Origin of the sequence: Olleya sp. ITB9, assembly GCF_001315805.1 — a bacterium.
In the GTDB taxonomy this organism is placed as follows: Bacteria; Bacteroidota; Bacteroidia; order Flavobacteriales; family Flavobacteriaceae; genus Olleya; species Olleya sediminilitoris.
Genome location: NZ_BCBW01000048.1, coordinates 1 through 57,671 on the forward strand (window position 1 = coordinate 1; position 57,671 = coordinate 57,671).

Consider the following 57,671-nt stretch of genomic DNA (forward strand, 5'->3'; position numbering starts at 1 on the left):
GGTGATTTTAAGGTTAACTCTAAAGTCAACTACTTCGTCATCTTTTACACTAGCACTTTGATCTTGTACATAAACAGATCTAATATTTTTAACGCTTTTAGATGCGTGCTTTACTGCTTTTTTAGTTGCGTCTTCCCAGCTTTTTTCTGAGTTTGATAATACTTCAATTACTTTTAATACTGCCATAATATTTTGTTTTAAATTATTGATTGTCCTTTAAAATTACGAATATTAAATTAGAAACGTGTAAGTTTCAAATTCAATTAGAACAATAAAACAGATAAAAGGTAGTATTTATTGGTTTAAATTAACCATTTATAGCAACAACTGAATTTACTTTACCTGCTAACATTTCTTTTAGCATATTTTCAATTCCGTTTTTTAATGTAAAGGTTGATGAAGGGCATCCACTACATGCGCCTTGTAAAATAACTTTTACGGTTTTAGTAGTTTCGTCGTAAGACTCAAATTGAATGTTTCCACCATCACTAGCAACTGCTGGTTTAACATACTCTTCTAGGATGTTTACAATTTGTTTAGAGGTGTCATCAAGAGTTTCAAAGTGAGCTTCAACTTTTTCGATAGTTTTTTCTTCTACTTCTGGTGCATTTGGAGAAACAATCTCTTTAGCGTCTTCAATGTATGTTCTAATAAATTCTCTTAGCTCAAAAGAAATATCATTCCACTCTGCAATATCATATTTTGTTATTGAGACAAAATTTTCGTCAAAAAAGACACTTTTAACAAACGGAAAATGAAATAATTCCGTAGCCATAGGTGATGGTTTTGCAGTTTCGATTGAAGTAAACTCGTAAGATGCAGTTACTAATTTTTTGTTAGCTACGAATTTTAAAACTGAAGGGTTTGGCGTGCTTTCCGTGTAAACGGTAACTGCAACTTTTTTAGTTTCAGCATTTTCATTGACAACAACACCATTGTTATTTAAGTAGCTTTCTATTTGTTGTGCCACTTCTTGTTTTACATCATCCCATTGTACAATGTTATAGCGTTCTATAGCAATAAAATTACTAGAGATATATACTTTTTTAACGAAGGGTAGATAAAATAATTGTTGCGCTAAAGGAGAGTCTTTAGCGTCGTCTATGTTATTAAATTCGAAACTTTGATGTTTAGTAATAAACTGGTTTAATTCGAATTTTAATATGGCTGGATTTGAGGTTTCTTGTGTTGAAACTTTAAAATTACTCATCTTTGTTTTTTTTTTACAAAAATACTAAACATAATAATAGATATCTATTATATTTATGTTTTACTGAATCAGGAGTTTATTACAAAATGTAAGGTTTGTATTATAAAACTATTTATATTTAAATCTTTAACTTTTAGGATTGAATTTATTTGCTCTAAATTTATATATTTGAGTTTTATTTATACTTTTTAAGTTAAAATCAAGTTATTAATTTAATAGTTTAGCTTTTATATAACTAACCAACCTACCTCGAAAAAAGAATTATGAATTTAAAAAACATATTTTTATTAGCTGTTGTTACAATTTTTGGATCACAGTTTGTTAATGCCCAAGAGGGTTTACCTATATATTCTGATTATTTAACGGACAACTATTACTTAATTCACCCTTCTATGGCTGGTGCAGCAAATTGTGCTAAGGTTAGAATAACTGGTAGGCAACAATGGTTTGGTGATGATGATGCGCCTAAATTGGTGACTGCTAGTGTTAATGGTCGTATTGGTGATGGTCCTTCTGGTATTGGAGCCATTGTTTATAGTGATAAAAATGGTTACCACTCTCAAACAGGAGCGTATTTTACTTATGCACACCATTTAATGTTTTCAAGAAGTACTACAGATTTAAATCAGTTATCATTTGGTTTAAGTGCTGGAGCAATACAATATAAATTAGATGAAACTTCTTTTCTAGCTGATGGATTTGATCCAATTATTGCTGGTATAGAGCAGTCGGCAACTAACTTTAATGTAGATTTAGGTATGTCTTATTTTTTATATAACTTTTATGCTCATGCTACAGTTAAAAACCTTTTAAACAATGAAGGTGTTAATTTTAATGAGCAAGGTTTAAGTTATGATAATTTAAGAACGTATTTAGTCTCTGTTGGAAATACCTTTGGAAGTTACGGAAGTGATTGGTCTTTTGAACCGTCTGCGATGTTTATGTACAGAGATGCTACTGAAGAGGCTTCTTTTGATATTAACCTTAAAGCATATAAGTCTGTTGACTTTGGTAAAGTTTGGGGAGGATTATCTTACAGACGTAGTTTAGATGGAGCAGAATTTGTTGATGGCACAGGTGTAAGTAGTCAAAAATTACAATATATAACGCCAATTTTAGGTGTAGAGGTTAATAACTTTGTGTTTGCGTATACTTACAGTTACCAGTCAAACTCTGTGGTGTTTAATAATGGTGGTTTTCATCAATTAACATTAGGGCTTAACTTTAATTGTGGTAAAGAAAGATATACCTGTAATTGTCCTGCAATTAACTAGTCTATTTTAAAATCTTATAAAAAAGCCTCGATTAATCGAGGCTTTTTTATGCCTAAAACTATTGTGTTTTTAGTTCTTTTACATCAATGGTTCCGTTAGGAGAAATAACGTAATAGGTTGGTTTTATTTCTGTTTTAACTATTGGTTCTACTATTTGCGCTTTAGGCTTTGGTGTAAATTGTAATTTTATTTCCATAACAATCTGTACTACAGGTTGTAAAATAGAAGGGTTTATTACTACATCATAATTTTCATAGGTTAAAGGCTGATAGTAATATGAGGTTTGCTTTTTAGCTTCGGTTACTCCTTTATCTTGTTTTAATGCTTGAAATGAAATACTATTAAATGCTTGATAGCTTTGATAAAAATCTTTAGGGAAGTAACAATATTTTTGATCTGCCATCATAACATGGTATTCAGAAAGGTTAAAACCTAAAAGGGTATAATACTTTTTTTTATCATCAATTAAAGCTAATAATTCTGTTTGAAGATTTTTATAGACTTGAGCTATATTATCTATAAAATAATCCACTTTTACTAAGTTATAAATTTCATTTTTTGTACATGCAGTTAATATGTTTTCAAATTGTCGTGTATTATTAAATTTAATATGGATGTTTTGTTGTAGCTCAAAACCCTTAGGAACTTCCGTATATGTTTTGCTAAATAGTTTTTTGGTGACTTCTACTTCATAAACAGGCACAAAAGAGATAACATCAATAGCAATATCCTTGTCAAGTATACCAAATTGGAGTAATTCAGTTTTAATCAGATTGATACGCTTAGTCATTAATTGATTAGTTATTTCTGCAGTTTGACCAATTTGAGATACATTAAAAACAGCAGTATACGAGGTTGCTTTTACGTTTTGTAATGCTCTAACATCAATAACAATAGTACTGCTTGGATTTAATTTTGGAGTAATATGTTTGGGAGTGTTACCATATACTATGGCGTTGCCAGTAGCAATATTTTGTCTAGATAAAGTTTGATTGTAGTTACCTTTATGCTGTGAAAAAGCATTTAAAGTAATAATTAGAAATAATAAAAATAGCTTGGTTTGTTTCATGATAAATTTAGTTTTAATTTAAGTAAACCTAACCGCAACTTTATTGATTTAAAAACTACAATGAGTGTAATAGCTGTATGGCTTAGTATGTCTGTATTGTAAATTAGTAAAGTCAGTAGTTTTGACTAGTTTAATTATAAATAGCTAAAACCTGCATTTTAATTAATGGGTTAAAGTACGTAAGTTTATGTTTTATAAAACTTATTAATGAAAAATTTCAAATTAATATTAATCTGCATTTTATGTTTTGTGTATTGTAATACAATTAATGCTCAGCAAAATTTAGAAAGTAAAAAAGAAGCTACTTTTACAGTAAAGGGAGAGGTTATAGATAAGGATAGCTTTGACCCAATATCAAACGTTAATGTACAAGTTAATGGTGGCTCTTACACAAGTACTAGTTTAAGTGGTGATTTTAGAATTAATGTTAAGATTGGTGACGAAATTATGATTAGTCATAAAGATTTTGAAACCATTTATTATACCGTTAAGTCGGATGACGATATCAAAGTAGAGGTGCAATCTTTAATAAAAGGTGTGTCTTATAAAACAAAACAAAGTAAAGTCCATTCGTTTGAAAGTATTATAGATTCAGCGCTCTTTTATAAAAAAATATCAGCCGAAAAAAGCATTCAATTTATAACAGAGAGTATTCCTAAAAGCAATTCGGTTAAACAAAACGCAGAAGCCTTTGAGGTTTTAGCAGATGTGTATATGCACTGGAAACAGTATGATCTTGCTGTAACAAACTACAGGATAAGTATTAAAAATGTCAACTCAAAAGACGTCCAATTAAAATTAGCAAAAGCCTTTTACCATAACAAAAACTATCAAGAAAGTTTAGCGTTATATAATAGTTTAAAGTCTCCAGATTTATCCAATTGGCAAAATGTAATACGTAATGAAGGTTTGGGAGATGTCTACGTAGCTATTAAACAAAACACTAAAGCTGAAACCGCTTATAAAAAAGGATTAGAGATTGCAGAAGTAAACAATATTAAGCGTAAAGTTACAGACCTTAACTCTAAACTAGGTCAAGTATATACTTCTGAAGGAAAAAAACGTAAAGCAGAGGTTTTACTTGAAAATTCAGTTGCACTTGCAGCTCAAGAAAATAAAACAAGAGAGGTTGAACAAAAAATAAAATTTGCAGATTTTCAAAACGAAAAACGTTCATATAGTGAAGAGATTAAAATGAGAAAAGATATTATCAATGATATTGATATAATCGAAAAAGACTCAATCATTTCAAACGAAAGTAGTTTAACCAAACAGAAGCAAAATTATAAAATTGGTAATGCTTATTTTCTTCAAAAAGAATACAATGAAGCCATTCCGTATTTAGAAAAAAGTATTGAAGAAGCAGATGTAAAAGAAGATTTAATTGTAAAAAAAGATGCCACCAAAAAGTTGACAGATGCTTACGTGGAGTCTGGTAATTTTACCGAAGCTAAAAAAATCTTTGAAGAATATGTCAAAACCGTTGATCAGCTTTATATTAAAAAAGAGCAAGAAATATCACAAGCAGCACGATTTAATAAAAGCATAGCAGAAAAACAAAATAGGATAACAACCCTTGAAACAGACCGTAAATTAACTTTAAGTCAAGTTGCACTTTCAGAAGAAAAAAATAAAAGGCAGCAGTTAATAATTTATTCATTAATTGGAGGATTATTCCTGTTAGCTTTAACAGCTTATTTAATGTACAAGTATATTAAACAGCAAAAATTAGCTAACAATTTGCTAGCATTAAAGTCATTACGTAGTCAAATGAATCCGCATTTTATTTTCAATGCATTAAACTCGGTTAACAGTTTTATTGCTACAAATGATGAGCGTACAGCAAACAAATATCTTTCAGATTTTTCTAAACTCATGCGTGCAGTTTTAGAAAACTCTGAAGAAGATTTTATTCCGCTACAAAAAGAAATTGAGTTAATTCAATTATATACAAAACTAGAACATTTCAGGTTTAAAGATAAGTTTGAATTTCAAATAAACGTAGATAAAAATATTGATATCGAAGCCTATAAAATTCCACCAATGTTGTTACAACCTTATATTGAAAATGCAGTTTGGCATGGCTTACGTTATAAAAAAGAGATGGGATTATTAGATATATCAATAACCAAAAAGCAAATAGGTGTCATAACAATAACTATTGCAGATAATGGTATTGGACGCAAAAAATCTAAACAATTAAAGACCGAAAATCAGCAAAAACATAACTCTAAAGGATTAGGTAATATCAAAAAACGAGTGTCTATTTTAAACCAAATGTATAAAGACAAAGTAGATGTTTTTATTGATGACAATAGCACAGAAGGTGATGTTGGGACCAAAGTCGTAGTAACTATAAAGAAAGATTAATCATGACATTAAAAGCAATATTAGTTGAGGACGAAGCACAAAGCAGAGCCATATTAAAAAACTACCTAACCAAATACTGTCCAAAAGTAGAGCTTTTAGGCGAAGCCGAAAACATTAATCAAGCCTTAGAGTTAATACGTACTTTAGAGTTAGATTTGGTTTTTTTAGATGTAGAGATGCCTTACGGAAATGCATTTGACCTATTAGATAAAGTCGGTAATCGCGATTTTGAAACCATATTTGTAACAGCTTATAATAATTACGCTGTGGATGCTTTAAATGCTCACGCATCCTATTATCTAATGAAGCCTATTGACATAGACGAGTTAATTAAAGCTGTAGACTATGTTTCCGAAATTAAGTCAAAAGAAGACGTCTTACAAGACCAGGTATTAATACCAAAAACAAATACAGTAGCAGGTAAAATAACTATTCCGCAACAAGATGGATTTGAAGTCTTAAATACCACAGATATTTTGTATTGCAAGGCAGACGATAATTACACTGAAATTTATTTAAAAAACGACAAAAAAAAGCTAGTTAGTAAAACATTAAAATATTTTGAAGATGCTCTAACACCATCAGGATTTGCACGTGTACACAAAAGTTATTTAGTAAACGTATCCGAAGTTATAAAGTACGTAAAAGGTAAAGGCGGAAGTGTTATATTAAGCAACCAAAAACAAATCATGGTATCAGCATCCAAAAAGTCTGATTTATTATCTTATTTTAACTAAACAAAACTAAAAGTATGCCAATAATAAAGCCAGTAAACGGTAAATCACCTCAAATATCAGAAGACTGCTATATTGCAGAAAACGCTACCATTGTAGGAGACGTGCAAATCGGACAACAATGTAGTATCTGGTTTAATGCTGTATTACGTGGAGACGTCAATTATATAAAATTAGGCGATAAAGTTAACGTTCAAGATGGAGCAGTAATCCATTGTACCTATCAAAAACACCCAACCATAATAGGTGATAATGTGTCCATTGGACACAATGCAATAGTCCATGGTTGTACCATTAATGATAATGTTTTAATAGGTATGGGTAGTATTGTAATGGATAATTGCGTTGTAGAAAGTAATAGTATAATTGCAGCAGGAGCTGTTGTAACCCAAAATACGGTTGTAGAGTCTGGTAGTATTTATGCAGGCGTACCAGCAAAGAAAGTAAAAGATATTAGTAAAGAACTAATAAATGGAGAGATCAATCGTATTGCAGATAATTACGTTAAATATTCAGGTTGGTTTAAATAATATTTGGGCGTTACCACAAGGGTCGCGTTATCCATTATATCTTTTTTTGCCATATATGGCAGCAAAAAAAGGATGCCATTTCTACCGCTAACGCAACATGTAGCAAGAGTTAGATTCAATAGTAAGGATAAGTTCCTCAACAGAAGTTAACGCTTCAATTTTTGTAGACGATAAAAAAGTTGACAACGTCGTCTTGTTTTGACTTAGTATAATAGGATAGTTATAAGATTTGTTGTTAAATCTTTTCTCAAACTCATCACTATGTAAAAACTCAATATTTAAAGCAGTTCGTTTTCTAAAATCTTTCCAAATAGTATTCTCTCTAAAAGTATCAAAAGTCAAAGCGCATAAACTACAAGCATATGTTTTAGGGCTAAATAATTTATGCGCAATATCTATTGCTAAGTTTTTTAAACCAGATTTGGCATTGTAAACAAATATTAATGTAGTCACGTAGACTAAGTCGTAATTAATACACCTTAATTACAAGATATTTATACTAACAACAATACCTTCGTTACTTCTTATATTACAAACAGTATCATCTTCAAAAATTAAATATTGACCTTTAATACCTTTTAAAACTCCAGTATAATTTGCGGTTTTTTTAAAGTTTAAAGATTTAGGTTTTTTAGGATATTGTAACACCGGAAACTCAATAGTTGTTTCTTCGTTATCCTCAATAAAAAACTGCATAGCTTCCTCAGGTATAAATGGCTTTAATTTATCTCTCCATTCAATTAAGTTTTCGTCTTTAATTTCATTTTTAAGCATGGTTCTCCAATTGGTTTTGTCACCAACGTGGTCTTTTAAAGCAACTTCAGTAATACCAGCTAGATAACGGTTTGGTACTTCAACAATCTCAATAGCTTCATGTGCACCTTGGTCTATCCAACGTGTTGGGACTTGACCTTTTCTAGTTACACCCACTTTTACATTGCTAGAATTAGCTAAATAGACTATATGAGGTTGTAATTGTGCTTGTTTTTCATAGGCTAAATCACGATCTTCAATATCCAAATGCGCTTTGCTTAATTCTGGTTTCATGATCCAATCTGCTGCTTGTGGTACATCAAAAAAGCAACTTTTACAAAACCCTTGTCTGTAAATAGGCTTATCTAAATGGCAATTTAAACACTCGTAACCCACAAAATTAATAGTTAAGGTTTTGTTTAGTAATTGGTTAAAATTTATAAAGTCGTTTTTAAACACCAAATAGTAGTTAATGGGTTTAGAAAACTCGGTTTGCATTTTTGTTAACACACCTTGGTAGGTCATAAAAAAAAGTATTATTTTTAAAACTTAAAGATACAAATAACTATGCCAATACCTCTTGTAAATTCTATTGCATCTTGGTTTTTGAAAAAACGTTTTCATCAAATAGAATTGTTTTTAAAGTACCCAAACGAGGTGCAACAAGAACTTTTATTTAGCTTATTAGATATTGCAAAGGATACCGAAATTGGTAAACAGCACCAGTTTTCTTCTATTAAAAATTATGCAACTTTTGCAGATCGTGTTCCAATTTGCACCTATGAAGATGTACATGATAATATTGAGCGCGCACGACGTGGCGAACACAATATATTTTGGCCAAAACCAATAAAATGGTTTGCTAAATCTAGTGGTACAACAAGTGCAAAAAGTAAATTTATACCAGTTAGTAGTGACAGTTTAGAAGATTGTCATTATGCAGCTAGTAAAGATTTATTGTGTATGTATTTAAATAATAACGAGGACTCACAGTTGTTTACAGGTAAAAGTCTTAGGCTTGGTGGAAGTAAAGAACTTTACAAACAAAACGGAACTGTTTTTGGAGATTTAAGTGCGATACTAATAGACAATATGCCTTTTTGGGCAGAATATAGTAGTACACCTAGTAGTAAGGTTAGTTTAATGAGTGAGTGGGAAACTAAAATGGCTGCTATTGTTAACGAAACAATTAATGAAAACGTAACCAGTCTTGCTGGAGTACCAAGTTGGATGTTAGTGTTGCTTAATAACGTGTTGGAACAAACCGATAAATCAAGTTTGTTTGATATTTGGCCAAATCTAGAAGTTTATTTTCATGGAGGAGTAAGCTTTAATCCTTACATAGAGCAATACCGAAATGTTTTACCTAAAAAGGATTTTAAGTATTATGAAATTTATAATGCTTCAGAAGGTTTTTTTGCTATCCAAGATCAAAATTACACAGGTGATTTATTATTAATGTTGGATTATGGTATTTTTTATGAGTTTATACCAATGGATACTTACGGAACTAAAAATCAAAAAGTAATTCCGTTAAGCGAAGTACAGTTAAATAAAAATTATGCTGTTATTATAACCACTAACGCAGGTCTTTGGCGTTATATGATTGGTGATACCATCAGGTTTGTATCTATTAGTCCTTATCGTATAAAAGTTTCAGGACGTACAAAACATCATATTAATGTTTTTGGTGAAGAATTGATTATTGAAAATGCTGAGGATGCCTTAAAAAAAGTATGTATTAAAACAAGTTCAGAAATTGTAGACTACACTGCTGCACCAATATTTATGGAAGGTAAAGAAAAAGGTGCTCATGAGTGGTTAATCGAGTTTAAAACACCTCCTGAAGACATTAATTATTTTAATGAATTGTTTGATAACGCACTTAAAAGTTTAAATTCTGATTACGAAGCTAAACGTTATAATAATATGACGTTAAATAAGCCAACCATACACATTGCTAGAGAGCAGTTGTTTTATGATTGGTTGAAACAAAACAATAAGCTTGGAGGTCAGCATAAAGTCCCTAGGTTGTCTAATACACGTCAGTATTTAGACGAGCTATTGATTTTAAATAGATAGTCTAAAAGAATTAATCTCTTATAGTTTAACAGGGTGAAATAGTTGTAATTATTTGTAAATCAGTTATATATTACGTATATTGGTAGTGCTATTAGTTTGACTTTGGGGAGAGTCATATTATAATTAATCAAAAAAACCACTTTAAACTAAAGTTTAAAGTGGTTTTTTATGTAATCTGATTTTATGATTAAGACACAGCTTTTAACTTTTTTATAGTGGTCTTACTTAGTTTTTGTTCTGCATAAGATTTAGTTACGCTAAGTTTCTTTGTCTCGCTTCCTGGTAACTCAAACATTGCGTCAGTCAATATTTCTTCGCAAAGACTTCGTAAACCACGTGCTCCCAATTTGTATTCTATAGCCTTTTGAACAATAAATTCTAAAGCACCATCTGTGATACTTAATTCTATTTCATCCATTTCAAACAACTTTTTGTATTGTTTGATAATAGCGTTTTTAGGTTCGGTTAAGATTGCTCTAAGTGTTTTGCCATCTAAAGGATCCATGTAAGTTAATACAGGTAAACGTCCAATAATTTCTGGTATTAGTCCAAAGTCTTTTAAATCTTTAGGTATAATATATTGTAATAAGTTGTCATGGTCTACAACGTCTTCTTTTATAGAAGCGCTATAACCAACAGCTTGCATGTTTAATCGTTTAGAAATTACGCGCTCAATACCATCAAAAGCTCCACCAGCAATAAATAAGATGTTTTCAGTATTTACTTCAATAAATTTTTGATCTGGATGTTTACGACCACCTTTAGGCGGAACGTTAACTACGGTACCTTCTAATAATTTTAGTAAGGCTTGTTGTACACCTTCACCAGAAACATCTCTTGTGATTGATGGGTTGTCACTTTTACGTGCGATTTTATCGATTTCGTCAATAAAAACAATTCCTTTTTGAGCTTTGTCTAAATTGTAATCTGCAGCTTGTAATAAGCGTGTTAAAATACTTTCTACATCCTCACCAACATAACCAGCTTCTGTTAATACTGTAGCATCAACAATTGCTAAAGGTACATTTAACATCTTAGCAATGGTTTTAGCCATTAATGTTTTACCTGTACCAGTTTGACCAACCATAACAATATTTGATTTTTGAATCTCTATATCATCATTACTTGGTGGTTGAAGTAAACGTTTGTAGTGGTTGTATACAGCTACAGACATTACTTTTTTAGTGTATTCTTGGCCAATAATATATTCGTCTAAGAATGCTTTTATTTTTTGTGGTTTTTTTAGTGTTAACTCGGCAGACAGATCATTAGATTCTTCTTCTTTAGATTCTTCTATAACAATACCATGCGCTTGTTGTATACATCTGTCACATATGTGCGCATCTAAACCTGCAATTAATAAATTGGTTTCTGGCTTTTTTCTACCACAAAATGAACATTCTAATTCTTCTTTTGCCATTTTTTTGTATTAATAAAGTGAAGTTAACAGGATTAATATAATAGATAGTAATCCTGTTAATGGCATCACTAGTAAATTTTATAATTATTACTTTCGAGCTAAAATCTCGTCAATCATTCCGTATTCTTTAGCTTTATCAGCTTTCATCCAGTAATCTCTGTCACTATCATTGTATACTTTATCGTAATCTTGACCAGAGTGCTTACTTATAATTTTGTAAAGTTCTTCTTTAAGTATCAAGATTTCTCTTGCAGTAATTTCAATATCACTAGCTTGACCTTGAGCACCTCCTAATGGTTGGTGTATCATTACTCTAGAGTGTGTTAAACCACTACGTTTTCCTTTTTCTCCTGCACATAATAATACAGCTCCCATTGATGCTGCCATACCAGTACAAATTGTAGCAACGTCAGGTTTAATAAACTGCATTGTATCATAAATACCTAATCCTGCGTATACACTTCCTCCTGGAGAGTTTATGTATATCTGGATGTCTTTATTTGCGTCTGTACTTTCTAAAAACAATAATTGTGCTTGTATGATATTAGCAACTTGGTCGTTAATTCCTGTTCCTAAAAATATAATACGATCCATCATTAAACGAGAAAACACATCAAAGATTGCAATGTTCATTTGACGCTCTTCAATAATGTTAGGTGTTAAGTTAGTAGGATACATACTACTAATTATTTTGTTGTAATATGTACTACTTATACCTTGGTCTTTTATAGCAAATTTTTCGAATTCTTTTCCGTAATCCATAGTTTGAATAAATGTTATTTTTATTGAAAAAATTAGGCGTTGTTTAGTCTTGCTAAACAACGCCTAAAGATAATGATTATTTTGTTAAACCACTGCCAATAGAATCTTATCAAATTGATAAAAATCCATCACGTAATTTATGCTTTATCACCATACACCTCTTTTACAAAAGCATCATATGACATTTCTTTTGCTTTGATGTTTGCTTTTTCTTTATAAAGATCTAGTAATTTTTGACTTACTACTTGTTCAGAAATACGTCTAACTTCGTCTTGGTTTCCTAAAACACGTGCAGCGATATCATCTAATTCTTTTTCAGAAGGATTTAATTGACCAAATTGTGCCATTTGCATTTTGATCATGTTTTTAGCGTTAGTTTTAACGTCTTCAAAGTCTACTTTAAGATCATTGTCTTGCATTAATTTACCTTCAATTAATTGGTAACGTAAGCTTTTTTCTGATTTTTCGTATTCTTCTTTAGCAGTTGCTTCATCCATTTCTTTTTCACCTGCAACTTGCATCCATTTAGTTAGGAATTCTGCTGGTAAATCAAATTTAGTGTTGTCTACTAAATGTTCTGTAACATCATTTAAAAGCTTTTGATCAGATTGCTGTACAAATTGCTTTTCTGCATCTTCTTTAATTTTAGCTTTTAATTCTGAAGCAGATTTTACGACGTCTTTACCAAATAATTTATCAAATAACTCTTGATCTAAGTCAGCAGCTTCACGACTGTTAACTTCGTTGATTGTAAAAGTTACTTCAATATCTAAACCATGTGCATCATCGTGTTGTATTTTTAATGCATTCATTAATTCATGATCATCTTCGTAAAGTCCTTTAGTTTTTAAAGTAATGACGTCTCCTGGTTTAGCACCAATAAATTTCTTTTCAGTAGCTTTACCTTTAAACTTGTCTAAAGTAATTGTAACAGTATTGTCAATTTCTTTGTCCTCGTTTTTAAAAGTACCAGTAATTTCGCTATCCTTTTTAACTTCAGTTTCTGAAGTGATTTTACCGTATTGGTTTTGGATACGCTCAATTTGCTCGTCAATCATTTTGTCATCAGCAACGATGTTGTAATGAGTGATTGCTTTTTTACTATTTAAATCTACGCTAAATTCTGGAGCAAGACCTAATTCAAATTCAAAAGAAAAAGAATCGGAATCCCAGTTTATTTCGTCTTGTTGTTTAGGTAATGGTTGCCCTAAAACGTCTATTTTTTCTTCAGTTAAATACTTGTTTAATGCATCTTGAAGTAATTTATTTACCTCATCAACTAATACAGCTTTACCATATTGTTTTTTTACCATTCCCATTGGTACATGACCTTTTCTAAATCCTGGGATGTTTGCTGTTTTTTTGTAATCTACTAAGATTTTTTCAACTTTATCGTTATAATCTTCTTTAACGATGTCTACTTTTACTACAGCATTTAATGCATCAATGTTTTCTCTTGTAATATTCATTATATATGATATAAAGCCCAATTGGGCAATTAACACTAGTTTTAATATCCTCAAGTATTTATGAGGAAATTATCTAACAGAATTTTATAAAGCAAGCTTTTATTTTGATTTTTTCTGTTAAAAAGGTGTGCAAAAGTACTACTTTTTTACAGTATTACAAAGTTTTTAACGTCTTGTGTAACAGACTATTTTTAAGTGTTACTTAGTTTTGGTATCTGTCTTTATAAAGGATTGCAATAACCATTGTAAAATAGATAATAAAATACTAAATAAAATTGCAGTCCAGATACTTGAAACTGCAAATCCATCAATAAATTTATCGGCTAATAATATCATTAATCCATTGACAACAAATAGAAATAGCCCTAAGGTTAGTATTGTAATTGGTAATGTTAATACTACTAAAATAGGTTTTACAATTAGGTTTAAAATAGATAGTACTATTGCAACAATAATAGCTGTAACGTAATTATCTAAATACACACCATTTAATACGTGTGCTAAAGCAAATACAGCTATAGCGTTAATAAGTAATCTTATAATTAAATTCATAATAGTTTTTTATTTATTAGACTTTAATTTACAAAATTTGTTACAGCATCGTAAAATTCTTTAGGGTTTTCTGCATGTAACCAATGTCCAGCATTAGATATGGTTATAATATTAGCTTTAGGGAAATGGTTTATTATTAAAGCTTCATCTTGATTACCAATATATTCGCTTTTATCTCCTCTTAAAAATAATGTGTCTTCTTCAAATTTAGCATGTAATGGTAAAGCTTCGCCAACTTCAGAAACATTATCTGTTAATGCTTGTAGGTTTAGTCTAATACCTAATTGACCTTTTTCTACCCAATATAAGTTTTTTAATAAAAATTGTCTTGTGCCTAAATCAGATACATAATTGGCTAATTGTTTATCGGCTTGACCACGACTTTTTAAAGTTGAAAAATCTAAGCTATTTAAACCTTCTAAAATAGCATCATGGTGTATTGGGTAGAATCTTGGAGAAATGTCAGCAACAATAAGTTTGCTAACTAATTCTGGATACAATGTTGAAAACAGCATAGCAGTTTTTCCTCCCATTGAATGACCTAAAAGTATAGCGTCTTTTATGTTATGATAATCAAAATAGTGTTTTAAATCTTCTGCTAAAGCTTCGTAATAAAACGCATTGTCATGAAAACTTCTACCATGATTACGTTGGTCTACTAAATGAACTTGAAAATCTTCAGCAAATTGATTACCTAAGGTTTTCCAATTATCACTCATGCCCAAAAAGCCATGTAAAATTATAAAGGGCTTACCTTCGCCTAAAATATTAGAATGTAAAAGCATAATAATTATTTTAGTTTGTTTTTATACATATTTACTACGTTTTCAATACCTAAATATAAACTTTCAGATATTAAAGCATGTCCAATAGAAACTTCTAAAAGGTCTGGTATGTTTTGTTTAAAAAATTGGATGTTATCTAGAGATAAATCGTGTCCAGCATTTACACCAAGCCCTAAATTATTAGCTAGTTTGGCACATTCTGCGTAAGGTAATATTGCTTTTTGATTACCTAAATTATATTGGTGAGCAAAAGCTTCAGTATACAATTCAATTCTATCTGTTCCTGTTGCTTTAGCACCTTCAATTTGGTTTAAATCTGGATCTACAAATATTGATGTACGTATGCCTTTCTTTTTAAACTCAGAAATAACGTCTACTAAAAAACCTTTATTTTTAATCGTGTCCCAACCTGCATTACTAGTTAAAGTATCAATACTGTCTGGTACTAAGGTGACTTGGGTAGGTTGGATTTTTAATACCATTTCCATAAATTTAGGAATTGGATTCCCTTCAATATTATACTCAGTATACACTTCTGGTTTTAAATCGTAAGCATCTTGGTATTTAATATGACGTTCGTCTGGTCTTGGGTGTATTGTCACACCTTGTGCTCCAAAACGTTGTACGTCTTTTGCAAACTGAACGACGTTAGGTGTGTCACCACCACGAGAGTTTCTTAAAGTTGCTATTTTGTTAATATTTACGCTTAATTTTGTCATAACATGCAATAATTTAAAACACAAAAATACAAAGTATAAGAGGCTTTTTGTGCTAAAATTTAATTAATTTGCACAAACAAAAGTTTTTATAAAATGAACCTTTCTGATTACATAATAAACGATATTAAACCACTACTTAACACAAGTGTTGTAAGTGATTTGCAATTACTGTTTAATCAACTAACATATTCTCATATTCCTATTAAAAACGAAGCTGATGTCTACTTAGGATGCGTGTCAGAGAATGATGCACATTGTTTTCAAAAAGTACAAGTGATTTCTGATTGTAGTTATGCTATTGAAGGTTTTTTTGTAAGAGAAGAGGCAAACTGGTTAGATGTTTTGGAGGCTTTTGCACAAAACGCTACCAATATAATGCCTGTTTTAAATGAAAGAAACAAATATCTTGGCTATTATGAGCTAAATGATATTATAGGATTGTTTAATGAAACACCTTTTTTCTCTGAAAATGGAGCAATTTTAATTGTTGAAAAAGGATTGCAAGATTATAGCTTTAGTGAAGTTAGTCAGATTGTTGAAAGCAACGATGGTAAATTATACGGAGCTTTTATTTCTAAAATAGAAAATGATGTAGCTCAAATTACCTTAAAAATCGGAAATGTAGGACTAAGCGAGGTCATGCAAACCTTTAGACGTTATAGCTATAATATTGTATCTGGTCATGAAGAAGATAGCTATTTAGATGGTTTAAAAGAACGCTCTGATTATTTAAATAAATATCTAGACATGTAATTATGAAAGTTGCAATATATAGTCAATTTCAGAAAAAAAAACCATTAGCCTCTTTGGAGGTTTTGTTAGAGGTACTTCAAAAAAGAAATATTGAAATAGTAATTGAAGCTAATTTTTATAAAGGCATTTTGCCTAAAATAAAAACGGAGTATAATACTTTTTCTTTATTAGATACTAGTTTTGATTTTTTAGTAAGTATTGGAGGTGATGGTACAATATTAAGAGCCATTACATTGGTTAAAGACTTAAATATTCCAATTGTAGGTATTAATACAGGAAGACTAGGTTTTTTGGCAACCATACAGCATGACGAGATTGAGGATGCTATTGATAATATAATTAACAAGCAGTATTCTATTTCAGAACGCAGTTTATTAACTATTGAAAGCTCTGAAGATAATGCTGAAATAAATAGATGTAATTTTGCTTTAAATGAAATTGCTGTAAGTCGAAAAAATACAACGTCCATGATTACGGTTGAAACCGAACTTAATGGAGAATATCTTACCAGTTATTGGAGTGATGGTTTGATAATATCTACACCTACAGGGTCTACAGGGTACTCATTAAGTTGTGGTGGTCCAGTTATAACACCCAATGCAGCAAGTTTAGTGTTAACACCAATAGCACCTCATAATTTAAGTGCAAGACCTTTAGTTATAGAAGATACAACTGTTATAACTTTAAAAGTTGATGGTAGAGAAAAACAACACTTAGTTTCTATGGACTCTAGAATTGCAACTTTAACAAATAAAACAACTATCACTATAAAAAAAACACCATTTACTATAAAAATGATGGTCTTTAAAAACGAAACTTTTCTTGATACTTTGCGCAAAAAGCTACTTTGGGGAGAAGACAAGCGTAATTAAAACAATAAAACCCTGTTAAATCTGTTTAAAAGTGTAACTATTTCAATCAAATTGTTATAGGCTAATCTTATTTATTATATTTGCAAACTTTGAATATTTATGAAGCAGTTAACACTTTTAGTACTAACATTTTTTTGCATGCAATTTAGTAGTGCACAAATCAACGAATTTGGGTTGTATTTGGGTGGTTCTAATTTTATTGGAGATGTAGGTGCTACAGATTATATTGCACCTAGCCAATTAGCTATTGGTGCCATTTATAAATGGAACCGAAGCACAAGACATTCTTATAGAATATCATTAACTTTTTCAGAACTAGAAGGGATAGATAAAAACTCTGACGATCCAAGTAGACAAATAAGAGGTTTAGAATTTAGCAATCAAATCATTGAGTTAGCTGCAGGAATCGAGTTCACTTTTTTTGATTTTAATTTACATCAAGGCGGTTTTGTATCTACACCATATATATTCACTGGCGTAACAGCAACACAACATGATAATTTTTATTATAATAATTTAGGCGAAATACAATCTGAAGATTCTAATAGTATAGCTATAGGTATTCCAATAGTTTTGGGTTACAAAGCCACGATTTCTCCTAGTTTTGTACTAGCATTAGAAGTCGGAGCACGTTATATTTTTTCTGATGAGTTAGATGGAAGTGTTCCTGATAATTCTGAATTAGAAAGTTTAAGTTTCGGTAATTTAAATAATAATGATTGGTATACCTTTACTGGTATTACTTTAACATATACCTTTGGGAAAAACCCATGTTATTGCGGATATTAAATTGGATTTATTAAACCACATACAAAAACAAAACTTGCCAGAGCATATCGCCATAATAATGGACGGTAATGGTCGTTGGGCAAAACAAAAAGGAATGTTACGTGCTTTTGGACACGAAAATGGTACAAAATCTGTACGTCATACAGTAGAGGCTTGCGCAGAATTAGGCGTTAAAAATTTAACGTTGTATGCATTTTCTACTGAAAACTGGAAACGTCCTAAATTAGAAGTAGATACATTAATGAGACTTTTAGTCGCTTCATTAAAAAAAGAAATCAAAACACTTCGTGACAATAACATTAAATTAAATGCTATTGGAAACCTAAAATCTTTACCCAAAAAAGTATACAAAGAGTTACAAGAGGTTATTGATTTAACTAAGGAAAATACGCACATGAATCTTACTTTAGCCTTAAGCTATGGGTCAAGAGAGGAGCTATTAAATGCTGTTAAAGAAATCAGTACTAAAGTTAAAAATAATATAATTTCTACAGAAAAAATTGACGAAACCGTATTTAATGCACATCTTTACACGCAAAGTTTACCAGATGTAGATTTACTTATAAGAACAAGTGGAGAGCAACGCATTAGTAACTTTTTGTTATGGCAAATAGCTTATGCAGAATTGTACTTTACAAAAGTACTTTGGCCAGACTTTACAAAGCAACACCTATATGAGGCTATTATTGAATATCAAAAAAGAGAACGACGATTTGGGAAAACCAGTGAACAAATTAGCTAAACAATTACCATTGAAAACATTATTAAACTACACATTGTTTGTCATTGCTTTTTTAAGCACAATAACAATAAGCGCTCAAGATTTAAATTACGAAGACGGTAAAAAATACACAATTGCTGAAATCACAGTTAAAGGAAACACAAACTTTAGTGAGCAAACCATCATTACTTATTCTGGATTAAGAAAAGGTACCGAAATAATGGTTCCAGGAGAAGAAGTTAGTAATGCAATTAAAAAACTTTGGAAATCAAATCTTTTTAGTGATATAGAAATGTATCTATTAAAAGTAGAAGGAGATAGCGCTTTTCTAGAAATTAGATTATCAGATTTACCAGAATTAAAAGAAGTTAAAATAACAGGAGTTAAGAAAGGTAAACACGAAACTATTCTAAAAGAGAATAAGCTTCAAAAAGGCGCAAAAGTAACAGAGAATTTAATTACTACTACTCAAAATTACTTAGAGAATAAGTATAAGAAAAACGGTTTTCTTAATGCTGATGTAAAAGTAAATACTTTTGATGTAGCTAATGATACTATTGATAAGCCTTTTGTTAATATGATTGTTGCAATTGATAAAGGAGAGAAAGTAAAAGTTAAGAATATTGATTTTGAAGGTAACACTGTTTTAAGCGATAAAAAGCTTAGAAAAGCAATGAAAAACACTAAAAAAATTAACCCTATCAGAATATTAAAACGTTCTAAATTTATTGAAGCTGATTTTAAAGAGGATCTTTCAAGTGTGGTTGATAAATACAAAGAAATAGGGTATAGAGATGCTAGAATTGTTGCAGATACTCTAATTAACAATAATGACAAAACAGTATCTCTAAATATAGCTGTTGAAGAAGGAGAAAAATATACTTATGGAGATATCACTTTTATTGGTAACACAGTTTACTCTGATGAAGTTTTAAAAAGATTATTACGTATAAATAAAGGAGATACATATAATGGTATCGAACTTCAAAAACGTATTGCAGATGAAACTAGACCTGATGGAGAAGATATCACTAATTTATACCAAAATAATGGTTATTTGTTTTCTACAATTAATCCGGTAGAGGTAAATGCAGATGGTAATGTTATTGATATGGAGATTAGAATATCTGAAGGTAAACCAGTTTATTTTAACAAAGTAACAGTTACAGGTAATCAAAAGACTAATGACCACGTTATTTACCGTGAGATCAGAACAAGACCAGGAGATTTATATAGTAAAGAAAACGTTGTTAGAACAATTAGAGAATTAAGTCAGTTAGGTTTCTTTGATGCTGAGCAATTAACACCAAATTTTAAAAATCCAAATCCAGAAGAAGGTTCTATTGATATGGAATATGCTTTAGTAGAGTCTGGATCTAGCCAAATCGAACTACAAGGTGGTTATGGTGGAGGTGGTTTTATTGGTACTTTAGGATTGTCATTTAATAACTTTTCAATAAAAGATTTATTTAAAAAAGATGCTTACACTCCTGTTCCTATGGGTGATGGTCAAAAGCTAGCATTACGTTTACAAGCTAGTAGATTTTTTCAAACCTACAGCTTTTCTTTTTCAGAACCTTGGCTAGGAGGTAAAAAGCCAGTACAATTTTCAACGTCTATTTCTCAAACCAAACAGTTTTTATTTGATGCAACTACTGGTAATGCAGATAAAGACAAACGTTTTAATATCACAGGTATTACAGTTGGTCTTGCTAAACGTTTATCTATTCCAGATGATTATTTTACATTATCTCAAGCGGTTAGTTTTCAGCATTATAACTTAAAAAATTATCAAACTGGATTATTCACGTTTGGTGATGGTTACTCTAATAACTTGTCATATACTTTAGGTTTAAGTAGAAATAATACATTTAATGATCCAATTTTTCCAATGGGTGGATCTAGTTTTACAGCAACAGCTAAGTTGTCTTTACCTTATTCATTATTTAGTAGTACAGATTATGATGCTTTAAAAGAGGAAAGAGACACCAATGCAGATATTGCAAACGATTCTGATGCTAACTCACTTTTAAGATCACAAGCAGCAAATAGAGTTAGTGAAATTGATCAAGAACGTTACAAATGGCTAGAGTTTTATAAAATTAAATTTAGAGGTGATTGGTATACAAAATTAGTAGATAAATTAGTCCTTAGGCCAAGTGTTGAATTTGGGTTTTTAGGAGCTTATAATCAAAATAGAGGAGTAATCCCTTTTGAGCGTTTCTTTGTTGGAGGTGATGGTTTAGGAAGTTACAGTCTAGACGGTAGAGAAGCTGTAGCACTTCGTGGTTATCAAAACCAAGCTTTATCTTCTTCGGATGGAGGGACAATTTATAATAAGTTCTCTTTAGAATTAAGATACCCAATTACATTAAAGCAATCTGCTAAAATTTATGCTTTAGGATTTTTAGAAGCAGGTAATTCTTATGATAGTTTTAATGAGTATGATCCATTCGCTCTTAAAAGATCTGCAGGATTAGGTTTAAGAATTTTTATGCCAGCCTTTGGTTTATTAGGTATTGACTTTGGTCATGGATTTGATCCACAGAATGGAGAGGTATCAAAGCATGGATGGGAGACGCACTTCATAATCGGTCAACAATTTTAATTTAATGTAGTTTAACCCAATAAAACCATTAAAATAATAACTAGAGTTTTTTTATTTTTTTATTTTTGGCACGATATTTTCTAATACCATAACAGGGATTTGATTAAAGAATTAAAATTTTTAACATTAAAATTCGTTATTTTAAAATATTAAACTAAAAAAAGTACTAACCATGCAATGTTAAACTTTATTTTGAGTTTATTAACAAGAAATAATTAAACCATATCCAAAATGAAATTAAAAGTTCTTATTGTAATTTTGATGCTTACAGCAGTTTTTTCTGCTAATGCACAACGTGGTGTTAGAATTGGTTATATTGATACAGAGTATATTTTAGAGAACATTCCTGAATATACTGAAGCTACAGGTCAGTTGGAAAGTAAAGTACAGAAATGGAAAACTGAAATTGAAACTAGTTTAAAAGGAATTAAGCAAAAAAGAGAAACGCTTAATAACGAAAAAGCACTTTTAACAAAAGAGTTGATTGAGGAGCGTGAAGAAGATATTTTTTTTGAAGAAAAAGAAATTTTGGATTATCAACAAAAACGTTTTGGTCCTAATGGAGATTTGATGATTCAAAAAAGACAGTTAATGCAGCCTGTTCAAGATCAAATTTTTCAAGCGGTTCAAGATATTGCTAAAGCCAAAAAATACGATTTTGTTTTTGACAAATCTGCAGATGTGGTTATGCTTTATTCAGCAGAACGTTTTGATATGAGTGATTTAATTATCAGAACAATTTCAAGAGCTTCAAAACGTACTCAAGCCAAAAATAAAGCAGAGCGTAGAAATGCTAAAGATGAAGACGCTGTAATAGAAGTTAATGATGCACAAGAGGCAAGACAAAAAATATTAGACGACAAAAAAGCAGAAAGAGAAGCAGCTACAGCAAAACGCAAACAAGAAATACTTGATGCTAGAGAAGCTAAGAAAAAAGCAGCAGCAGAGAAGAGAGCTAAAATTCTAGAAGATAGAGCTAAAGCAAGAGAAGAAAAGCTTAAAGAACGAAGCGGTACCAATGATTCTGAAGAAACAGATGAAAAAACACAAGATGATATTGACTAAAAAAACAGTGCTGATGTTTTTACTAAATTAAGAGCATAAATTTAAGAATAAAGAAAATAAAAAATTAGTATATAAAGCTTTTGAAAAAAAGTTATAGAAGCTAAATAACAGAAAATCTTAGAAGACCATCAAAATGCTAAAGAAGAAAAAGAGAGCACAGAAGATTAGAGCAACTAAGACAAATACAAATAATTTATAACACACAAATACTATTTTAAAAATGAAACAATTTAAAACACTTTTATTTGCTGCAGCATTATTTATTGGAGCGACAAGTTTTTCTAATGCACAAACAAAAGTTGCACATGTTAATACAACAGAGCTTGTAGCGTCTATGCCATCTATGAAAGCTGCTCAAGCTGAAATGGAAAAAATGGGTAAGACGTTTGAGGCTGATATCCAAGAAATGGTTAAAGAATACCAAACTAAAGCAAAGCAATACGAGGCTGAAGCTGCAACAAAAACTAACGAACAAAACCAACAACGTGGTGAAGAGTTAGCACAAATGCAACAAAGTATTCGTCAATTTCAAGGTGATGCACAAACACAATTACAAAAAAAAGAAATGGACTTATTAAAACCAATCACAGATAAAGCTAAAGCAGCTATATTAAAAGTTGGTAAAGCACAAGGTTTTAACTATGTATTAGATTCTTCTCAAGGTGGTGGTGTTATCATGGCTGAAGGAAAAGATCTTATAAAAGACGTTCAAAAAGAATTAGGATTTTAATATAAAATCCTTTTAAATTAAAATTAAGCTGTCTAACTTTAGACAGCTTTTTTTATGCACGATTTCTATGAATAAAAATCCCATTGGTATATTTGATTCTGGCGTAGGTGGTACGTCCATTTGGAGAGCTATAAATAGCTTATTACCCAATGAAAATACAATATACTTAGCCGATAGTATTAATGCGCCTTATGGACCAAAAGGAAAAGAGGCTATCATAGCGCTTTCTCAGAAAAATACAGAGTATTTGTTAGAACAAAACAGTAAATTAATTGTTGTGGCTTGTAATACTGCTACAACTAATGCTATAGGCTATTTAAGAGAAAAATATAATGTACCATTCATAGGTATTGAGCCTGCTATAAAACCCGCTGCTTTACAGACACAAACTAAGGCTATTGGTATATTAGCTACAAAAGGAACTTTAAGTAGCGAGCTATTTAATAATACTTCACAATTATATAATAATGGTGTTACTATAGTAGAGCAAGAAGGTGAAGGCATCGTACAATTAATCGAGGCTGGTCTTATTTACTCTGACCAAATGACAGAATTACTTGTTAATTATTTAAAACCAATGATTAAATCTAATATAGACTATTTGGTTTTAGGCTGTACACATTATCCTTATTTGATACCTCAATTATCAAAAATTTTACCTAAACATATTAAGATAATAGATTCAGGTGATGCTGTTGCAAATCAAACAAAGCTAGTTTTAGAAAAGTATAATTTAGTAAATAATGCTAAAATTAAATCTGATAACTTTTTTTATACTAACGGAAAGCCAAAGGTTATGAAAACACTTTTGAATAACGTATATGACGTTAAATATTTGAAATTTTAATCAACAAAAAAACCACGACATTTAAAAATGCGTGGTTTATTAATATAAATTAAAGCTTTAATTATATGTTTTCAGCGTCTCTAAGACCTTGAATATAACTAGCTTTTTGTATCTGACGTCTGTTTTTTACAGATGGCTTAGTAAAGTATTGCTTTTCTCTTAAGTTTTGCATTACCTTAACGTTTCTGTGCTTACGTTTGTAACGTTTTAGTGCACGTTCTATATTTTCGCCTTCTTTTATTTCAATTCTTAACATATCTTAATTTTAAATAGGATGCAAATATCTATTAAATAATAATATTATTCAAATTAAAATTGCACTTTTTTTAATATTTTGTATTAAATATATTGTATCAGGATTATCCTAAATACGTTTTTAAGATCTTACTCTTAGATGTTTGACGTAAACGTCTAATACCTTTTTCTCTGATTTGTCTTACACGCTCACGTGTTAAATCAAAAGTACGACCTATTTCATCTAGTGTCATAGCTGGTTGATCGCTTAATCCAAAGTTAAGTCTAATCACGTCACTTTCTCTAGGCGTTAGTGTTTCTAAAGCTCTTTCAATTTCAGTGTTTAAAGATTCGCGCATTAAGTTTGTGTCAGGATTTGGTGACTCGTTAGAGCTTACTAAATCATATAAACTGTAATCTTCTCCTTCTTTTAAAGGTGCATCCATTGACACGTGTCTGCTAGAAATTTTCATAGATTGCTTAACATCACTGATAGTTAAGTCTAATTCTTTTGCAATTTCTGACGCACTAGGTGGTCTTTGGTTAATTTGCTCTAGGTGAGAAGTTACTTTTCTTATTTTGTTTATCGACCCAATTTTATTTAATGGTAGTCTTACAATTCTTGATTGTTCTGCTAAAGCAGATAAAATTGCTTGTCTAATCCACCAAACTGCGTAAGATATAAATTTGAATCCTCTAGTTTCGTCAAAACGTTTTGCTGCTTTAACTAAACCAGCATTACCTTCATTTATTAAATCTGGTAATGTTAATCCTTGATTTTGATATTGTTTTGCAACAGAAACCACAAATCGTAAGTTAGCAGTCGTTAATAAATCTAATGATTTTTGACAACCTTCCCTTATTTTTTGGGCTAATTCAACTTCCTCTTCTGCTGTAATCATGGGAAGTTTACTTATGTCTTGTAGGTATTTGTCTAGTGATTTAGATTCACGATTGGTAACTTGCTTGGTAATTTTTAATTGCCTCATTCAGTCCAGATTATTTAATGTTATTTTAACAATCTAACAATATAAATGACAAATCCTAATATTTAACACTTTCTTTTGAAAAAAAGTCTCAAATCATTAAATTTCATCAAATTTTGAGTTTTAAACGAGGAATTAATGTTAAAATTTCTCAAAAATTAATCTTTGGTTTTCTTTTTACCAAATAATCCTTTGATAGCATCCTTTACTTGGTCTTTAGGTGCTTCGGTATTTGTGTTTGATGTTGTGTCTTTTGGTGTTGCTGTGTTTCCGTTGTTTAATAAACCTCCAATAACATCTTTTACACCTCCATTTGATTGTGTTGTTGTACTATCGCTATTTTGTGATTGGTTACCTCCTAAAATATTTCCAACAACATCTGTTAGTTTACCTTTTCCTTTATTAATTAGTTTTTGTTTTTCAATTTCTATTAATTGTGAGGTTAATGTTTTTACACCACTTGTCAAGTCGGTTTGCACTTGTGGTTGTGTTGTGTTACCTGTTATGTTAGCTGTAACCGGAATGGTTATATTGTTTACAGAATTATCATCTATTTTACTAATTAAACTATTAACGTCACTACCAAGATATTTTGCAGGTACATCAAAAATTATTTTATAGTCCATAGTGTTGTTAAATGTATGTGACCCATCAATGGTCATTTTTATATCCTTGTAATTAATGTCAAATGGTTTTACTGTAACTTGCCCATTGTCAAACGAAAGTTTTGTTTTTAAATCTTGAAGATTCAATTTACTAAAATCTAAAAAGCTTAGTTTGTTTTCTAGTAGTGAAAATAATTGTTCGTTTTTAGGTTGAATTTGTGTGGTTAATAATTCCGCGAAAGCGTCACCAGAAATACTATTTAAAAGTGGTGTAAAATCTTGTCCTAATTTACCTGATAGATTAATTGTACTATTAAGTTTACCTTGTAACGCCTTTGTAATTGGAGCTATGGCTTGTAGTAAGTTTAGATCGTTAAAAGATTGTGTGATGTCAAAGTTTTTGGCGCCTACATTCATGTTAAATGTTGGTTGCTCTGTTTTTGTATCTACTAAACCTTCTAAGGTCAGGTTACCATTAAAAAGACTTGAAGACACGTTGTTAAGTTGTGCTTTTTCGTCTGCTATTTTAAGGTTTCCTTTAACGTCTTTTAATATTAGGTTGTCATAATATACTGTTTTTGCATCTGCTGTAATTGAACAATCTAAAAAAGCAGGTATTTTTAAAGCTGTTGCTGGTTCTGCACTTTGGTTAACAGGTGCGTCGCTTCCTCCTTCTACCATAAAATCACTAATTTTAAAGGTGTTAGATTGTAGGTTGAAATCTCCTTTTAGCTTTTGATCGCTTAGTAAAAAGCCTAATAAATTGTTTACAGTACCTGTAGCGTTTAAATCTGTTGTACCTGTGGATGCTATAAACTTGTCTAAGGTTATTGTGCCAGGATTAAAATTAACAGAAGCTTGATTTATGTTTATAGGATTTACTATGTCTGCTGATGAAAACACAAAATCTGATAACTCGATACTTCCATTATTTTTTATTCTTTCATAGGCATTAGTTTCGATAGCATTCATATCAAAACTTGTATTTAGTTTAGCTTTAAGTATTCCTTTTAATTCGTTTTCTAGCTCTATTGGATACGCTTGGTTTAGGTTGCCAAGATTTAAAACGCCATCTAAATGAGCGTCTACTAACATATTTTTAGTTAAGTTTTTTATGGTAGCCGAACTTTTAAATTGATCTTGATCTATTTTAAAGTCTAAGGTGTTTAGATTTACATATGTGTCATCTACGTTTCCTGATTCGTTTTTTATTTGAGCATTAATACTAATGTTTTCTACACGCTTTGGTAAATCTGCAAATTTAAACGACGCATTATTTGATAAAATATTAATGTCTAAGGTTGGTATAGTTGTTTCGGTAGCTTGTCCTTTGACTATACCATTAATTTTAAAATTACCTGAAGTATCAACATTGTCTAAGTTTTTTGCGTAAGTTTTTGGTATAACAGCTAAAAAATCTTTAAAGGTCGAACCTGGGTTTTCAAAGCTTATGTCAATATTTTGTCCTCCTTCTATTAGTTGTACAAATCCTTTAAATTCTAATGGTAAATCATTAATTAAAGCTTTGTTATCTTTAAATGTGTATTTGCTGTTGGTTAAATCTAAATCTAATAAAGCATCAAGTTTGATACTGTTATTACTTAAATATTCTGTTCCATCAAAACTAAATGTTACGTTAGCTTCTGTTTTTGTGTCTAACTCAGACACGTCACCAGAAAATGTTCCGTTACCAGAATGATTTAAATTGCTAATTTTAAATATGGTATTTGTACTTTCATCTAGATAATTAAAAGCACTATTGTTTAAACTGTAGTTTTCAATATCAAAAGCAAAGCCTTTGCTTGACGTTTCGGTTGTAGTTGTAGTATTAGAAGATGCTTTTGCAATGTCCCAATTAACTTGACCTTCGGCATTGGTTTTTAAATTTACTAAAGCATCATCAATATTAATAGAGTTTACTATTATAGGATCTTCTTCGGCATTCTTAAATAGTTCTTTAATAGACATGTCTAAAGACAATACTTTTACTTTGGCTAAGGTGTCATTAGCAAAAGGTTTGAAGTTTGTAATAACTAAGTTGTCTAAAGTAACGTTGGCTTGTGGAAAGCTGCTTATAAAACTTAAGTTTACGTCATCAAAGGCAACTTTAGCATTGACGTTTTCATTTATATAATTACGCACCATATCCTTAATTTGACTTTGAAAAATAAAAGGACTTGCAATTAATAATGTTATTAATATTAATAGTGATATACCAGCGATTTTTAGTTTTTTCTTCATTAAATTAAGAGTTAAGGGTGCAGTTTTATTTACGTTTAAACTAAATAAATAGTTGTCTTAACAAAAGTATTTAATAAAAGTTTAGCATTTGTTAAAGTAGGTTTAATTCTTGGTTGTTTTTAAGTTTAAATCTTTTTTTAAATAAGTAGACTCCTAAATATAAAAAAGGAGTGTCTATTAAAGCGATAAGAACTTTAAATATAAATCCACTAATTAGTAAACCGTAAAATTTGTCCCAGCCAATTTCTCCAAAACTACACAGTAAGAATAAGACTGAAAACGTGTCTACAAATTGAGATAAAAAGGTAGAAAAATTATTACGTAGCCATAAATGTTTACCATTAGTCATGCGTTTCCAAAAATGATAAATTTGTATATCTACTAATTGTGCAAGTAAGTAAGCCATCATGCTGGCAAACACAGCGATAATTGTATTTCCAAAAACTGTTGTAAATAAACCATCAGACACAGGTGACCAATTTGTAGCAGGTACTGTATTAGCTGTAAACACAATTAATAATGAGAAAACGGAAGCAAAAATACCAGCAATAACAATTTGATTAGCACGTTTTTTACCATAAATTTCACTAATTAAATCGGTTATTAAAAAGGTGATTGGGTAAGGGAGTATTCCAACAGAAATTTCAAATAATTTAGCACCAAAAATGGTAATGTCAAATGGGTACCAATAAAAAAATTTTTGAAAAATAAGATTAGAAACCACTAATGAGGTTATAAAAAGTGCTCCAAGAAGCAAATAGATTTTTTGAGCTAGTAATTTATCTTTTATTGACATAAAAACTTATTAACAGATTTGATAAAGATAAGAACTAAGTGAATTTCTTTTAGTTATTTTGCTGAAGAAATTATGCAAGAGATTAAAACAGTTTACATAGCGTTAGGAAGTAATAAAGGCGAAAAGTTTAAAAACTTACAAAACGCTGTAGATGCTATATTTACAGAAGTTGGTAATGTAGTTGCTATTGCAAAAGTTTTTGAAAGTAAGGCGTTGGGTTTTGAAGGAGATGACTTTTTAAACACTTGTATTGCAGTACAAACTAATTTTAAAGCAAAAAAAGTACTGCGTGTTTTACAGCAAATAGAAAAACAATTAGGTCGTTTGCCTAAAAAATCGGCAGGCTATCAATCAAGAATTATAGATTTAGATATTATCTTTTTTGAAGATGAAGTTATTAATGACAAATATTTAATAGTACCACATCCCGAAGCGCATAAACGTCGTTTTGTATTAGAGCCTTTGCAGCAAATTGCATCTACGTTTAATCACCCAGAATTTAATGTCACTGTCGACCAGTTATTAGATCAATGTAAGGATCACACAGCTTTAGAATCTTTAAATATCTGGTTAAAAAATCCTAATAAGCAATTTGATTTTTCTAATCATAATTATATTGCTATTGAAGGTAATATTGGTGCAGGAAAAACAAGTTTGTCTACTCAAATAGCAAAAGACTTTAATGCTAAATTAGTTTTAGAGCGTTTTGCAGATAATCCGTTTTTACCAAAATTTTATAAAGAGCCTCAACGGTATGCTTTTACCTTGGAAATGTCTTTTTTGGCAGATCGTTATCAGCAAATTACAGATGATTTAAATCAGTTAGACTTGTTTAAAGATTTTATAGTTAGTGATTATGATGTATTTAAATCTTTGATTTTTTCTAAAATAACGTTACAGCCAGACGAGTTTAAGTTATACCGAAAGCTATTTTATTTAATGTATAAGGACATAGCTAAGCCAGATTTATATGTGTATTTATATCAAAATACAGAGCGTCTTCAGGCGAATATAAAAAAGCGTGGTCGTAAATACGAAAGCGAAATTGAAGATGATTATTTAGAAAAAATTAATGCAGGTTATTTAGAGTTTTTGAAAAGTCAAACCGAATTTAATGTCAAAATAATTGATATTTCTGATAAGGATTTTGTAAAAAACAGAGCAGATTATTTATGGTTGTTAAAACAAATTTGTAAAAATGAAGCCTAATATTATTACCACAAAACCTATTGTTATAGTCGGCTTAAAAGCAAACTTATCTTTTATAACCAATGGTCCAGGAACAGCTAAGTTGGCTAAGCAATTTATGCCAAATCGCAACCAGATTTTAAACCGTATTGGGACAGAGAAGTTTTCAATTCAGGTTTATGATCAATTTAATTACAGTAAAATGTCACCTAATGCATTATTTGAAAAATGGGTAGGCGTAGAGGTGTCAAATATTGTGAGTTTGCCAGTTGATATGGAAGTCTTAACGATACAATCTGGACAGTATGCTGTTTTTAATTACAAAGGAAAACCAGAAAATTTTCTAGAGGCTTGGCAATATATACATACAACTTGGTTGCCTAATTCAGAGTTTGAAATAGACGACAGACCTCATTTTGAAAAACTACCTGAAGATTATCATCCGTCAAATCCAATAACTGAAGAGGAGATTTGGGTGCCTGTAAAATAATTATTACGCTTTTAATTTACTAAACAAATCCCAAGTCACAACACCACAACTAACACTAATATTAAGAGAGTGTTTTGTTCCAAACTGAGGGATTTCAATAACCACATCACTAGCGCTAACTACATCTTGTGCTACACCTTTAACTTCGTTACCAAAAACTAAAGCGTATTTAGTTTTGGCTTCAACTTTAAAATCGTCTAACATAGTCGCATTTTCAGCTTGTTCAATTGCGCAAACTTTTATATTGTCAGCTTGTAGTTTTTCAACTAAATCCATAGTGTTTTCAACATGTTCCCAAGTAACAGTATCTGTACTTCCTAAAGCTGTTTTATGTATGTCTTTATGTGGTGGTGTAGCAGTAATTCCGCATAAATAAATCTTTTCAACTAAAAAGGCATCACTAGTTCTAAATACACTTCCAATATTATTTAAGCTTCTAATGTTGTCTAAAACAATAATAATAGGTGTTTTTTTAGCAGTCTTAAAGTCGTTAATACTTAATCTATCTAGTTCGCTATTTTTTAATTTTCTCATGTTTGTTTTCTGTAATTTGTACAAGTCGTTAAAGTGACAATCTGTAACGCTACATTGTGGATAATTATCTATAACTTAAATCAATTTGACTTCAATAAAAATCAATATTTAGTTACATTGCAAACTTAATAAAAACGTATATCCTTTGGCAACAAAAAGCAAAAAAGTCACTCCGTTAATGAAGCAATATAATACCATCAAGGCTAAATATCCTGATGCGTTATTGTTATTTAGAGTTGGTGACTTTTACGAAACATTTGGGGAAGATGCAGTTAAATCTGCTGGAATTTTAGGAATTACCTTAACCAAAAGAGGAGCAGGTAGTGATAGTGAAACAGAGTTAGCTGGTTTTCCGCATCATTCAATAAATACGTATTTGCCTAAGTTGGTAAAAGCAGGAGAGCGTGTTGCAATTTGTGACCAATTAGAAGACCCTAAACAAACCAAAAGTATTGTTAAACGTGGTGTGACAGAGTTAGTGACTCCTGGTGTTGCGTTAAACGACGAGGTGCTTCAATCTAAAACCAATAACTTTTTATGTTCGGTTTATTTTGGAAAAGTTAATATCGGAATTTCATTTTTGGATATCTCAACAGGTGAGTTTTTAACCTCTCAAGGTAATCAAGAATATATAGATAAATTACTTCAAAACTTTAGTCCAAGTGAGGTCTTAGTAGCTAAGCCAAAACGAAATAAATTTACAGATAGTTTTGGTGAAGATTTTCATACTTTTAATTTAGAAGATTGGGTGTACCAACCAGATTATGCTAACGAAACGTTATTAAAACATTTTGATACTAAATCTTTAAAAGGATTTGGTGTTGATGGTTTAGCTGAAGGTATTATTGCTTCAGGATCCATTTTACATTATTTAGCCGAAACACAGCATAACAAACTACAGCATATTTCTTCAATTTCGCGTATCGCAGAAGATGATTACGTTTGGATGGACCGTTTTACTATCCGAAACTTAGAGCTGTATAATTCTACCAATAATAATGCAGTAACTTTATTAAATATTATTGACAAGACCATTTCGCCAATGGGAGGACGATTGCTTAAACGTTGGTTAGCATTGCCTTTAAAGCAAATAGATCAAATCAAGCAACGTCATGAGGTTGTATCTTATTTAAAGACGGATACTGTGGTTCTGGATAAGATTCAACATCACATAAAATTAATAGGAGATTTAGAGCGTTTAATTTCTAAAATAGCCACCCAAAAAGTTAGTCCACGTGAGGTTATTCAGCTTAAAAATTCACTTGAAGCTATTATTCCTATTAAGGGATTAGCAACTAATTGTGATAACGAGTCTTTAAAAGTGATTGGAGATAATTTACAAAGTTGCAATGTACTTCGCGAAAAAATTAAAGAAACCTTAAACGAGGAAGCTCCAGTTAACATCCTTAAAGGTAGTGCGATTGCAGCAGGATTTTCAACCGAGTTGGATGAACTTAGAGCATTGTCCACCTCAGGTAAAGACTATTTGGATAAAATGTTGGAGCGCGAGAGCGAGCGTACAGGTATTACTTCGCTTAAAATTGCATCAAACAATGTTTTTGGGTATTATATTGAGGTAAGAAATACACATAAAGATAAAGTTCCGGAAGAGTGGATAAGAAAGCAAACATTAGTTAATGCAGAACGTTATATTACTGAAGAATTAAAAGAATACGAAGCTAAAATCCTAGGAGCAGAAGAACGTATTATGGCTATCGAGCAAAAATTGTTTGCAGATTTAGTCCTATGGATGAATCAATATATAAAGCCTGTACAGCAAAATGCATATCTAATTGGTAAAATAGACTGCTTATGTGGCTTTGCACAATTAGCAACCGATAATAATTATGTCTACCCTATTTTAGATGACTCTCATGATTTAGATATCGTAGATGGTCGTCATCCAGTTATTGAAAAACAATTACCAATTGGCGAACCTTATATTGCTAATAATGTGTTTTTAGACAGAGAAAAACAACAAGTTATAATGATTACTGGACCTAACATGTCTGGTAAGTCTGCTATTTTACGTCAAACAGCTTTAATTGTATTGTTAGCTCAAATAGGAAGCTTTGTGCCAGCAAAAGAAGCTAAAATTGGTGTTGTAGATAAAATATTTACTCGTGTTGGTGCAAGTGATAATATATCTATGGGAGAATCCACGTTTATGGTAGAAATGAATGAAACAGCATCCATATTAAATAATATTTCAGATAGAAGTCTGGTCTTGTTAGATGAAATTGGGAGAGGGACCAGTACTTATGACGGAATTTCTATTGCTTGGGCTATTAGTGAGTACCTTCATGAACATCCAGCAAAACCCAAAACATTATTTGCAACGCATTACCACGAGCTAAATGAAATGACGGAAACTTTTGAGCGTATAAAAAACTTTAATGTTTCAGTAAAAGAACTTAAAGACAATGTATTGTTTTTACGTAAACTAGTAGAAGGAGGAAGTGAACATAGTTTTGGTATACACGTGGCTAAAATGGCAGGAATGCCACAACAGGTTTTAAAAAGAGCTAACCAAATATTAAAAAAACTAGAAAAAAGTCATTCTAGCGAAGAATTGACAGATAAAGTTAAATCTATGCAAGATGAGATGCAATTAAGTTTCTTTAATCTAGACGATCCATTACTTGAAAATATCAAAGATGAGATTTTACTTACAGATATTGATACTTTAACACCAGTTGAGGCTTTAATGAAGCTAAATGAGATCAAACGTATGTTATTGAAAAAGAAGTAAATAAAAAATAATTTAAAATTTTTTCAAAAAAAGCTTTGTAGTTCCTATAAAAGTCCTAAATTTGCACCCGCAATCACATCATTGCACGTTCATTTAAAGACTGCGAAAGTAGCTCAGGGGTAGAGCATCACCTTGCCAAGGTGGGGGTCGCGGGTTCAAATCCCGTCTTTCGCTCTGAGACTTTCTTATAATATACCAATGCTGAAGTGGTGGAATTGGTAGACACGTTGGACTTAAAATCCAATGTCCATTAGGACGTACGGGTTCAAGTCCCGTCTTCAGTACTAAAGCCTTATCAATATTTTGATAAGGCTTTTTTTATGCACAAAAACTTCCTTGTGTTGTTGTCTTAATAGTTTTTTTATTTTGGAATCCTTTTTGATTATATTACGCTAGTTAATTTATTCTATAGTATTATGATTCTAAAAAATGTTGTTTCAATAATTTTTTCTTTTTTATTAGTTTCTGTCGCTTTTGCGCAAGATTTTACGGTATCAAACATTCAAGAGTTTGATCAAGCTATTGGTCAAGTAAAGCCTGGAAGTACGATTATTTTAAAAAATGGAATTTGGAAAGACGTAAACTTAAAAGCTTATGGTCAAGCGACTAAAGATGCACCTATAATTATTAAAGCTGAAACACCAGGTAAAGTGGTTTTAACAGGTGATTCTAGTTTAAGTATTTATGGAGAATATGTTATTGTTAGTGGATTATGGTTTAAGGATGGTGTAACAACATCAAAATATGTGATTCAGTTTAAAAAGGATAGTAAGACTTTTGCAAACAACTGTAGATTCACAAACTCGACTATTTCAAATTATAAAGTAAAAGATGAGGATAATAAAAATCATTGGGTAGATTTATGGGGGAAAAATAACCGAGTCGATCATAATAATTTTACAGGTAAAACATCTTCTGGGACTACTTTGGTAGTTTGGTTAAAAGGAGATGCGCATATAGAGAATAATCATATTATTGATTATAATTTTTTTGGACACAGACCTGACTTGGGTGAAAATGGAGGAGAGACTATTAGGATTGGTACAAGTGCAAATTCTATGAAATCTTCTAAAACTATAGTTGAAAATAATACGTTTAAAAATTGTGATGGTGAAATCGAAATTATTTCTAATAAATCTGGAGATAATATCTATAGAAATAATTTGTTTTTAGAAAGTAAGGGTACTTTAACCTTACGCCATGGTAATAATGCATTGGTAGAAAATAACGTATTTTTAGGAAATACAGTAGCTAATACAGGAGGAATTAGAATTATTAATGAAGGTCATGTAGTTAGAAATAACTTGCTAGTCGGATTAACAGGAGATGGTTATAGAGGTCCTATTGTAATGATGAATGGCGTGAAAAATTCACCATTAAATAGATATCACCAAGTAAAAAATGTTGAGGTTGTAAATAACACAATTATAAATTGTGGTCCAATAGCTTTTGGTGCAGGTAAGGATAAAGAAAAAACGTTAGCTCCAATAAATACAACATTTGCTAATAATATTATATCTAATACAACAGGTGCTTCAGTTTTTGAAGCGAAAGATGATATTAGTGGAATTACTTTCAGTAATAATATTGTTGATAGTCAAGCAACAGTAGATCCATTATTGTTTACTAAAGCTTCAATTGATTGGAAGATGTTTAAGGCATTACCAATGCCTTCAATTAATAATCCTGTTTTAAAACAAGTTTTACCGACAAAAAATGCTTCAGATAATGATATCACTGGATCAGTTTGGGCAGTTTATGTAGCAGGTGCTTTCAATCTTGAAAACAAAAAATACCCTAAGGCATTGACGGTTAGGACAGGTCCAGGTTGGAAGCCTGTAATTGAAACTCCTAAAGTTAAATCCATTTCTGTTGATATTATTGTAGATCCAGGAGTTGGAACATTAAGAAAAGCTATATCTAAAGCAGGTAACGGAGATGTTATTAGTTTAAAACCCGGGATTTATTACTTAGACAAACAAATTAAAATAAAATCTAATTTAAAGATTAATGGTTCTCCTGATGGTAAAACAATAATTATGGCTAGTTCTAAACTAGAAAAGCCTCTTAGTTATTTATTACGTGTTAGTGCAGGAATAACTGTTAGTATTACTAATATTACATTTGATGGCTCAAACAAGACTCCTGTAAAATATGCAATAGTTTCACCAGATAAAATGGAATCTGATCTATATAATCTAACCATAGATACTTGTGTTTTTAAGAATTTTAAAAATGATAGTGGAGGCGCTATAATTAAAGGGTATTCTGGGACAAGAGCCGAATTAATGTTAATTAAAAATTCTAGATTTGAAGATAGCTTTAGAGGAATAAATCTATCATATGAAAAAAATCAAGGTCAGTTTAACGCAAATAATCTAATTATCGAAAACACCATTTTTAATAATATTGAAGAATTTGCCATAAATTACAAGCGTTCCATTATAGATTCAAATATAGAAGGAGGTAATTTAATGATTGATCATTGTGTGTTTAATAAAGTTTCTAATAAAGAAAAAGGAAGCATAATAAAAGTTAAGGGTATTCATCAAGTTACTATACAAAATACTGTATTTGATAATAGTTTTTTAATTAAAATACCTGTAGCGCTAGAGGGTAGTAGTAATAAGATTGATAATTGTTTATTCCACGATAGTGGATTTGTAAAAGTGTCTAAAGGAGCTTCAGAAAGTAATATCATTTATAAAAGTCCTAAATGGGAAGATAAGAAAAAGTTTATTCCAGGTAAAAAATCACCTTTACTTAAAAGCAACAATCAAATTGAGACTATAGGACTAATTAATTAAAAACTTTTTTAAATGTATATCAGAAAATCACTAATGGCATTAAGTATTTTGATTGCTCAAAATATACATAGTCAAGTTCTATTAGAAGCTAATGAAGCAGGAAATACTTATGAAGATATAAATGCAGTTTTAGCACCTGGTTATGATGTTATTGAGGCTCCTGATTGTAATCATTCTCAATTTGGAAGACATATACAAGAGGTGTTTGATAAAGAGTTAAATAAAAATGTATTTAAGTTTTCTATTCATACTAGTCCTGATAATGACCGTTGTAAAAAATACGACAGACAACGTAATGAGATTAAAACCTATGCCTCATCTCCAAATTATTTAAAAGCAACTAAAGGTGAAACGGTTGAATATAAATGGAAATTTAAATTACCAAAAGATTTTAAGGTGTCTTCCAGTTTTACTCATATCCACCAAATTAAATCTGTAGGTGGTCCTTATGCGTCAATTCCTATGATCTCTTTAACATTAAGAAAAGGTACAAAAGATAAGTTAGAGTTGCGTTATACATCCACAAACAAACAAGCAACGATTAAAACAATGGTCTTAGATCAAATTAAAGGGCATTGGGTTGAGGTAACAGAATTGATTACTTTTTCTAATCAAGGATCATATACTATTGAGTTAAAAAAAGTTTTTACAAATGAAACTGTTTTTTCTTATGAAAATTTAAAAATGGACATGTGGCAAGAGGAAGCTTTGTTTTCACGACCAAAATGGGGAATTTATAGAAGTCTAAATAATAGCCAAGATTTAAAAGATGAAGCTTTGCTTTATGCAAGTTTTAGTATTCAAGAAATAGATTTAAAATTAACAGCTCAAAAATTATTAGATAGCGCTATTCCTCAAACATTAACGTCCAAATCTACAGATACTTTTTTGAATATTAAATCTGTTAAACCAAAAGATAATAACCTATTTGTTTTATTTGATAATAAAGCTAATTTAATTGGAGAATTTAAAATTGATAAAAATAATATTGATACCACTGGTTTAGCAGTCGGTAATTATTTTATGGTGTTTTATAAAAATAGTAAAGTGTTTAAAGTCATTAAGTATATAATTAATTAACATTAAATCAAATTTTTGAATAACTTGTAAAATAGCCTAAAATCCTATTTTTGTATAGGTTTTGAGTGCTCAAATTGACGATTTTTTATTTTTTGATAATATTTATTAAGTATTTTGTTTTATTGATATTAAAAAAAAACCATATATTTGGTAAACCAGATTGGTAAACCAATTATTTGTGTTATGAAAAAGTTATTCTTTTATTCTGTTTTATTGCTTGCTTGTATAGCTTGTAGTGATTCTGATGAACAAACTGAAGCACAAAATTTAGGTTCTTCTACACTCGATAATCCTGATGATAACCAATCTTCAGATAATAGCCAAGATAACTATGCAAATATTGATTTTTCAAACTGGAAAGTCACACTACCTGTAGACGAAAACAATAATGGTAGTCCAGATGAATATCAACCAAGTACATTAATTAATGGTGGTTACCGTACAAACGCTTCAATTTTACCATTTATGTATGATGATGTTGATGATCAATCAATTGTTTTTTACACTTATCCAGAGGTTTCTACAACAAATAGTTCGTATTCAAGGACAGAGTTAAGAGAGCTTATAAACCCTTCAAATTCAAAAGAAAATTGGACTTTAGAAGAAGGAGGAGTTATGGAAGGTCGTTTAAATTTGGTTGATATTTCAGAAGATAATAATAGTAATAATCAATATCATAAAACTATAGTAATGCAAATCCATGGTATCATATCTCAATCAGATATGGATACACATGGTTTTACTTCAAATAATGGACCTCCTTTAATTAAAATACGTTGGATTAATGGGTTTATTTGGTCTTATAAAAAATCATTAGTAGACCCAACAACTTCAGGAGATGATTTACTTGACGTAACAAGTGCTACATGGTCAGATGAATCTACAAATATGGGTTACGTAGGTTTTGAACCTTTTGATTTTAAGATAACTGCATCTTCTGGAAAATTAGAGTTACAATTAAACAACCTAACACCTTTAATATATGAGGATGATAGTCTTGCTAAGTGGCCATTTGAAAATTACTTTAAAGCTGGTAATTATATAGGTACAACAGACGTCAATGCATTTTCTTATGTAAAATATTACCAACTAAACATTAATCACTAATTTCTAAATAACTAATGAAAAAACTCGTTTTAATCTTTTCAATTTTAATGCTTTGTAACGCTTGCAAAGACGCTTCAGTAGAGCCTGAAGTAGTTTCTAATATCAATGAGCTTAATGATGCGATACAAAACGTAAAAGCAGGAGACCAAATTGTTTTAGCAAATGGTGTATGGAAAGATGTTGAAATTAATTTTTCAGGTCAGGGGACTGAAGCAAAGCCAATTATTTTACGAGCTGAAACACCAGGAAAAGTAACTATAGAAGGTGTTTCTAATCTTAAAATTGGAGGTGATTATTTAGAAGTACACGATCTTCATTTTAAAAATGGTTACACACCATCACGCAATGTTATTCAGTTTAAAATTAACGATACTTTAATTGCTAATCATAGCAAAGTTACAAATTGTGTTATTGAAGAGTTTACGCAGCCTGATAGAGACGTAAGTGATCATTGGGTTGAATTCTGGGGACGTCATAATGAGCTTAGTAATAATTACATTGCTGGAAAATCTAATTTTGGTCCAACAGTAATGGTTATGTTAAAAGGTAACCAACACATTAAAAATTACCATCAAATAGTTAATAATCATTTTGGTCCAAGACCAAGAAAAGGTGGTCCTCACGGTGAAACTATGCAAATAGGAGATAGTGGGACATCAATGACACCATCACATACCAATGTTGAAAATAATTTGTTTGAGCGTTGTAATGGTGAGGTCGAAATAATTTCTAGTAAATCCAATAATAATACTTTTAAAAATAATGTCTTTTTTGAAAGTGAAGGTTCTTTAGTGTTAAGACATGGTAATTATGCTACTATTGATGGAAATATTTTTATAGGTAATGATAATTCAGAATTTATAGGAGGTATAAGAGTTATAAATACTGGTCACTGGATTACTAATAATTATTTTTACAAATTAAAAGGAAGTACGTTTAGAGCACCTTTAGCGGTAATGAATGGTATTCCTAAATCGCCTTTAAATAGATACAACCAAGTAACAGATGCTGTAATTGCTTATAATACATTTGTAGATACTAAAACTCCTTTTCATTTTAGCGTTGGTTCTAATGTATCACAAAGTGAAGTTTTGCCTAAATCGGAAATTAGATCTGCAAGACCAACACGTACTGTAGTTGCAAATAATATTTTATACAATCAAACTCCATTTGAATACCCAATCAAAAACTACGATAAAGTAGATGGTGTCTTGTTTAAAAATAATTATACAAATAACGCAAACAAAAGTGAAGTGCAATCGGAAGGTTTGCAAACGGTTGAACTAGATGTTCAAGAGGTTAGTAAAAGCTTGAAGGTCCCAACTTATGATACTAAACAAATCTATTCTGGTTTTGATTTTGAAACCATAACTACAGATTTATTTGGTAACAAACGTGACAAGGATAATAATAGTTTAGGCGCAATTATTAATACCAATAATCATAACGATTTATACAATCAATCAAATTATGGTACTAGCTGGTTTGAAAACCAAAAAAATGATTCAGTTTCGCAAACGATTGAGATTAGTTCAAGTCAAGAATTAACTAACGCCATTTCTAATGCTAACTCAGGAGATATTATTAGTTTGAATGCTGCTGAATATCAAATAAACCAATCGCTTCCAGTTGATAAAAACATTACAATCACTTCAAAAGATAAAAATAATAAAGCGCAATTAGTGTTTACTTCTGAGGGAACAGCTTTTCAAATGAAACCAAAAGGGATACTTCATATTGAAGACGTAATTTTAAAAGGAAATAACAATCAGTCAGCTTTTAAAACATTAGATAAAAATATGAAAAGTGCTTATGGGTTATGGCTAAAAAATACCGAAGTAAGTAACTTTAAAAGTGTGCTTGAAGTGTCAAAAGGGTCATTTGCAGATACCATTTCAGTAACAAATTCAATTATAAAAAATTGTAAAAGCGGAATCCAATTAAACAAAGAAACCAATGATAAAGGAGATTATAACAGCGAGTTTGTTTACGTAACAAATAACACATTTACCAATGTAGATCAAGATGTTTTAAATTATTATCGTGGTGGTTATGACGAGTCTACAATAGGAGGGAACTTAGTTTTTCAAAATAATACAATTACAAAGTCAGGTCAAACAGACAAAGACAACATATTGATTAAAACAAGAGGTATTGTTAATGTCATTTTTGCTGACAATACATTTATTGATAATCCTGTAAAATATATCTCCATTCTTTGGGGTGAAAAAGGCCAAAAGCCAGAAAACAATGAGGTTAAGAACTCTGGTGAGATTAAAGTGGTTCAAAATTTAAAATTGAAATTAGTCTATTAGTACTGAATCACTTTAAAGCCTTTTGAATTAAAATAATTAAATACACTTACTAAATAGGTAGCAAAGTAATTTGTTGCCTATTTTAAAAATAAAATCCAAAATGAAAAACTCGCTATTTACCTTCGTTGTATTATTAACATTGTTTGCTTGTAAAAATGAAACAAAGTCTACAGAAACAAAAGCAGAAACAAAATCTACAATTACCAAAAAAGAAATAAAAGCACCAAGCGATGTTATTCCGTTTATGGATAAATGGAAAATCCTTTTAGGTGACGGAACAAAATCTGAAGATTTAATAGGTTTCCAGAAAGATGATTTTTTCTATGTTGAAACTGAAAATGAAACGGATTGGGTAGTTTATAAAACACCAAATTCTGGTATTACTTCAAAAACGTCTAGTAATACGAGAACAGAATTAGGTGAAAAAAAACACTGGATTCCTGAAGAAGGCGGAAAATTAACAGGAACTTTAAAAGTAAAACACGTATCAACTACAGGTGATGCAACCAAATCGTCTGCTTTTTCAGTGGTTGTTGGTCAAATTCACAGTGATGAAGGTCATGAAAACGAACCTTTAAAAATTTATTACAAGAAATTTCCTGGTCATACAAAAGGTTCTGTATTCTGGAATTATGAAATCAATACAAAAGGTAATAATGCTGGTCGTTGGGATTATTCGACAGCTGTTTGGGGTAATGATTTTTCTATAGTTGGCGAAGATGCAACAACTGCACCAAATGAGTCTGTTGATGGTATTGCTTTAGATGAAGAATTTAGCTATGAAGTTAATGTATACAAAGGCATTATGTATTTAACCTTTACAAGTGAAGGTCATGAAACGGTAACATTTACTAAAAGCTTAATCAAAACAGATTTCCCTACAAAAGCATCTATTCCGCAACAAATTATAGACAGTTATTCATCACGAAGAAAAGTAAGTGAAGAACGTGAAATAGCATATGCTGGTGAAATAAATTACTTTAAACAAGGTGCATATAATCAAGCCAATGTTAAAACAGGTTCTAAAATCTACGAAGGTGATATTGCTAAACAATACGAAAACGGAAGTTATGCTGAGGTTTGGTTTGAAACTGCAACCGTAGGAGAAGCAACAGCGCCAAAAAAATAAAGATGAAAAAAATAAAAAACACAACATATAAAATCGTACTATTTGTAGTAATAGCATTTATGTTTTCATGTAAAAATGAAAATAATACTACTACTACAGATACTTCAGACACAAAAACATCCCAACAACATCCTAAACTTATTTTAACTGCTCAAGGTGTAAAAGACATTAGAGTACAATTAGGTACTATTCCAATTTTTGATAAATCTCTACAAGCGGTTAAAGAAGAAGTTGATGCTGAAATTGAAGCAGGAATTGATGTGCCAATCCCTAAAGACTATTCTGGTGGTTACACACACGTTGTACATAAAAAGAACTGGTTTATACTTCAAAAAGCAGGTTTATTATATCAAATTTTAGACGACGAAAAATATGCTAAGTATGTAAAAGACATGCTAATGGAATATGAAGCATTGTATAAAACTTTGCCATTACATCCCAAAACAAGGTCTTATGCAAGAGGAAAATTATTTTGGCAATGTTTAAATGATTCTAATTGGTTAGTCTATGTAAGTCAGGCTTACGATTGTATCTATAATTATTTAACCGAAGAAGAACGAAACAAGCTAGAAACAAATTTATTTAGACCATTTGCAGATCACATTTCTGTAGATAGTCCGCAATTTTATCAACGCGTTCATAACCACAGTACTTGGGGAAATGCCGCTGTTGGAATGATTGGGTTGGTTATGGATGACGAGGAATTAATCAATCGAGCGTTATACGGAATTAAAGATTTAGAATTAGATGCTAATAAAAAAGACGACGATGGCGGATTTTTAAATAAAGACGGAAAAGCAGGTTTTTTAGCCAATATCGAAGAACCTTTTTCGCCAGATGGTTATTATAATGAAGGACCCTATTATCAACGTTATGCCATGTATCCTTTTTTAGTATTTGCTGAAGGGTTGCATAATGTAAAACCTGAGCTTAAAATATTTGAATATAAAGAAGGCGTACTTTTAAAATCTATAAATGCATTATTAAACTTATCTGATGCAGATGGAGATTTCTTCCCACTAAACGATGGTCAAAAAGGAATGTCGTATTACACAAATGCTCTAGTAACTGCAGTAGATGTATCTTACCACTTTGGAGAGCAAGATCCTGGTTTGTTATCAATTGCAAAACAACAAGATAAAGTCTTGTTAGACGATTCTGGTTTAGCAGTTACTCTCGGAATTAAAAACGGAAAGGAAAAACCGTTCTCTAAAAAATCTATTAATTTATCTGATGGTCCTGAAGGAAAACAAGGTGGTGTTGGTATTTTAAGAAATGAAAATTTAGAATTGGTTTTTAAATATGCAGCACAAGGTTCTAGTCATGGACATTATGATAAATTATCGTATTCCTTTTATGAAAATGGCGAAGAAGTCATTCAAGATTATGGATTATCTCGTTTTGTAAATATTGAACAAAAAGGAGGTGGAAATTATCTAAAAGAAAATAAAACATGGGCAAAACAAACCATTGCACATAATACAGTGACTCAAAATGAAGCCTCTCATTTTTCTGGTAAATATGATATAGGAAGTTTACATCATTCCGATTTAAATTATTTTTCTTCGGAAAATGAAAACGTGCAAGTAGTAAGTGCGATTGAAAAAAATGCTTATCCAGGAACCACAATGCTTCGTACAATGGCTATTATAAAAGACGAAGATTTCGAAAAACCATACATGTTTGATATCATGAAGGTGACTTCCGCTACAGCGAATCAATATGATTTTCCTTTTTATTATTTCGGACAAGTATTACAAACAAATTTTGAATACAATTCACCTGAAACATTGAAGCCATTAGGTTCTAAAAATGGATATCAGCATTTATATTTAGAAGGCTTAGGAAAAGCATCAGAAGACAACACTAAGTTTTCATGGTTTAACAATAATAAGTTTTACTCGTTAACAACAGAAACTTCAGTTAAAGACGAATTGTTATTTGCTAGAATAGGTGCAAACGATCCAAATTTTAATTTACGTCGCGATCCAGCATTGATACTTAGAACTAAAAATTCAAAAAACAGAACTTTTGTTTCAGTGATTGAAGCACATGGAAGTTATAGTCCAGTTTCAGAATCTGCAGTAAATTCTAACAGTAGCATTAAGCTAATTAAAACAGTTTTAGATTCTGAAGATTATACAGCTATTGAAATTACTAATATAAATGGTAATGTAAAGTTGTTTATTACTTCTAATACCAACAATCTAAAAGAAACAAAACATAACATAACAATTAACGGTAAGAGCTTTGAATGGTCAGGTTCTTATTATTTCAAATAAAATAAAACAATTAAAAAATGAAAAGATTTAGCGAAAAGTACATTGTAGCAAAAGACATGGAATGGGAAAAACTTGGAGGAGGAGTTTCTAGAAAATTTTTAGGTTATGACAATCAGATCATGATGGTAAGCGTAAAATTTGAAAAAGGAGCTTTAGGAGCACCACATCAACATTTTCATACACAAGCTACATATTGTGTGTCAGGAAAGTTCGAATTTGAAATTGATGGCGTTAAGAAAATCGTAGAAGCTGGTGATGGTGTTTACATCGAGCCAAATTTATTGCACAGTGCAGTTTGTTTAGAAGAAGGACAGTTGATAGATACTTTTAGTCCAGTAAGAGAAGACTTTTTAACAGGAGATGGACCTTCTTATTTTAGTGGTAAAGAGTAGTTTAGTAAAGTATTGTGCTTAGGCTAGAGTATCTGGTTTGTTTTGAATAGCTAGTCTATAAGCGTGTTAAGAGCAAATGTTTGCTAAATTAACTCAAACATTTGCTATTTTAACATATAAATTTTACGAAAACGTTGTAATTAACATTTTTTTATATATATTTGGTTAACCAATCTGGTTGACCAATTTTTTTTGTTTAAATTTGAAGTAATATTAACTGTAAAAGTAGTATTTGATTTTATTGAACTTTAATTGGGATTTGTTTAATAACATATCATGACCAGCAAACTAACTCAAAAAGTAAATTAATTATTATGGTTAAAAAAATGAAATTCGCATTATTACTAATGCTTTTTGCTAGTTTTTCTGTTTTAGGGCAATCAACTAAAACAGTCAAAGGGACAGTTGTATCTGCTAAAGATCAACTTCCCATTCCAAGTGCAAATGTTTTAATAGCAGGTGCAAATGATGGTACTTATACAGATTTTGATGGTAATTTTGAAATCACTGTAAAAAGTACAGATGTTTTAGTGTTTTCATATGTCGGTTATACATCTCAATCGGTTCCTGTACTTGATAATACAACGTTTAATATAGCTTTGCAAGAAGATTCAAGTCTTTTAGATGAAGTTGTAATTGTTGGTTATGGTACTCAAAAGAAAAGCCATTTAACAGGTGCTATTTCTAAAGTGACAAATGAAGATTTAGATCAAATAGCTGTTTCAAGGGTGGATGATGCCTTAGTTGGTCAAGTTTCTGGTGTAAACATTGCTGCAACTGAAGGTGAAGCTGGTTCTGCTCCTACTATTAGAATTAGAGGTACGGGTTCTGTCTCAGGTAGTTCAGATCCTTTAGTTGTTGTGGATGGGATTGTTGTAGATAATGATTATTTAGGTTCTATGAATATGAATGATGTAGAATCTTTTGAGGTGTTAAAAGATGCTGCTTCTGCTGCAATCTATGGTTCTCGTGGAGGTAATGGTGTAATCATGATAACTACTAAAGAGGGTAAGGCAGGAAAAACTAAATTTACTTACAATACTCTAACAGGGTTTAAGGAGGCGAGACAAAGTGAGGATTATTACTTTACTGTTGCAGAAACTGTTGAAGCTGAGTTAGCTGCAACAGGGACTTTGTCCGACAGAACTAGGTACAAGCAGTTAATAGGTGTTGATAATGATTGGCAAAATATAATTTTTGATGGTGGTGTAATTACTACTCATTCATTTAGTGCTAGAGGAGGTAATGATAAAACAAAGTTTAGCACATCTATTGGTTATATCCATGACGAAGGTGTTTTGTTAACAGATGAGGTGAAAAATTACAGTTATAAATTAAGATTAGATACTAAGTTAACAGATAAACTTTCTATGGGTATAAATCTTAATCCTTCTTTTAACGATAAAAGACGTTTTGATGGATCAACTCATGATATTTTAAGACAAACGCCATGGTTACCTGTTTACCATGATGCTAATACTATTAGATATGTTGATAGAGATAATTATCCAGATGTACAAATTGGTGATTATGCAACGCAGCGTCATTTTGATAATTATGATCTATATGGTGATGGAAGTACATTAGTTGATATTAGTAATACTTCAAATACTAATCCTGCAGCAAAAGTTATAGAGCGCCAAAGAAATGAGTATAAACTTAAAATGAGAGGTAGTTTTTATGGAAAATATGATTTTACAGATAATTTATCAATTAAAAGTACTATCGGAGGTGATTATCAAAATACTGTAAGAGAAAGAAATCAAGGTCCTTTAGCAAGTCGTAATGGAGAGTCTGCAGTCCAATTTGATGAAGAAAAAATAAATGTATCTAGATTAGTTTCGGATAACTTTTTGTCTTACGATAAAGAATTCGGAGATCATGATGTAGCCGCTATTTTGGGTACATCTTCAGAGTTAGTGAAAGGAGAATATAGAGCAGCTAGGTTAACGGGTTATAATCCTGATTTTGAAGGGACATTAGGAGGAACAACAACAGTCGGAGCTGGAAATGAATTTGAATATAAGCAGTCATTGTTTTCATACTTCTTGAGAGTTAATTATGCTTTTGATGATAAATATTTAGCATCTATTAGTTTAAGACGTGATGGAAGTTCAGTTTTTGGTGAGGATACAAAGTATGGAACTTTTCCTGCAGCTTCTTTAGGTTGGAATGTTTCAAAAGAAGATTTTTTAGCAGATAGTGAAGTTGTAAGTAATCTTAAGTTTAGAGTAAGTTATGGTGTAACAGGTAATAATAGTTTAAGAATAGCGTCAAACTCTGTTCTAAATGACAATGCTTTAGTTAACTATTACCCATCATTATCTTTGATTTCTGGCTTTAGTTATGGAGGAGACTCTGCAATTAGTGCAATTAATATTGCTAATCCAGACCTAAAATGGGAACGTTCAATAGAAATTAATCCAGGTATTGATTTTGGATTATTCAATAATAAAATAACAGGTTCTGTTGATGTTTATAGAAGAACAAGTGACCAACTATTATTATCCAATCCAATTTCTAATACAACAGGTTTTAGTGAGGCTTTAGTTAATATTGGTAAAGTTGAAAATAGTGGAATTGAATTAGAGTTAAGAACTAAAAATGTCAATACAAGTAATTTTAAATGGACTTCAACAATTTTAGCATCAAGAAATAAAAATGAACTAGTAGACTTTGCAGATTCAAATGGACAAATTCAAAATGTAGACTCTAAAAGAGCTGCAGAGTGGATTAACCAAGTAGGTCAACCTATTTCTTCTTTTTATGGTTGGGTAGTAGATTCTGATATTCCTTTAGAATATATAAGTAACCCTTACCATCCAGTAGGAGGAGAAGCTCAAGATGTATATGTTAAAGATTTAAATGGAGATGGTGTTATCGATGATGATGATAAAACTAAATTAGGAGATCCTTATCCGGATTTAGTTTGGAGTTTAACTAACGATTTTCAATTTGGAGATGTTGACCTAAGCTTTATGTTTCAAGGTAGTCATGGTGCTGAAATTAGAAATATGGGAGATCAGTATTTGTTTAATCATTTTAATTCATCTCAAGATTTTATTTCCAGTACACCAAATCAAGAGTTTATTAAAGAGAAAATCTTTACAGATGACATTATTCAAGATGCATCATATATAGCTTTAAGAACTGTTAGTATTGGTTATAATTTTACAGGAGATTTATTAGATAAAACATTGTTTACTAAAGCCAGGGTTTATGCTACTGGTCAAAATTTACTATATGTAACAGCAGATGATTATACAGGGTTTAATCCTGAGTCTGTTAATACAACAAGTGCAACAACTTATGGATATCAAAGAGCAGGTTCTCCTATTCAAAGAACAATTTCATTAGGTTTAAACCTTGAGTTTTAATTTTAAAAAAAAAGATAAAATGAAAAAATATATAAAAACAATAGCTACATTATTGGTTGTATTATTAGTCTCTTCTTGTGAAGATTTTTTATCGCCAGAACCAACATCTGTATCTAATGCAGAAACCTTTTTCGAAACAGAAGCAGACTTAGAGCTTGCAGCTGTGGGTATGTATGATGCAATTCAGGGAATTAACTCAACAACTACAACAGACAATCATGGTCTTCAAGTTGATTTTTATGTTCAGGAAATGTTAAGTGATAATACTAGATCAAAAAATATAGGAGGAGAAGGAGAGTCTGCACAATTTGAGAGCTTTAATGTACAAGCTACTAATGGTATAGTAGATGATTATTATAGAAGTAACTATCAAACAATATATAGAGCAAATGTAGTATTAGAAAACTTAGATGTTGCAGGAGATAATGCTGCAAGATATGAAGCTGAAGCAAAATTTGTAAGAGCATATGCTAATTTTAATTTAGTACGTTCATTTGGTGATATTCCTCTATTAGATAGAGTTATAGGTATTGCTGATACAGATGTACAATTTTCAAGAGTTGATAAAGACTTAGTATATGATTTAATAATTAGTGACCTAACAACAGCAGTTGCAGGTTTGGATAATACATATAAAACCAGAGCTTCTAAAGCTGCTGCTCAAGCATTATTAGCTAAAGTGTATTTAACAACAGGTACTAATTATACTTTAGCACAGACGTTATGCGAATCTGTAATGAGTTCAGGATTTATGCTGGAACCTAATTTTAAAGATGTGTTTTACAACGAATTAAATGATGAGGTAATCTTTGCTATCGATTACATTGGTGATTCTGCAGCAGACAGTCAAAATTATTCAGCAGAATGGTTAAATGCAGTTGGAAGAACAGCAGGTGTTAACTATACGACTCAAGAAGTCAGAGATGCATTAACAGCATTAGGTGGAGATAGGTCTACTATTTCTTTTAGACAAGACCCTTTACAACCTTCACAATACCAGGTAGCTAAATATTTACCAATTGATGATTCTAATCTAGACGTTACAGCTTCCTCTAGTAATCCTACTTTAGCCGGAAATGACTGGATTGTGATTAGATATGCAGATGTCTTATTGATGCATGTAGAAGCTATTATGGCAGGTCAGCAGTCTACTTCGGCTCAAGCTGCTTTAGATTCTTTTGAAGAGGTTAGATTACGTGCTGGTCTTACAGGTGATGCTGACGGAACCATAACTAAGCAAGAGTTATTAGATGAAAGACGAGTGGAATTAGCCTTTGAAAATCACCGTTTTTTCGACTTAGTTAGATTTAATGTAGCTCAAGATGTTTTGTCATCATTTTCTGATGATAATGATTATAATTTTAGCGCTACTGATTTGCTATTACCTATTCCTCAAAGGGAAATAAATTTAAGTCAAGGGGCTTTAAGCCAAAACCCTGGTTATTAATTTAAAAATATTGTAAGATGAAAAAACAAGTAAAAAAAATAATTACGATTACTACTTCAATAATCATGGCTATAACTATACAGTCTTGTGATGATTTTGAGAAATTCGAACCTTTAGACTCAAACTCTATAGCGGATCAAACACCTCCTCAAGCAGATTTTTCTTATTCTCAAGGTGAAGGTACAGCTGGTGATGAATGGATGAGTTATTCATTTGGTAACTTATCTTCTAGTGCAACTACTTATAGTTGGGATCTAGGAAATGGTACAACTTCAACTGATTTTGAACCAACAACTATTTATCCAGGTGAAGGAATGTATACAGTAACTTTAACAGCTTCAGATAATTTAGGAGTTTCAAGTACTTTTTCTGAAACTATAGAAGTTATTGAACCTGAAGTTCCAGAGGTTCCAGATCCAACTTTAATTAACTCTGATTTTGATAGATTAGCTAAGCTAGGATCATCAAATACGTGTTCTTGTTCAGGATGGGATAATGATGATATAGGAGAACAGGGAGAGTCTAGTTCTGGTAACGGAGGTACTGATAATGTTCTTAAGTTTGATAATAATGAACCAGATCATATTTACCAAGAATTTGAAGTAGTCCCTAATTCTGATTACACAATAACCTTAGTTACTTCGTTTAAAAGTCTAGAAAATAATACACCTCCATTGGAGAGTATGTTAGAGTTAAGAGTTTTAACTGGAGCGGGTTATATTACAGATTATACACCAACTTATTACACAGATGCAGGAGATTTCCCATCTTCTGGTTATGGGTATACATCAATATCGCAAGTAGAGACTCCTGCCAATAATATTTTGGAAGAAGTAATAGTAAATCCAGAAGATGATGGCTATTATACTCAAACTTATAGCTTTAATTCTGGTGCAAATACAAGTTTAGCAATTTTTGTTAGAGGTATAGGAGGAGATCCTAGCACTGGTAGTTATGGATATACTAGTGGAGATGAAGAAATAAGAGTTGATTCTATAAATATTATTGCTAATAATTAATATTAGGATTAATATATTTGTTGGACTAACACATTGACTAGTATATATGAAACTTGACTCTTTAACAAAAACAGAAAATTTTGATATTCAAAAACAAGTTATTTCTAAAATAGGTGATTTAATAAATTTTAAAAACCTAGAACCAGGAGATAAATTACCATCTGAAAGGATGTTATCTGAAAAATTTGAAGTATCAAGAAGTCAAGTTAGGGTAGCAATTCAAAAGTTAGAGTTTTATGGATTATTAAAATCAATACCACAAAGTGGAACATTTGTAGCAAACATAGGTGTAATTGCTATGAATGGTATGATTGAAGACATATTAAGGTTAGAAGATCCTAGTTTTAAATCGTTAGTAGAAACTAGGATTCTTCTTGAATTAAAAACAGCAAGATTAGCAGCTTTAAGACGAACAGATGAAGATTTAATAAAGCTAAAACATTGTTTAAAGGCTTATAAAAATAAAGTATTAAAAGGAGAGGATGCTGTACAAGAAGATTTGTTGTTTCATTTAGCCATTGCTAAAGCAAGTGGTAATAGTACAATGAATACTTTAATGTTAATGATCACACCAGAAATTATAACAAATTTCGAAAAATATCATGTCTGTGACAGCAGTTTAGCTAAATCAGGTATTGAAGAGCATCAAGCTATTTTTGAGGCTATTAAAAAACAAAAACCTCAATTAGCAAAACAAAAAATGAAAGAACATTTTAAAGTATTATATCAGTATTGTTATAATACTTAACTAATCAATTAGCATAGACTAAATGAAATTAAAAGGATTAAGATGGTGGGTAGTTGGACTAGTAGCATTAGCTGCAGTTGTTAACTACATAGACAGGCAAGCGTTTGGTGCCTTATGGCCAGATATAGCAAAAGATTTATTTCCAGAAATGGATAAAGATGGACATAAAGCTATTTATGGAACCATCTCAACAGTATTTATTTTATCATATGCAGGAGGTCAAGCTCTGTTTGGAAAAATCTTTGATTGGATTGGAACAAGATTAGGGTTTGCACTATCAATTGGTGTATGGTCTATAGCAACAATATTTCATGCTTTAGCTCAAGGATTATTAAGTTTCTCTATATTTAGATCAATATTAGGAATAGCAGAAGCAGGAAACTGGCCAGGAGCAGCTAAAGCTAATGCAGAATGGTTTCCAACTAAAGAGCGAGCCTTAGCTCAAGGAATATTTAATTCAGGTGCTGCATTAGGTGGTATTGTAGCTTATCCTATAATAGGTTTACTATCAATATATTTTGCTTGGAAAGCAATATTTATAGTTGTTGGTATACTTGGTTTATTATGGTTAATACCTTGGTTATATATAGTAAAATCTGGACCTAAAACACATCCTTGGTTAACAGATAATGAGAAAAAATATATATTATCAGGACAGCTAAATCAGGATCTTGACGAAGATAGTAATTACGATGATGGTTATAACCCAAGTAATAGTGAATTGTTTAAACGAAAGGAAAGTTGGGGAGTAATAATAGCTTCAGCTGCTATCGATCCTATTTGGTGGCTCTTCATAGTTTGGATTCCAATATATTTATCCGAAGTTTTTGGTATGAATGTAAAAGAAATTGCATTCTCAGCATGGGTACCTTATGTAGGTGCAATGATTGGTGCTTGGTTTGGTGGTTTACTTGCTCAAAAGAAGCTTAATTTAGGATGGACTGTAGATAAGACTCGTAAGTATGTTATTACTTTGGGATGTGTAATAATGATTCCATGTTTCATTCTATTAAAATTTCCTGGTGCACCTCAAGTTTTAGAGGTTTTTGGAGTTGAAGAATCTGCTGCTATTACAATGGCTGATCCACAAGTTAAAAAAATCATGGATAATGAGGCATTCAAAGATTTAAAAACGGATAAAAGTTTTATTGAAAGCGTTGCAGGAAAAAGCATTGATGAAATCAAATCTATTTCTGAATTTAAGACAGTATATGAAACTGCTGTTTGGAAACTGCCAAAAGCAGACGCTTCAAAAGAAGAACGTTTATTACCAAAATACGGACCACCTTCAGAGTCTGGCATTGCTGCTCTTGGATCTTTATCAGAAATTAATAAAGCTCGAAATACTGCAGCTTTAATTGCAATTGTTATTATGGCAATATTACTGTTTGGTTTCCAAACAGTAATCGGGAATGTTCAAACATTACCAAGTGATATGTATAGTGGTAAAATTGTAGGTACTTTATCTGGTTTTGCCGGTATGGCGGCAAAATTAGGAGCAGCTGGTTTAACTATCTTAGTTACTTTTATAACTACAGGAGGTAATTATACACCTGCATTTTTAATAGGTGGTGCTTTAACAATAATAGCTTTACTTGCTGTTTGGATTTTATGTCCAAAAATAGAGCCCTTAAAACCTATAAACCAATAAAAAGATAAATAATATATTTAATATTAGTAATAAAAATAAATTAAGAATATGAGTAATAAAGGTAAATTAGCAATAGTTACAGGAGCAACAGGAGGAATTGGATTTGAAGTAGCCAAAAGATTAGGTCATGATGGTTATACTGTTGTTTTAAATGGTATTGATGACGAAGCTGGAGCTGAAAGATTAAAAGAGCTAACTTCTGATGGGATTGATGCTGAATATTATGGATTTGATGTAACAAGCGAAGAAGCTGTAACATCTAACATCACTAAAATTGGTGAAAAATATGGACGTATCGATGTACTTGTAAATAATGCAGGTGGACTTGGAGGTCGTTCTAGATTTGAACAAATGACTACAGACTTTTACAGAAACGTTATGGCTCTAAACCTTGATTCTGTGTTTTTTGCATCAAGAGCTGCTATTCCATTTTTGAAAAAAGGAGAACATCCTTCTATTATTAACTATACTTCTAACGCAGGTTGGACAGCAGGTGGACCAGGTGCAGGTATTTACGGTACTTCTAAAGCAGGTGTACATGCAATTACTAGAGCTTTAGCTAAGGACTTAGCAGAATATGGTATTAGAGCAAATGCTGTATCTCCTGGAACGATAGATACACCATTTCATGCACAAATTAAAGCGACTAAGCCAGAAGTTTTTGCTTCTTGGGCAAATAACATTATGTTAGGTAGATTAGGTCAGCCAGAAGATGTGGCAGGAGTTGTATCATTCCTTGCTAGTAAAGATGCATCATTTATAACAGCAGAAACCATTCAAATTGGAGGTGGTCAAGCACTTGGTATTTAATACCTTTTAATTATAAAATATATTAAAGCCTTTCTTATAGAAAGGCTTTTTTTGTTTAAATTTATTAGATAAAATAAATAAAAGATGAGTCAAATTGTAACCTTTGGAGAAGTTTTAATGAGATTATCGCCTTTAGGTAATAAAAAATTTATGCAATCTAATCGCTTAGAATTTTATTTTGGAGGTACAGAGGTTAATGTAGCTATTTCAATAGCTAATTTTGGTGGAAAAGTAAAGCATATTTCTTGTATATCGGACGATTTTGTTGGAGACACTGCTATTTCTTATTTAAGAAAATTTGGAGTCAAAACAGCTTCAATTGTTAGATCAAGTAGGCCTTTAGGTGTATACTTTCTAGAAGTAGGTGCAGTTATGCGTCCTAGTTCAATTTCTTATAATCGATCTCATTCTTCTTTTTCTGAAATTAAACCTAGTATGGTAGATTGGGAAACGTCTTTAAAACAGTGTGCCTGGTTTCATTGGACAGGAATAACTCCTGCTTTATGTGAAGGTGGTTATCATACATTAAAAGAAGGTCTTGTTTTAGCTCAACAAAAAGGTTTGGAGGTATCTGTAGATCCAACTTATAGAAGTGGTTTATGGAAATATGGAACTAATCCAAAGGAAACTCTTTCCGATTTAATTAACTATTCCACTATTTTTATTGGAGGTATAAATGAAATTAATGAATTACTAGATACTAATTTTAGTTATTCAAATGAAGATTTTATCGAAGCTAGTAAACAGTTAATTAATAAGTTTCCTACTATTAAAAAAACCTTTGATAAAATTAGAACACCTATTAATGCGTCTTGGCATAAAATAAGATCAAGAATGTGGAATGGCAAAGAGTTTAGAGAAACCGAAGATTTAGATATCACTCACATCGTTGATAGAATTGGAACAGGAGATGCTTTTGCAGCAGGATTAATATATGGATTACAAAACTTTGATGATTATAAAGCTATGCAATTTGCAGCAGCTGCAAGTGCATTAAAACATACCTATGAAGGAGATGTTAATTTTTCAAATGTTAATGAAGTAATGAATATTTTAGAGGGTAATACTTCAGGACGATTTAACAGGTAGGTCTTTATTAGAAGATTGACGAATAATCAATTCTGATTTCAAAATATTTTTATTCAGACTTGGTTTCCATTGTTCGGTATTAATTCTTTTTATTAAGGTTTCGGCAGTTAGTTTACCTATTTTTTGACTGTGTTGATTTACTGTTGTTATTGAGGGACTAACAAAGGATGTAAATGGTTCGTTACCAAAACCAACTAAGCAAATGTCTTCAGGTACTTTTAAATTATTTTCGTTTAATATTTGAAGAGCACCTAAAGCAGCATTATCACTAGCAACATAAATTGCATCAGGACGCAATTTTAAATCTAATAATTGTTGCATTTTTAAACGACCATCTTCAATAGTTAAGCTACTTTCAATTAATAAATAGTCTTCTTGAGGTAAGTCATGTTTTTTAATAGCATCAATATAACCACGTATTCGGTTATTATATATACGTGTTCGACTAAAACCACCAATATGTGCTATGCGTTTGCAACCCTGAGTTATTAAATGTTCAACAATCATATGACTACTATCATAATCATCAATCCCAATGTAATCAACATTTAAATCATTTTCTCCTCTATCAAATAATACTAAAGGAATACCTTTAGATTTAATTTTCTCAAAATGAGATAAATCAACAGTTTCATTTGCCATAGAAGCGATTATACCATCAACTTGGGTGTAAAGTAGTGTGTCAATGCTGTCACATTCTTTTTTAAACGATTCGTTAGATTGCGTAATAATAATATTGTAACCTTTTTTATTTAAGACTTCTTCCATGTTTTGAATTACAGAAGAAAAAAAGTTACTATTAGTCCTTGGGACTATAACTCCAACCAGATTACTTTTTCCTTTTCTTAAAGCACTAGCTAAGTGGTTGGGTTGATAATTTAGCTCTTTAGCAACACGTTTAACAGCTGCTTTTGTTTTTAAGCTAATTCGTGAATCATCATGAAGCGCTTTAGATACTGCTGCAGGCGAAATATTTAAAACATTTGCAATGTCTTTTATAGTTGTTCTTTTTTTTTTCACCTAGTTTATATATATTTGCTTGAACGTTTAAGCAAAAGTATTATTAATACTTCAAAAATCAAAATATTAGTATTTTGATTTATTTTTTAAAATTTGGTTAAACGTTTAAGCAAACAATAACTAATTAAAAATATAGGATGAAAAAAGTAGTAACTTTTGGAGAAATCATGTTAAGATTAGCTCCACAACAATTTTTAAGATTTTCTCAAGCATCTAGTTTTGATGTTGTGTATGGAGGAGGAGAATCTAACGTAGCAGTATCTCTAGCAAACTATGGTGTACCTGTAGACTTTGTAACCCGTTTACCTAAAAATGATATTGGTGAATGTGCAATGATGGAAATGCGTAAAAGAGGTGTAGGAGTAGACAAAATTATATATGGTGGTGACCGTTTAGGGATTTACTTTTTAGAAACAGGAGCTGTAAGTAGAGGTAGTAAAGTGGTTTATGATAGAGCACATTCTGCTATTTCAGAAATCAAACCAGGAATGGTAGATTGGAAATCTGTATTTAAAGATGTAGCTTGGTTTCATTGGACTGGTATTACTCCAGCAATATCTCAAGGTGCTGCAGATGCTTGTCTAGAAGCTGTAAAAGTAGCTAGTGAAATGGGAGTTACTATTTCAACAGACTTAAATTATAGAGCTAAACTTTGGACATTTTGTGATGAAGCGCACAGAGAAAAAATAATGACCGAGTTAACTTCTTATTGTGACGTTGTCTTAGGTAATGAAGAAGATGCTGAAAAACACTTTAACATTAAGCCAGAAGGATTAGATATAACTACTCAAGGTCATGATGTAAAAGCAGAAGCATTTTTATCGGTTTGTAAACAAATGATGGAAAAATTTCCAAGAGCCAAAAAAGTGATTACAACTTTAAGAGGTTCAATTTCTGCATCTCATAACACTTGGGCTGGTGTTTTATATGATGGTAAAAAAATGTACGAAACACGTCAGTACCAAATTACTGATATTGTTGATAGAGTAGGAGGAGGTGATAGCTTTATGGGAGGATTAATCTACGGATTATTAAAATATCCAGAAGATGATCAAAATGCATTAGACTTTGCTGTTGCAGCTTCTTGTTTAAAGCATACAATTAAAGGAGATGCTAACTTAGTAACTGTTGCTGAGGTTGAAAAATTAATGGGTGGAGATGCTTCAGGACGTGTAGCAAGATAATATTATGGCAAATTTTACAAGAATACAAGTAGCAGAAGTTATGAAACAAACAGGATTAGTTCCTTTGTTTTATAATGGAGATTTAGAAATTAGTAAAGCGGTTGTAAAAGCGGTTTATGATGGTGGAGCAAGGTTATTAGAGTTTACTGCTCGTGGTGATTATGCTCATGAAGTTTTTGGCGAACTTAATAAGTACGTTACAAAAGAATTACCAGGAATGATAATGGGAGTTGGATCTGTAACAGATGCTGCATCAGCATCAAGATTTATGGCT

49 protein-coding genes and 2 tRNA genes (1 of these 51 running past the window's edge) are annotated in these 57,671 nt (G+C 31.0%); 34 read left to right on the plus strand and 17 right to left on the minus strand.

The annotated features are described in order from the left end of the window. The coding region (locus tag ITB9_RS13490; protein ID WP_054852650.1) for a dodecin family protein at window positions 1-186 on the minus strand (186 nt) is incomplete at its 3' end. Window positions 187-307: 121 nt separating this feature from the next. Beyond that, window positions 308-1,210, minus strand: coding sequence for a NifU family protein (locus ITB9_RS13495; RefSeq protein ID WP_054852651.1), 903 nt, complete (start codon window positions 1,208-1,210; stop codon window positions 308-310). Between the two features lie 263 nt (window positions 1,211-1,473). On the opposite strand from ITB9_RS13495, the gene ITB9_RS13500 reads away from it, so the two are divergent. After that, window positions 1,474-2,484: a type IX secretion system membrane protein PorP/SprF gene (locus tag ITB9_RS13500; RefSeq protein ID WP_028290215.1), complete on the plus strand. Its 1,011-nt coding sequence runs from the start codon at window positions 1,474-1,476 to the stop codon at window positions 2,482-2,484. Window positions 2,485-2,542: 58 nt separating this feature from the next. Here the strand turns inward: ITB9_RS13500 and ITB9_RS13505 are convergent, their stop codons facing one another. Further along, window positions 2,543-3,553, minus strand: a complete 1,011-nt coding sequence (locus ITB9_RS13505) for an SIMPL domain-containing protein (protein WP_054852652.1) — start codon at window positions 3,551-3,553, stop codon at window positions 2,543-2,545. A 207-nt stretch (window positions 3,554-3,760) separates the two neighbouring features. Between ITB9_RS13505 and ITB9_RS13510 the strand changes: the two genes are divergently transcribed. Genes ITB9_RS13510 through ITB9_RS13520 form a run of 3 tightly spaced genes read left to right on the plus strand, consistent with a single transcriptional unit; the run spans window position 3,761 to window position 7,187 of the window. Further along, window positions 3,761-5,923, plus strand: a complete 2,163-nt coding sequence (locus tag ITB9_RS13510) for a histidine kinase (protein ID WP_054852653.1) — start codon at window positions 3,761-3,763, stop codon at window positions 5,921-5,923. Window positions 5,924-5,925: 2 nt separating this feature from the next. Further along, a complete protein-coding gene (locus ITB9_RS13515) occupies window positions 5,926-6,660 on the plus strand; it encodes a LytTR family DNA-binding domain-containing protein (RefSeq protein WP_054852654.1) in 735 nt (244 codons plus the stop codon). Between the two features lie 14 nt (window positions 6,661-6,674). Next, on the plus strand, window positions 6,675-7,187 hold the full coding sequence (locus ITB9_RS13520; protein WP_054852655.1) for a gamma carbonic anhydrase family protein: 513 nt from the start codon (window positions 6,675-6,677) through the stop codon (window positions 7,185-7,187). A gap of 87 nt (window positions 7,188-7,274) precedes the next feature. On the opposite strand, the gene ITB9_RS13525 is transcribed toward ITB9_RS13520, so the two are convergent. Beyond that, entirely contained in the window at window positions 7,275-7,640 is a 366-nt protein-coding gene (locus ITB9_RS13525; protein WP_054852656.1) for a hypothetical protein, read from the minus strand. Window positions 7,641-7,670: 30 nt separating this feature from the next. Then, window positions 7,671-8,465 (minus strand): DUF2797 domain-containing protein, encoded by a 795-nt coding sequence (locus ITB9_RS13530; protein WP_054852657.1) that lies wholly within the window; start codon window positions 8,463-8,465, stop codon window positions 7,671-7,673. A gap of 42 nt (window positions 8,466-8,507) precedes the next feature. Between ITB9_RS13530 and ITB9_RS13535 the strand changes: the two genes are divergently transcribed. Further along, window positions 8,508-10,022 carry a GH3 auxin-responsive promoter family protein gene (locus ITB9_RS13535; RefSeq protein ID WP_054852658.1) on the plus strand — a complete coding sequence of 505 codons (1,515 nt, stop codon included), beginning with the start codon at window positions 8,508-8,510 and terminating at the stop codon, window positions 10,020-10,022. 187 nt (window positions 10,023-10,209) lie between these two features. Here the strand turns inward: ITB9_RS13535 and clpX are convergent, their stop codons facing one another. The 6 genes from clpX to ITB9_RS13565 form a co-directional block, all read right to left on the minus strand. After that, window positions 10,210-11,442, minus strand: coding sequence for an ATP-dependent Clp protease ATP-binding subunit ClpX (gene clpX / locus ITB9_RS13540; protein ID WP_028290207.1), 1,233 nt, complete (start codon window positions 11,440-11,442; stop codon window positions 10,210-10,212). Window positions 11,443-11,529: 87 nt separating this feature from the next. Next, window positions 11,530-12,204 carry an ATP-dependent Clp endopeptidase proteolytic subunit ClpP gene (clpP, locus tag ITB9_RS13545; protein WP_028290206.1) on the minus strand — a complete coding sequence of 225 codons (675 nt, stop codon included), beginning with the start codon at window positions 12,202-12,204 and terminating at the stop codon, window positions 11,530-11,532. A 137-nt stretch (window positions 12,205-12,341) separates the two neighbouring features. Beyond that, entirely contained in the window at window positions 12,342-13,673 is a 1,332-nt protein-coding gene (tig, locus tag ITB9_RS13550; protein WP_028290205.1) for a trigger factor, read from the minus strand. Between the two features lie 198 nt (window positions 13,674-13,871). After that, entirely contained in the window at window positions 13,872-14,225 is a 354-nt protein-coding gene (locus ITB9_RS13555; protein ID WP_028290204.1) for a phage holin family protein, read from the minus strand. Window positions 14,226-14,248: 23 nt separating this feature from the next. Then, window positions 14,249-15,010: an alpha/beta fold hydrolase gene (locus ITB9_RS13560; RefSeq protein ID WP_054852659.1), complete on the minus strand. Its 762-nt coding sequence runs from the start codon at window positions 15,008-15,010 to the stop codon at window positions 14,249-14,251. A 5-nt stretch (window positions 15,011-15,015) separates the two neighbouring features. Continuing rightward, window positions 15,016-15,729: a pyridoxine 5'-phosphate synthase gene (locus tag ITB9_RS13565; RefSeq protein WP_054852660.1), complete on the minus strand. Its 714-nt coding sequence runs from the start codon at window positions 15,727-15,729 to the stop codon at window positions 15,016-15,018. Between the two features lie 93 nt (window positions 15,730-15,822). Here ITB9_RS13565 and ITB9_RS13570 point away from each other — a divergent pair, with 93 nt between their 5' ends. The 8 genes from ITB9_RS13570 (at window position 15,823) to murI (ending at window position 24,114) form a co-directional block, all read left to right on the plus strand. Continuing rightward, complete coding sequence (locus tag ITB9_RS13570) at window positions 15,823-16,482, plus strand: CBS domain-containing protein (protein ID WP_028290201.1); 660 nt, start codon at window positions 15,823-15,825, stop codon at window positions 16,480-16,482. A gap of 2 nt (window positions 16,483-16,484) precedes the next feature. Further along, entirely contained in the window at window positions 16,485-17,354 is an 870-nt protein-coding gene (locus ITB9_RS13575; protein ID WP_054852661.1) for an NAD kinase, read from the plus strand. Window positions 17,355-17,453: 99 nt separating this feature from the next. After that, window positions 17,454-18,143 (plus strand): DUF6089 family protein, encoded by a 690-nt coding sequence (locus ITB9_RS13580; protein WP_054852662.1) that lies wholly within the window; start codon window positions 17,454-17,456, stop codon window positions 18,141-18,143. Window position 18,144: 1 nt separating this feature from the next. Continuing rightward, window positions 18,145-18,885 (plus strand): isoprenyl transferase, encoded by a 741-nt coding sequence (locus ITB9_RS13585; protein ID WP_028290198.1) that lies wholly within the window; start codon window positions 18,145-18,147, stop codon window positions 18,883-18,885. Continuing rightward, window positions 18,818-21,472 (plus strand): outer membrane protein assembly factor, encoded by a 2,655-nt coding sequence (locus ITB9_RS13590; protein ID WP_082396242.1) that lies wholly within the window; start codon window positions 18,818-18,820, stop codon window positions 21,470-21,472. Before ITB9_RS13585 ends, ITB9_RS13590 begins: the two co-directional genes overlap by 68 nt. Before the next feature lie 231 nt (window positions 21,473-21,703). Continuing rightward, window positions 21,704-22,537 (plus strand): OmpH family outer membrane protein, encoded by an 834-nt coding sequence (locus tag ITB9_RS13595; RefSeq protein WP_054852663.1) that lies wholly within the window; start codon window positions 21,704-21,706, stop codon window positions 22,535-22,537. A 220-nt stretch (window positions 22,538-22,757) separates the two neighbouring features. After that, the gene (locus tag ITB9_RS13600) at window positions 22,758-23,267 is read left to right on the plus strand and encodes an OmpH family outer membrane protein (protein ID WP_028290196.1); all 510 of its coding nucleotides are present in this window, start codon (window positions 22,758-22,760) and stop codon (window positions 23,265-23,267) included. Window positions 23,268-23,334: 67 nt separating this feature from the next. Beyond that, window positions 23,335-24,114: a glutamate racemase gene (gene murI / locus ITB9_RS13605; RefSeq protein WP_054852664.1), complete on the plus strand. Its 780-nt coding sequence runs from the start codon at window positions 23,335-23,337 to the stop codon at window positions 24,112-24,114. Between the two features lie 61 nt (window positions 24,115-24,175). On the opposite strand, the gene rpsU is transcribed toward murI, so the two are convergent. The 4 genes from rpsU to ITB9_RS13625 form a co-directional block, all read right to left on the minus strand. After that, window positions 24,176-24,370 (minus strand): 30S ribosomal protein S21, encoded by a 195-nt coding sequence (gene rpsU / locus ITB9_RS13610; RefSeq protein ID WP_028283445.1) that lies wholly within the window; start codon window positions 24,368-24,370, stop codon window positions 24,176-24,178. A gap of 103 nt (window positions 24,371-24,473) precedes the next feature. Further along, a complete protein-coding gene (locus tag ITB9_RS13615) occupies window positions 24,474-25,337 on the minus strand; it encodes an RNA polymerase sigma factor RpoD/SigA (protein ID WP_028290194.1) in 864 nt (287 codons plus the stop codon). 155 nt (window positions 25,338-25,492) lie between these two features. Next, complete coding sequence (locus ITB9_RS13620; RefSeq protein ID WP_054852665.1) at window positions 25,493-28,180, minus strand: AsmA-like C-terminal region-containing protein; 2,688 nt, start codon at window positions 28,178-28,180, stop codon at window positions 25,493-25,495. Between the two features lie 91 nt (window positions 28,181-28,271). After that, entirely contained in the window at window positions 28,272-28,976 is a 705-nt protein-coding gene (locus ITB9_RS13625; RefSeq protein ID WP_054852666.1) for a queuosine precursor transporter, read from the minus strand. 72 nt (window positions 28,977-29,048) lie between these two features. Here ITB9_RS13625 and folK point away from each other — a divergent pair, with 72 nt between their 5' ends. Together folK and ITB9_RS13635 are read left to right on the plus strand one after the other, a co-directional pair. Then, entirely contained in the window at window positions 29,049-30,185 is a 1,137-nt protein-coding gene (gene folK, locus ITB9_RS13630; RefSeq protein ID WP_054852667.1) for a 2-amino-4-hydroxy-6-hydroxymethyldihydropteridine diphosphokinase, read from the plus strand. After that, complete coding sequence (locus ITB9_RS13635) at window positions 30,175-30,654, plus strand: GyrI-like domain-containing protein (RefSeq protein WP_028607304.1); 480 nt, start codon at window positions 30,175-30,177, stop codon at window positions 30,652-30,654. Before folK ends, ITB9_RS13635 begins: the two co-directional genes overlap by 11 nt. A 3-nt stretch (window positions 30,655-30,657) precedes the next feature. On the opposite strand, the gene ITB9_RS13640 is transcribed toward ITB9_RS13635, so the two are convergent. Continuing rightward, a complete protein-coding gene (locus ITB9_RS13640; RefSeq protein WP_054852668.1) occupies window positions 30,658-31,188 on the minus strand; it encodes an RNA methyltransferase in 531 nt (176 codons plus the stop codon). A 145-nt stretch (window positions 31,189-31,333) separates the two neighbouring features. Here ITB9_RS13640 and mutS point away from each other — a divergent pair, with 145 nt between their 5' ends. From mutS to ITB9_RS13725, 17 genes are all read left to right on the plus strand, one after another. Further along, window positions 31,334-33,940, plus strand: coding sequence for a DNA mismatch repair protein MutS (mutS, locus tag ITB9_RS13645; RefSeq protein ID WP_054852669.1), 2,607 nt, complete (start codon window positions 31,334-31,336; stop codon window positions 33,938-33,940). 102 nt (window positions 33,941-34,042) lie between these two features. Continuing rightward, window positions 34,043-34,114 (plus strand) — tRNA-Gly (locus tag ITB9_RS13650). A 26-nt stretch (window positions 34,115-34,140) separates the two neighbouring features. Beyond that, window positions 34,141-34,224 (plus strand) — tRNA-Leu (locus ITB9_RS13655). A 132-nt stretch (window positions 34,225-34,356) separates the two neighbouring features. Continuing rightward, window positions 34,357-36,747, plus strand: coding sequence for a polysaccharide lyase 6 family protein (locus ITB9_RS13660; RefSeq protein ID WP_054852670.1), 2,391 nt, complete (start codon window positions 34,357-34,359; stop codon window positions 36,745-36,747). 12 nt (window positions 36,748-36,759) lie between these two features. After that, window positions 36,760-37,827, plus strand: coding sequence for a heparin lyase I family protein (locus ITB9_RS13665; protein WP_082396245.1), 1,068 nt, complete (start codon window positions 36,760-36,762; stop codon window positions 37,825-37,827). Between the two features lie 183 nt (window positions 37,828-38,010). Further along, window positions 38,011-38,934, plus strand: a complete 924-nt coding sequence (locus ITB9_RS13670; protein ID WP_054852694.1) for a polysaccharide lyase family 7 protein — start codon at window positions 38,011-38,013, stop codon at window positions 38,932-38,934. Window positions 38,935-38,948: 14 nt separating this feature from the next. After that, window positions 38,949-41,249 carry a chondroitinase-B domain-containing protein gene (locus ITB9_RS13675; protein WP_054852672.1) on the plus strand — a complete coding sequence of 767 codons (2,301 nt, stop codon included), beginning with the start codon at window positions 38,949-38,951 and terminating at the stop codon, window positions 41,247-41,249. Between the two features lie 100 nt (window positions 41,250-41,349). Beyond that, window positions 41,350-42,378, plus strand: a complete 1,029-nt coding sequence (locus tag ITB9_RS13680; protein ID WP_054852673.1) for a polysaccharide lyase family 7 protein — start codon at window positions 41,350-41,352, stop codon at window positions 42,376-42,378. Between the two features lie 2 nt (window positions 42,379-42,380). Next, window positions 42,381-44,660 (plus strand): alginate lyase family protein, encoded by a 2,280-nt coding sequence (locus tag ITB9_RS13685; RefSeq protein ID WP_054852674.1) that lies wholly within the window; start codon window positions 42,381-42,383, stop codon window positions 44,658-44,660. 17 nt (window positions 44,661-44,677) lie between these two features. Then, on the plus strand, window positions 44,678-45,052 hold the full coding sequence (locus ITB9_RS13690; RefSeq protein WP_054852675.1) for a cupin domain-containing protein: 375 nt from the start codon (window positions 44,678-44,680) through the stop codon (window positions 45,050-45,052). A 326-nt stretch (window positions 45,053-45,378) separates the two neighbouring features. Further along, on the plus strand, window positions 45,379-48,429 hold the full coding sequence (locus ITB9_RS13695) for a TonB-dependent receptor (protein WP_261975671.1): 3,051 nt from the start codon (window positions 45,379-45,381) through the stop codon (window positions 48,427-48,429). A gap of 19 nt (window positions 48,430-48,448) precedes the next feature. Continuing rightward, complete coding sequence (locus tag ITB9_RS13700; protein WP_054852695.1) at window positions 48,449-49,876, plus strand: RagB/SusD family nutrient uptake outer membrane protein; 1,428 nt, start codon at window positions 48,449-48,451, stop codon at window positions 49,874-49,876. A 17-nt stretch (window positions 49,877-49,893) separates the two neighbouring features. Continuing rightward, window positions 49,894-50,895: a PKD domain-containing protein gene (locus ITB9_RS13705; protein ID WP_028290179.1), complete on the plus strand. Its 1,002-nt coding sequence runs from the start codon at window positions 49,894-49,896 to the stop codon at window positions 50,893-50,895. 46 nt (window positions 50,896-50,941) lie between these two features. Beyond that, on the plus strand, window positions 50,942-51,643 hold the full coding sequence (locus tag ITB9_RS13710; RefSeq protein ID WP_054852677.1) for a FadR/GntR family transcriptional regulator: 702 nt from the start codon (window positions 50,942-50,944) through the stop codon (window positions 51,641-51,643). A gap of 22 nt (window positions 51,644-51,665) precedes the next feature. Next, window positions 51,666-53,294: an MFS transporter gene (locus tag ITB9_RS13715; protein ID WP_054852678.1), complete on the plus strand. Its 1,629-nt coding sequence runs from the start codon at window positions 51,666-51,668 to the stop codon at window positions 53,292-53,294. A gap of 48 nt (window positions 53,295-53,342) precedes the next feature. Then, window positions 53,343-54,104 (plus strand): SDR family NAD(P)-dependent oxidoreductase, encoded by a 762-nt coding sequence (locus ITB9_RS13720; protein WP_054852679.1) that lies wholly within the window; start codon window positions 53,343-53,345, stop codon window positions 54,102-54,104. A gap of 84 nt (window positions 54,105-54,188) precedes the next feature. Beyond that, on the plus strand, window positions 54,189-55,193 hold the full coding sequence (locus ITB9_RS13725) for a sugar kinase (RefSeq protein WP_054852680.1): 1,005 nt from the start codon (window positions 54,189-54,191) through the stop codon (window positions 55,191-55,193). On the opposite strand, the gene ITB9_RS13730 is transcribed toward ITB9_RS13725, so the two are convergent. After that, window positions 55,173-56,213, minus strand: a complete 1,041-nt coding sequence (locus tag ITB9_RS13730; RefSeq protein WP_054852681.1) for a LacI family DNA-binding transcriptional regulator — start codon at window positions 56,211-56,213, stop codon at window positions 55,173-55,175. The two genes, ITB9_RS13725 and ITB9_RS13730, sit on opposite strands and share 21 nt — an antisense overlap. A gap of 137 nt (window positions 56,214-56,350) precedes the next feature. Here ITB9_RS13730 and ITB9_RS13735 point away from each other — a divergent pair, with 137 nt between their 5' ends. Both ITB9_RS13735 and ITB9_RS13740 read left to right on the plus strand, forming a co-directional pair. Beyond that, a complete protein-coding gene (locus tag ITB9_RS13735; RefSeq protein WP_028290173.1) occupies window positions 56,351-57,397 on the plus strand; it encodes a sugar kinase in 1,047 nt (348 codons plus the stop codon). 4 nt (window positions 57,398-57,401) lie between these two features. Further along, on the plus strand, window positions 57,402-57,671 hold the beginning of the coding sequence (locus ITB9_RS13740) for a bifunctional 4-hydroxy-2-oxoglutarate aldolase/2-dehydro-3-deoxy-phosphogluconate aldolase (protein WP_028290172.1). It continues 396 nt past the right edge of the window; the window shows 270 of its 666 coding nt (coding positions 1-270); it begins with the start codon at window positions 57,402-57,404; its stop codon lies beyond the right edge, outside the window.

Bases quoted from the DNA above. Each gene is read 5' to 3' on its own strand.
- ITB9_RS13725 (WP_054852680.1), top strand. From the start codon at position 54,189: ATGAGTCAAATTGTAACCTTTGGAGAAGTTTTAATGAGATTATCGCCT.
- ITB9_RS13505 (WP_054852652.1), bottom strand. From the start codon at position 3,553: ATGAAACAAACCAAGCTATTTTTATTATTTCTAATTATTACTTTAAAT.
- folK (WP_054852667.1), top strand. From the start codon at position 29,049: ATGCAAGAGATTAAAACAGTTTACATAGCGTTAGGAAGTAATAAAGGC.
- ITB9_RS13495 (WP_054852651.1), bottom strand. From the start codon at position 1,210: ATGAGTAATTTTAAAGTTTCAACACAAGAAACCTCAAATCCAGCCATA.
- ITB9_RS13670 (WP_054852694.1), top strand. From the start codon at position 38,011: ATGAAAAAGTTATTCTTTTATTCTGTTTTATTGCTTGCTTGTATAGCT.
- ITB9_RS13685 (WP_054852674.1), top strand. From the start codon at position 42,381: ATGAAAAAAATAAAAAACACAACATATAAAATCGTACTATTTGTAGTA.
- rpsU (WP_028283445.1), bottom strand. From the start codon at position 24,370: ATGTTAAGAATTGAAATAAAAGAAGGCGAAAATATAGAACGTGCACTA.
- ITB9_RS13510 (WP_054852653.1), top strand. From the start codon at position 3,761: ATGAAAAATTTCAAATTAATATTAATCTGCATTTTATGTTTTGTGTAT.
- ITB9_RS13675 (WP_054852672.1), top strand. From the start codon at position 38,949: ATGAAAAAACTCGTTTTAATCTTTTCAATTTTAATGCTTTGTAACGCT.
- ITB9_RS13515 (WP_054852654.1), top strand. From the start codon at position 5,926: ATGACATTAAAAGCAATATTAGTTGAGGACGAAGCACAAAGCAGAGCC.
- ITB9_RS13715 (WP_054852678.1), top strand. From the start codon at position 51,666: ATGAAATTAAAAGGATTAAGATGGTGGGTAGTTGGACTAGTAGCATTA.
- ITB9_RS13590 (WP_082396242.1), top strand. From the start codon at position 18,818: ATGAGGCTATTATTGAATATCAAAAAAGAGAACGACGATTTGGGAAAA.
- clpX (WP_028290207.1), bottom strand. From the start codon at position 11,442: ATGGCAAAAGAAGAATTAGAATGTTCATTTTGTGGTAGAAAAAAGCCA.
- ITB9_RS13580 (WP_054852662.1), top strand. From the start codon at position 17,454: ATGAAGCAGTTAACACTTTTAGTACTAACATTTTTTTGCATGCAATTT.
- ITB9_RS13660 (WP_054852670.1), top strand. From the start codon at position 34,357: ATGATTCTAAAAAATGTTGTTTCAATAATTTTTTCTTTTTTATTAGTT.
- ITB9_RS13635 (WP_028607304.1), top strand. From the start codon at position 30,175: ATGAAGCCTAATATTATTACCACAAAACCTATTGTTATAGTCGGCTTA.
- ITB9_RS13570 (WP_028290201.1), top strand. From the start codon at position 15,823: ATGAACCTTTCTGATTACATAATAAACGATATTAAACCACTACTTAAC.
- ITB9_RS13700 (WP_054852695.1), top strand. From the start codon at position 48,449: ATGAAAAAATATATAAAAACAATAGCTACATTATTGGTTGTATTATTA.
- ITB9_RS13555 (WP_028290204.1), bottom strand. From the start codon at position 14,225: ATGAATTTAATTATAAGATTACTTATTAACGCTATAGCTGTATTTGCT.
- ITB9_RS13600 (WP_028290196.1), top strand. From the start codon at position 22,758: ATGAAACAATTTAAAACACTTTTATTTGCTGCAGCATTATTTATTGGA.
- ITB9_RS13595 (WP_054852663.1), top strand. From the start codon at position 21,704: ATGAAATTAAAAGTTCTTATTGTAATTTTGATGCTTACAGCAGTTTTT.
- ITB9_RS13615 (WP_028290194.1), bottom strand. From the start codon at position 25,337: ATGAGGCAATTAAAAATTACCAAGCAAGTTACCAATCGTGAATCTAAA.
- ITB9_RS13575 (WP_054852661.1), top strand. From the start codon at position 16,485: ATGAAAGTTGCAATATATAGTCAATTTCAGAAAAAAAAACCATTAGCC.
- ITB9_RS13680 (WP_054852673.1), top strand. From the start codon at position 41,350: ATGAAAAACTCGCTATTTACCTTCGTTGTATTATTAACATTGTTTGCT.
- ITB9_RS13535 (WP_054852658.1), top strand. From the start codon at position 8,508: ATGCCAATACCTCTTGTAAATTCTATTGCATCTTGGTTTTTGAAAAAA.
- ITB9_RS13530 (WP_054852657.1), bottom strand. From the start codon at position 8,465: ATGACCTACCAAGGTGTGTTAACAAAAATGCAAACCGAGTTTTCTAAA.
- ITB9_RS13705 (WP_028290179.1), top strand. From the start codon at position 49,894: ATGAAAAAACAAGTAAAAAAAATAATTACGATTACTACTTCAATAATC.
- ITB9_RS13690 (WP_054852675.1), top strand. From the start codon at position 44,678: ATGAAAAGATTTAGCGAAAAGTACATTGTAGCAAAAGACATGGAATGG.
- ITB9_RS13720 (WP_054852679.1), top strand. From the start codon at position 53,343: ATGAGTAATAAAGGTAAATTAGCAATAGTTACAGGAGCAACAGGAGGA.
- ITB9_RS13620 (WP_054852665.1), bottom strand. From the start codon at position 28,180: ATGAAGAAAAAACTAAAAATCGCTGGTATATCACTATTAATATTAATA.
- ITB9_RS13500 (WP_028290215.1), top strand. From the start codon at position 1,474: ATGAATTTAAAAAACATATTTTTATTAGCTGTTGTTACAATTTTTGGA.
- ITB9_RS13735 (WP_028290173.1), top strand. From the start codon at position 56,351: ATGAAAAAAGTAGTAACTTTTGGAGAAATCATGTTAAGATTAGCTCCA.
- ITB9_RS13565 (WP_054852660.1), bottom strand. From the start codon at position 15,729: ATGACAAAATTAAGCGTAAATATTAACAAAATAGCAACTTTAAGAAAC.
- ITB9_RS13710 (WP_054852677.1), top strand. From the start codon at position 50,942: ATGAAACTTGACTCTTTAACAAAAACAGAAAATTTTGATATTCAAAAA.
- murI (WP_054852664.1), top strand. From the start codon at position 23,335: ATGAATAAAAATCCCATTGGTATATTTGATTCTGGCGTAGGTGGTACG.
- ITB9_RS13665 (WP_082396245.1), top strand. From the start codon at position 36,760: ATGTATATCAGAAAATCACTAATGGCATTAAGTATTTTGATTGCTCAA.
- ITB9_RS13520 (WP_054852655.1), top strand. From the start codon at position 6,675: ATGCCAATAATAAAGCCAGTAAACGGTAAATCACCTCAAATATCAGAA.
- ITB9_RS13560 (WP_054852659.1), bottom strand. From the start codon at position 15,010: ATGCTTTTACATTCTAATATTTTAGGCGAAGGTAAGCCCTTTATAATT.
- tig (WP_028290205.1), bottom strand. From the start codon at position 13,673: ATGAATATTACAAGAGAAAACATTGATGCATTAAATGCTGTAGTAAAA.
- clpP (WP_028290206.1), bottom strand. From the start codon at position 12,204: ATGGATTACGGAAAAGAATTCGAAAAATTTGCTATAAAAGACCAAGGT.
- ITB9_RS13695 (WP_261975671.1), top strand. From the start codon at position 45,379: ATGAAATTCGCATTATTACTAATGCTTTTTGCTAGTTTTTCTGTTTTA.
- ITB9_RS13640 (WP_054852668.1), bottom strand. From the start codon at position 31,188: ATGAGAAAATTAAAAAATAGCGAACTAGATAGATTAAGTATTAACGAC.
- ITB9_RS13625 (WP_054852666.1), bottom strand. From the start codon at position 28,976: ATGTCAATAAAAGATAAATTACTAGCTCAAAAAATCTATTTGCTTCTT.